37 protein-coding genes and 1 pseudogene are annotated in these 43,803 nt (G+C 46.5%); 16 read left to right on the forward strand and 22 right to left on the reverse strand.

Annotated features, from left to right (window positions below; all coding sequences use genetic code 11):
• Positions 1 to 215 (forward strand): transposase (locus L5M49_RS21625; RefSeq protein WP_248943622.1); only part of this gene is annotated, 215 nt, incomplete at its 5' end.
• 33 nt (positions 216 to 248) lie between these two features.
• Here L5M49_RS21625 and L5M49_RS21630 read toward each other — a convergent pair.
• Positions 249 to 1,040: pseudogene (locus tag L5M49_RS21630) on the reverse strand (PAS domain-containing protein); the annotation flags it as partial.
• Between the two features lie 292 nt (positions 1,041 to 1,332).
• Between L5M49_RS21630 and L5M49_RS21635 the strand changes: the two are divergent.
• From L5M49_RS21635 to L5M49_RS21670, 8 genes are all read left to right on the forward strand, one after another.
• Entirely contained in the window at positions 1,333 to 1,704 is a 372-nt protein-coding gene (locus L5M49_RS21635; protein WP_263168522.1) for a hypothetical protein, read from the forward strand.
• 105 nt (positions 1,705 to 1,809) lie between these two features.
• Positions 1,810 to 2,484: a class I SAM-dependent methyltransferase gene (locus L5M49_RS21640; protein WP_263208742.1), complete on the forward strand. Its 675-nt coding sequence runs from the start codon at positions 1,810 to 1,812 to the stop codon at positions 2,482 to 2,484.
• Between the two features lie 595 nt (positions 2,485 to 3,079).
• Positions 3,080 to 3,631 carry an SMI1/KNR4 family protein gene (locus tag L5M49_RS21645; protein ID WP_263208744.1) on the forward strand — a complete coding sequence of 184 codons (552 nt, stop codon included), beginning with the start codon at positions 3,080 to 3,082 and terminating at the stop codon, positions 3,629 to 3,631.
• On the forward strand, positions 3,631 to 4,089 hold the full coding sequence (locus tag L5M49_RS21650) for a DUF6985 domain-containing protein (RefSeq protein WP_263208747.1): 459 nt from the start codon (positions 3,631 to 3,633) through the stop codon (positions 4,087 to 4,089). The genes L5M49_RS21645 and L5M49_RS21650 overlap by 1 nt, the downstream gene beginning before the upstream one ends.
• A 310-nt stretch (positions 4,090 to 4,399) precedes the next feature.
• Positions 4,400 to 4,816 carry a hypothetical protein gene (locus L5M49_RS21655; RefSeq protein ID WP_113940298.1) on the forward strand — a complete coding sequence of 139 codons (417 nt, stop codon included), beginning with the start codon at positions 4,400 to 4,402 and terminating at the stop codon, positions 4,814 to 4,816.
• A 258-nt stretch (positions 4,817 to 5,074) separates the two neighbouring features.
• A complete protein-coding gene (locus L5M49_RS21660) occupies positions 5,075 to 6,475 on the forward strand; it encodes an amidohydrolase (protein ID WP_263208750.1) in 1,401 nt (466 codons plus the stop codon).
• 137 nt (positions 6,476 to 6,612) lie between these two features.
• On the forward strand, positions 6,613 to 7,944 hold the full coding sequence (locus tag L5M49_RS21665; protein WP_198572369.1) for a M16 family metallopeptidase: 1,332 nt from the start codon (positions 6,613 to 6,615) through the stop codon (positions 7,942 to 7,944).
• Positions 7,941 to 9,404: a M16 family metallopeptidase gene (locus L5M49_RS21670; RefSeq protein ID WP_263266830.1), complete on the forward strand. Its 1,464-nt coding sequence runs from the start codon at positions 7,941 to 7,943 to the stop codon at positions 9,402 to 9,404. Before L5M49_RS21665 ends, L5M49_RS21670 begins: the two co-directional genes overlap by 4 nt.
• Positions 9,405 to 9,492: 88 nt before the next feature.
• On the opposite strand, the gene L5M49_RS21675 is transcribed toward L5M49_RS21670, so the two are convergent.
• Positions 9,493 to 11,520: an alpha/beta hydrolase family protein gene (locus L5M49_RS21675; protein WP_263208755.1), complete on the reverse strand. Its 2,028-nt coding sequence runs from the start codon at positions 11,518 to 11,520 to the stop codon at positions 9,493 to 9,495.
• Positions 11,521 to 11,732: 212 nt separating this feature from the next.
• Between L5M49_RS21675 and L5M49_RS21680 the strand changes: the two genes are divergently transcribed.
• Positions 11,733 to 12,284, forward strand: coding sequence for a hypothetical protein (locus L5M49_RS21680; RefSeq protein WP_212599557.1), 552 nt, complete (start codon positions 11,733 to 11,735; stop codon positions 12,282 to 12,284).
• A gap of 29 nt (positions 12,285 to 12,313) precedes the next feature.
• Here the strand turns inward: L5M49_RS21680 and trmL are convergent, their stop codons facing one another.
• Positions 12,314 to 12,778 (reverse strand): tRNA (uridine(34)/cytosine(34)/5-carboxymethylaminomethyluridine(34)-2'-O)-methyltransferase TrmL, encoded by a 465-nt coding sequence (gene trmL / locus L5M49_RS21685; protein WP_006079682.1) that lies wholly within the window; start codon positions 12,776 to 12,778, stop codon positions 12,314 to 12,316.
• Positions 12,779 to 12,971: 193 nt separating this feature from the next.
• Between trmL and L5M49_RS21690 the strand changes: the two genes are divergently transcribed.
• Together L5M49_RS21690 and L5M49_RS21695 are read left to right on the forward strand one after the other, a co-directional pair.
• Complete coding sequence (locus L5M49_RS21690) at positions 12,972 to 13,829, forward strand: DMT family transporter (RefSeq protein WP_173248142.1); 858 nt, start codon at positions 12,972 to 12,974, stop codon at positions 13,827 to 13,829.
• Positions 13,830 to 13,857: 28 nt separating this feature from the next.
• A complete protein-coding gene (locus L5M49_RS21695; protein WP_113940308.1) occupies positions 13,858 to 14,799 on the forward strand; it encodes a LysR family transcriptional regulator in 942 nt (313 codons plus the stop codon).
• Here the strand turns inward: L5M49_RS21695 and L5M49_RS21700 are convergent.
• Positions 14,783 to 15,664 (reverse strand): patatin family protein, encoded by an 882-nt coding sequence (locus L5M49_RS21700; protein WP_263208757.1) that lies wholly within the window; start codon positions 15,662 to 15,664, stop codon positions 14,783 to 14,785. The genes L5M49_RS21695 and L5M49_RS21700 overlap by 17 nt on opposite strands.
• Before the next feature lie 77 nt (positions 15,665 to 15,741).
• Entirely contained in the window at positions 15,742 to 16,755 is a 1,014-nt protein-coding gene (locus tag L5M49_RS21705; RefSeq protein ID WP_263208759.1) for a LysR family transcriptional regulator, read from the reverse strand.
• Positions 16,756 to 16,880: 125 nt separating this feature from the next.
• Here L5M49_RS21705 and L5M49_RS21710 point away from each other — a divergent pair, with 125 nt between their 5' ends.
• The gene (locus tag L5M49_RS21710) at positions 16,881 to 18,881 is read left to right on the forward strand and encodes a ligand-gated channel protein (protein ID WP_263208761.1); all 2,001 of its coding nucleotides are present in this window, start codon (positions 16,881 to 16,883) and stop codon (positions 18,879 to 18,881) included.
• A 53-nt stretch (positions 18,882 to 18,934) separates the two neighbouring features.
• Here the strand turns inward: L5M49_RS21710 and L5M49_RS21715 are convergent, their stop codons facing one another.
• From L5M49_RS21715 to L5M49_RS21725, 3 genes are all read right to left on the reverse strand, one after another.
• Positions 18,935 to 19,876, reverse strand: coding sequence for a DUF4424 domain-containing protein (locus tag L5M49_RS21715; protein ID WP_263208763.1), 942 nt, complete (start codon positions 19,874 to 19,876; stop codon positions 18,935 to 18,937).
• Between the two features lie 47 nt (positions 19,877 to 19,923).
• The gene (locus L5M49_RS21720) at positions 19,924 to 20,157 is read right to left on the reverse strand and encodes a hypothetical protein (RefSeq protein WP_011787794.1); all 234 of its coding nucleotides are present in this window, start codon (positions 20,155 to 20,157) and stop codon (positions 19,924 to 19,926) included.
• 132 nt (positions 20,158 to 20,289) lie between these two features.
• A complete protein-coding gene (locus tag L5M49_RS21725; RefSeq protein WP_025008660.1) occupies positions 20,290 to 21,627 on the reverse strand; it encodes a coproporphyrinogen III oxidase family protein in 1,338 nt (445 codons plus the stop codon).
• A gap of 380 nt (positions 21,628 to 22,007) precedes the next feature.
• Here L5M49_RS21725 and L5M49_RS21730 point away from each other — a divergent pair, with 380 nt between their 5' ends.
• On the forward strand, positions 22,008 to 22,919 hold the full coding sequence (locus L5M49_RS21730; RefSeq protein ID WP_263186501.1) for a bile acid:sodium symporter family protein: 912 nt from the start codon (positions 22,008 to 22,010) through the stop codon (positions 22,917 to 22,919).
• 70 nt (positions 22,920 to 22,989) lie between these two features.
• On the opposite strand, the gene L5M49_RS21735 is transcribed toward L5M49_RS21730, so the two are convergent.
• The 14 genes from L5M49_RS21735 to L5M49_RS21800 form a co-directional block, all read right to left on the reverse strand.
• A complete protein-coding gene (locus tag L5M49_RS21735; protein ID WP_263266831.1) occupies positions 22,990 to 24,381 on the reverse strand; it encodes a tetratricopeptide repeat protein in 1,392 nt (463 codons plus the stop codon).
• 499 nt (positions 24,382 to 24,880) lie between these two features.
• The gene (locus L5M49_RS21740; RefSeq protein ID WP_263212478.1) at positions 24,881 to 26,464 is read right to left on the reverse strand and encodes a methyl-accepting chemotaxis protein; all 1,584 of its coding nucleotides are present in this window, start codon (positions 26,462 to 26,464) and stop codon (positions 24,881 to 24,883) included.
• A 420-nt stretch (positions 26,465 to 26,884) separates the two neighbouring features.
• Entirely contained in the window at positions 26,885 to 27,868 is a 984-nt protein-coding gene (locus L5M49_RS21745) for a formate dehydrogenase subunit gamma (RefSeq protein WP_226059963.1), read from the reverse strand.
• 79 nt (positions 27,869 to 27,947) lie between these two features.
• On the reverse strand, positions 27,948 to 28,517 hold the full coding sequence (fdh3B, locus tag L5M49_RS21750) for a formate dehydrogenase FDH3 subunit beta (RefSeq protein ID WP_105250558.1): 570 nt from the start codon (positions 28,515 to 28,517) through the stop codon (positions 27,948 to 27,950).
• 29 nt (positions 28,518 to 28,546) lie between these two features.
• A complete protein-coding gene (locus L5M49_RS21755) occupies positions 28,547 to 31,399 on the reverse strand; it encodes a molybdopterin-dependent oxidoreductase (protein WP_173497709.1) in 2,853 nt (950 codons plus the stop codon).
• A 17-nt stretch (positions 31,400 to 31,416) separates the two neighbouring features.
• Positions 31,417 to 31,617 (reverse strand): twin-arginine translocation signal domain-containing protein, encoded by a 201-nt coding sequence (locus tag L5M49_RS21760; RefSeq protein WP_105250556.1) that lies wholly within the window; start codon positions 31,615 to 31,617, stop codon positions 31,417 to 31,419.
• Between the two features lie 396 nt (positions 31,618 to 32,013).
• On the reverse strand, positions 32,014 to 33,042 hold the full coding sequence (locus L5M49_RS21765; protein ID WP_113940318.1) for a formate dehydrogenase subunit gamma: 1,029 nt from the start codon (positions 33,040 to 33,042) through the stop codon (positions 32,014 to 32,016).
• A gap of 49 nt (positions 33,043 to 33,091) precedes the next feature.
• On the reverse strand, positions 33,092 to 33,688 hold the full coding sequence (gene fdh3B / locus L5M49_RS21770) for a formate dehydrogenase FDH3 subunit beta (protein ID WP_006083566.1): 597 nt from the start codon (positions 33,686 to 33,688) through the stop codon (positions 33,092 to 33,094).
• 26 nt (positions 33,689 to 33,714) lie between these two features.
• Positions 33,715 to 36,567, reverse strand: coding sequence for a formate dehydrogenase subunit alpha (locus L5M49_RS21775; RefSeq protein WP_263266832.1), 2,853 nt, complete (start codon positions 36,565 to 36,567; stop codon positions 33,715 to 33,717).
• 24 nt (positions 36,568 to 36,591) lie between these two features.
• Complete coding sequence (locus L5M49_RS21780) at positions 36,592 to 36,783, reverse strand: twin-arginine translocation signal domain-containing protein (protein ID WP_113940320.1); 192 nt, start codon at positions 36,781 to 36,783, stop codon at positions 36,592 to 36,594.
• 177 nt (positions 36,784 to 36,960) lie between these two features.
• Positions 36,961 to 37,638, reverse strand: a complete 678-nt coding sequence (locus L5M49_RS21785) for a molecular chaperone (protein ID WP_113940321.1) — start codon at positions 37,636 to 37,638, stop codon at positions 36,961 to 36,963.
• 10 nt (positions 37,639 to 37,648) lie between these two features.
• Positions 37,649 to 39,310, reverse strand: a complete 1,662-nt coding sequence (locus tag L5M49_RS21790) for a 4Fe-4S binding protein (protein WP_263208780.1) — start codon at positions 39,308 to 39,310, stop codon at positions 37,649 to 37,651.
• 189 nt (positions 39,311 to 39,499) lie between these two features.
• Entirely contained in the window at positions 39,500 to 40,165 is a 666-nt protein-coding gene (locus L5M49_RS21795; protein WP_263208774.1) for a DUF3306 domain-containing protein, read from the reverse strand.
• Positions 40,165 to 40,629 (reverse strand): DUF3305 domain-containing protein, encoded by a 465-nt coding sequence (locus tag L5M49_RS21800; protein ID WP_105250549.1) that lies wholly within the window; start codon positions 40,627 to 40,629, stop codon positions 40,165 to 40,167. The genes L5M49_RS21795 and L5M49_RS21800 overlap by 1 nt, the downstream gene beginning before the upstream one ends.
• A gap of 337 nt (positions 40,630 to 40,966) precedes the next feature.
• Here L5M49_RS21800 and L5M49_RS21805 point away from each other — a divergent pair, with 337 nt between their 5' ends.
• Positions 40,967 to 41,839: a formate dehydrogenase accessory sulfurtransferase FdhD gene (locus L5M49_RS21805; protein WP_113940335.1), complete on the forward strand. Its 873-nt coding sequence runs from the start codon at positions 40,967 to 40,969 to the stop codon at positions 41,837 to 41,839.
• 55 nt (positions 41,840 to 41,894) lie between these two features.
• Positions 41,895 to 42,800 carry a helix-turn-helix transcriptional regulator gene (locus L5M49_RS21810; RefSeq protein WP_006083558.1) on the forward strand — a complete coding sequence of 302 codons (906 nt, stop codon included), beginning with the start codon at positions 41,895 to 41,897 and terminating at the stop codon, positions 42,798 to 42,800.
• The last annotated feature ends 1,003 nt before the right edge of the window (positions 42,801 to 43,803 follow it).

The raw sequence follows: 43,803 nt of genomic DNA on the forward strand, positions 1-43,803 counted from the left end.
GCGGGAAATCTGTTATTCCAAGGCGCCGCTATAAGAATACACCTCAAGAAAGAGTCGATTGGTGCTTATATCGGTATCGACATTTAGTGGAGAATGCTTTTGGAAGAATTAAGCACTATCGAGCAATATCAACAAGATATGACAAGCTAGCAAGAAATTACGCCAGTATGGTGTCACTGGCGTTTATGTTAATGTGGCTGCCGATGTATTGCTGAACAACATTTGTACAGCAAAGATCAACAGACCCTAATATCACTGAAAATATTCACATTATAATGAGCATCATCTTCAGTGACGATTTTACGACTGCTTTGCCAAGCAGGGAAGTTACTGCCATCTGAACGTCTTTTCCACGTTTCGCCCTGCCAAAATCCCCTTTGTTTCAAGGCGATTTGGCATTCGGTTTCTTCCCCCATATTATGGGTTCTTACCTCTAAAAATTCAGGGGTTTTACTGATGAGCTGCTCAGCGCTATAGCCGCAAATACGGCACATGGCTTTATTGACAGCCAAAATTTGATTATCAGTGTCAGTGATATACACAGCTTCGGCACTTTCTTCGAGCGTGGTCGACAAAATTTCTTTGGGAATATGAGCAAAACCATCAGAAATCGTTTCGCGCATTTGATTGCGGCGATTAAGAGCTTGTAATTCAACGAGTACCACGGGCTGTTGTTGCAGATAACAGCGATAGAGATTAATTCGAGTCGGCAGTTCATTGCCTTGTTGGCTCATGTGCAGCCAGTTGAATTCAACATTATTGCCTGCAATGGCTTCGAGGATCATTTCCCGCGCAAATTCAACACTATTGCGGCCTGAAGATTGGATTCTCGGAGAAAAATCATAGGGAGTCGCATTCACAAAAGCATCGTATTCAGTCTCAAAATAACTGAGGGTGGCTTGGTTGGCACTAATAAAGCTAAAGCCTTGAATTAAGGCTAAGGGGGTTTTATGGGGATGTGCTTGCCAGAGAGACAGCTTTTCTTGCAGTACAGGATCATCTGTACTGAGTTTCTTAAGTAAGTGTTGCCATCTGATCATTCAGGATACTCCCTTGTGACGCAAAATAGTCACATCCCATTTTAGGTCTTCGTTGAACACGAAGTTGCCCAATAGTACATCATTCCAATGGGGTTAAAAATAAACCTAATTGTTGTTTCACTCAAATAGAAACTTAAAAAGTGTAGTTTAAGACTTGTATTCAAGCATATTTTTTAAGAACACCTGCTGCATATTTCAAGCTTAGGCAGATTTTATGCTATGTTTTGCACATCTTGCGTGAATTGGCTTTTATCATTGATTCATTCAATTATCGAATACAAGGAGACATGGAATGGCGTATTTATTTAAAGTGTTAATCTCTAAAATATTAATATCGCTAGTCCTCATCTTTAGTTTTCATCTCGCGTTAGCGAATGCCGCCGAGGCGCCAAAGCCTAGATTGACCCTAGAGCAAAAAGCCGATAAGGCTCGCATCGACTCACAGCGATTAGAACAGGCTCAATTAGAAAAGGCCCGTCAAGCCACTAAAGAGACGGCAGAGCGGGAAGATAAAATTAAGCAACAATCTCAAACCAACGATTGGGAAGCGCAGCAAAAACTTAAGGCACAAAAACAGTTCGACGAAAGAGAAAGTCGCGAGCAAAAATATTTACGGGAAGCAAAAGAAGCCGCCGCAAAAGAGCGTAAAATCCCTAAACCTTAATCAGGCCATCGACACAGTCGATTTCAGCTAGTCAGTGCTAGCATTATTTGTGGGCATTACGACTATTCTCATTACTATGCACCTTACTATCCCTAGGAATTGTTGTTGAATATCTGCCCCTTATGTCATGGCGTTGAATTACTCGCTTATCATCAAGATAGGAAGCGTAGCTACCAGCAATGCCAAACCTGCCAACTGGTGAGCGTGCCTTCTGAGTTTTATCTTTCGGCCGAGGCAGAAAAAGCCGAATACGATAAGCACGAGAACCATGCCGATGATCTCGGCTATCAAACATTTTTAAATCGCACACTCGAGCCACTACTTAGCCGTGTTAGCACTTTGGCCCAAGGGCTCGATTTTGGCTGCGGAGAAGGTAAGGCATTGAGTCTAATGGCAAAGGCGCGCGGTTATCAGATAGATAATTACGACCTTTATTACGCTAATAATCCCGAAACGTTAGCCCGCCAATACGACTTTATTACCTTAACCGAAGTCATTGAACACGTGAGTGGTGCCGCAGGGTTACTTGCCCAGCTTGATAGGTTATTAAAACACAACGGCATTTTGGCGGTTATGACCAAACGCGTGCAAGATCAAACCGCATTTACGCGCTGGCACTATAAAAACGATCCCACCCACATCAATTTTTACGCCGAAGCGACCTTTGAGTGGATCGCACATCACTATGGCTGGCGACTCGAAATTATTGATAAGGACGTAGTCTTCTTGCATAAAGGGAGGCATAAAGAGATGCATAAAGGAATTCATCAGTCGAGTTAATGCAGTTGTCGCTTAAATGTACTTATCATCAATTTGTGACGCTATAGATACCTGATTTTCTATGGTTTTTGTTGCAATGCCAGTGGCTATTACTAATATCTCAAGCTCTGACTCAAGATTAGGGTTAACCGTTAGCCCGATAATCACTAGGGCATCGTAGGGGAGTTTTTTGTTTACTGCACGCCTATCTGATTGTATTAACTGAGTTCTATGGTGTTCCTCGCGACTACACTCACAATTGCCGCCAGTGCTTGGTCTATATCATCGAGTAGTGGATGTTGCACCCGTATTCTGCGTGTGGTTTGCAAGACGCTCGATTAATTCATTCACCGATATTTTGTGGGGTGAGCGAGGGCTCAAACTGAGTAAGGGTCACTTGACGCTGAAAATTAGGCTGTATATCTAGTTAATAAGGTATGGCTGGAATAGCGGCATAGTAAGTAATAGAAGGCTGCGACAGAATCTGTCGTAGCAATATGAAAATAGAATTTATGTGGTTAATTCGATTAACTAAGTTCGCCAAGTGTATATGTTCGCGGTATAAAGCAAATGGATTAACACTGCGGCCAAGTGTCAAGATGAAGGAATAAATACAATGGATGTTAAGACGTATCTACAAGCATTGAGTGCTATTTACGCCAACATGAATCAAACATTAGAACTGGATCGTGGCTTATCAAACTCAGTCTTAGATGAAGCCGAAAAACAATTAGGTTTTAAATTTGTTTCTCCGTTAAGGGAGCTTTGGGGATATGCCAATGGCGGCAATGAGTGGAGCACAGTCTTTGCCCGAAAAGATTACTTTTGTCGGTATGATTTTTTGTCATTAGCCTCATCACTTACATATCGTGACCGAATGAAAAAACGGGCACAGCATTACGCTAATTACCACGAGCCAGAAGTGCGGGACCCCAAAATTCAATCGGGGTGGTATCAAGAAGGTTGGCTGCCCTTTGCCCAATTTGGGGGTGGCACATTACTCTTGATTGCAGATCATTCGCCCTCGGCATTAGGCAAAATCGGCCAAGTCATCGCATACACCCATGACCCCGATATGATGGACTTTATCAGCCCAAACCTAAACCAATTTTTTGAGCAATCCTTGGCGCAAATAACGCTATATCCAGTTGAATTAATTGAGGATTAATGATAACAAAAATGTACGACCCATTATTCAACAAACCTAGTGAACTGATTATTGAAGGTGAGCTTCAGGGCAACGATAAGTTACGCATAAAAATGCTCGAAGACGTTTCTTTGATGACACCAGAAACGAAGCATCAAATTCTAAATGCTATGCTCAAAATGCATAAGTACTTTGAAGATTATTGCGGTGACTTAGATATTTCTTTAAATACCATCAATGAAATAGCCACAAATACCCAGCCGTTGTACATTATATTGGATGACACCAGCACAATGGAGACTCGGGCAATTCGTTATCATTACTCCTGCAACTGGGAAACCGATCATGGGGTAGAAGTGATGGTACTCAATGGTAATCAAGTGATTTTTGTGGGCAACTGCGGTTACACCTATGGCGTGTTATTAACCTCCATTGATAGTGCTTTATCCCTTCAAGATGAAGAGCTTAATTTTCTGTGAGTTGCTGACTAAATTTCATTACCGTTATTCCCGCGCAATACTGTGTTACTCAGAAAGGCAATTTTAGCTAGGCATTTTAGCCAGACATCCATATATGATGGCTCTTGTTCAAGTAATTTTAGCCAGTACAGGTGGTAGAGAAACCGAAAGTGCATTATGTTGTTGATTTAGAATGGGTGGCTAGACTTTGGCTGGTAAACCAAGCTAAGGAGCAAAACGTAACAAAGCGTTTAAAATCCTTCGCTTTACTCACTGGAAGTTCAAACTGCTGATTCAGTTTGAAACTCCTTTAACACGGAGTTAACTTCCTATGACACCTGAATATCTAGCCAAACAAGTTGAATTTATTGACTGGCTCTCGGCTGCAAGTCCGATTGAAGGCGTATTGGGTTCTACATATGGATGGGAGTGGCTGCCTACAAGCAGAGATCAAGAGGATCCTTTGAATGGTCCGAAAAAATGTGAGGAAACAAAAGACGCAGAGATGCTTGTGTATAAATCGGCGCTCAGATCTCTGAGAAAAATTGGCCGGTCACATCCTTTGCTTGTGTATGGTCCTCATGATTTTACTGAGAGCTTTAGAGGCGGCGCACTCTTTGCCTTCAAAATGGCAGCGAGAGAAGCAGCTCTCAGACAAAAGGGCGTATGGAGTGAGGTGGCTGAGTTGTATAGCCAAGGCCGATGGCCATGTGGTTTTAAAGAAAATCGTGAATTTGTTGTTTTGTGACTAAAGCTAACGATGCCAAGCATTAGGACAGCTTTTCCGTTGCCTTGAGTTTCTTTAACTGAGATCCGCCATCCCTATCTTTTTTCAGGTTGATTTATCTAAAAGCTGGATTCCAGCCCACAAACATTGCGGGAATGACGGTTAAAGACAGCCTCTAATGAAGCACAGTCTTTTTTACCTTTATCATTAAATCTATTAACAATTCCTCAGTGTCCGTGTAGTTTAGGTAGCTTATAAAAACAACAATAGGCTATCGCTATGACTTTACCCTCTGTATCATTTGCTGCATCAACATCATCATTTGAATTTAAGCCCCTAGTAAACCAATCTCGTTTTTCTAAGACCTTACTCGCGTCGGCCTTAGCCTTAAGCTTTATGGGCACAGGTTTAACCTCAGTGCAAGCGGCGACCAGTGCTATGCCTGATGCGGCTAAGTTGGCGGCGGGTGTGGAGCAAAAGGTGATCGACTGGCGTCGTGATTTGCATCAACACCCTGAGTTGTCTAACCGTGAGTTTCGTACCAGCAAGATTATTGAAAAACATCTGAAATCCTTAGGATTAGAAGTGCAAACGGGTGTTGCACATACGGGCGTGGTGGCCATTTTGAAAGGCGGGAAGCTGAAGGGCGGCAAGCCTGGTCCGTTGATTGCGATTCGAGCAGATATGGATGCACTGCCTGTGACTGAAGTGGTCGATGTGCCTTTTGCCTCTAAGGCGACTGACACTTATCGCGATCAAAAAGTGGGGGTGATGCATGCCTGTGGTCACGATACCCATGTGGCTATGTTGATGGGCGTGGCTGAAAACTTGGTTAAAGTGAAAGACAGTCTAGCGGGGGATGTGATGTTTATCTTCCAACCCGCTGAAGAAGGTGCGCCAGAGGGTGAAGAGGGCGGCGCGGAATTGATGCTCAAAGAAGGGCTGTTTGCTCAGCGCAAACCCGAGCAAGTATTTGGTATGCATGTCACCTCGAGTATGCCGAGTGGCATGGTTGGCCTGCGCAGTGGCCCAGCAATGGCGAGTGAAGACTCTTTTATAATCAAAGTGAAAGGCAGCCAAACCCACGGTTCGCGTCCTTGGAATGGGGTTGATCCTATCGTCGCTGCGGCACAAATTATCACTAACGTGCAAACGATCGTCAGCCGTCAGGTGGATATCACTAAAGCGCCGGCGGTGGTGAGTTTTGGCGCGGTCAATGGCGGTATTCGCTCTAACATTATTCCCGATGAAGTCGAGCTGATTGGCACGATTCGCACCTTCGACCAACCCATGCGCACCGATATTAAAGTGCGTCTAGCGCAAATGGCCGAGCTGTCGGCGAAAACCTTAGGGGCGACTGCCACTACTGAGATCCATCAAGGTTATCCTGTGGTGGTCAACAATCCCGAATTAGTCGCCAGTATGCGGCCTGTGCTTGCGAGTGTGGTGGGCGATAAGATGCTGATTGAACCTGGGTTAATCACAGGTGCCGAAGACTTTGCTTACTATGCCTTAGAAACACCGGGGATGTTTTTCTTCCTTGGGGTTACGCCAAAGGGAACTGACCCTGAAACGGCGGCTAGCAATCATTCCCCGGCATTTTATGTGGATGAAAGCGCGCTAAAAGTGGGCGTTGAGGCCATGACCAAAGTGGCGTTAACGGCGCTCAAAGCCCAATAAGTGGCTAACGTATTATTCCGTAAGCACTGCGGTATAACTTGAGCTTACAAAAAATCGGCGCGGGATACGCTTCCTGCGCTTGATTTGTTAAACAATTTACCTCTATATGTGGATATTTACAGCAAGGAGCGAACAAGATGAAGCGCACGCTATCGGCTCTGGTGTTGGCCATGGGACTTTTGAACCCCCTAAGCCAAGCACAGGCCACCACGGCAGAAGACATTAAGAGTTTCACGCTAGATAACGGCATGAAAATCATGGTGCTAGAAGATGCCTCAATTCCCAATGCCAACATGTATTTATTTTGGAAGGTCGGTTCACGTAACGAAGTGCCCGGCATTACCGGTATTTCGCACTTTTTCGAACACATGATGTTCAACGGTTCGAAAAAGTACGGCCCAAAAATGTTCGACCGTACTATGGAAGCCGCAGGTGGCGCGAACAATGCGTATACCACTGAAGACATGACGGTTTATACCGATTGGTTCCCCGCCAATGCGCTCGAAACTATGTTCGATCTCGAAGCTGACCGCATCGCTAACTTAGATATCAACCAAGCCATGGTCGATAGCGAACGTGGTGTAGTGCAGTCGGAGCGTTCCACTGGCTTAGAAAACTCTAACTGGAATGCTCTCGAAGGCGAAATCAAAGGCGTGGCATTTTTAGCCCACCCTTATTCTTGGTCGGTGATCGGCCATGAGTCGGATATCGCCGCTTGGTCGCTGGAAGATTTAGTCCAGTACCATAAAACCTATTACGCGCCGAACAATGCCGTGGTCGTGATTGCCGGTGATGTAAAGCTTGCCCAAGTAAAAGCCTTGGCAGACAAGTACTTTGCGCCTATTCCGGCACAGACTCCGCCTAAAGCGATTCGCACTGTCGAACCTGAGCAAAAGGGTGAGCGTCGCACCTTTGTACAAAAGGCATCGGTCAGCACACCTAACGTAATGTTGGCGTACCATATTCCGGCGGCAACCCATGCGGATTTTTATGCGCTGGATTTATTAAGCTCGATTCTAAGCCAAGGTAATAGCTCGCGTTTATATCAATCATTGGTTGATAAACAAGTGGCCTTAGAAGCGCAAACCTACATGCCGATGTCGGTCGATCCTAACCTCTTCTATGTGATGGGTGTTGCTACACCTGAGGTGAAAGCCTCGACGCTGGAGCATGCGTTGATTGAACAAATCGATGCGATTGCGACAACGGGTGTTACCCAGCAAGAACTGGATAAAGTTAAAAATATTAAGTTGATGGATTTTTATCGCTCGATGGAAACCATTAATGGTAAGGCTAATACCATAGGCACCTATGAGATGTATTTTGGCAGTTACGACAAGTTATTTAATGCACCTGAAGCCTATAACAAGGTGACGCCTGCGGATATTCAACGAGTTGCCCAAACCTACTTACGTAAATCGAATCGCACTGTGGCTGTGCTGGCGGCAACTGAGGAGTCTTCCCTATGAAATCGACAGCAGTGAAATCACTTAAGATGGCATCACTTGGGAAATCGTCTAAGTTAATGGCCGCATTAGCCCTAGGCACAAGTTTAGCCTTAGCGGGTTGTGCTACGACATCGGCACCAAAACGGGTCGATACTGGCAGCTTTGCGATGCCAAGTTACGATAAGTTTGTGTTAGATAACGGCTTAACTGTGTACTTAATGCCGCAGCGCGAAGTGCCGTTAATTACCTTAAATGCCGTGGTACGCGCTGGTGCAGTGAATGACACCACCGCAGGCGTGGCACAAATGACAGCAGAAGGCTTGCTGTTAGGTGCGGCGGGGAAATCTAAGGCTGATATCGAGCAGCAAGTGGATTTTCTCGGTGCAAGCTTAGTGGCCGAAGCGGATAAGGAAGGCAGTTATCTGAGTGCTGACTTTATGGCGAAGGACATTGACTTGATGCTGGGCTTATTTAGCGCGGCGATGTTAACGCCTGATTTTGATGCCGCCGAGTTCGATAAACTCAAACAGCGCGCGATTGCTGGGCTGCAGCAGGATAAAGAGAGCCCGCGGGCGGTGATTGGTCGTTACTTCGATAAGCTCGTATTTGGTGCACATCCTTATGGTAATGCGGCTTCGGGTAACAGTGATTCGCTTGAACAAGTGACTGTGTCGCAGCTGCGCGCCTTCCATAAGAGTTACTATCAACCTTCCAATACCGCGATAACTGTTGTGGGTGACTTTGATGTGGCGACGATGAAAGCCAAGCTGGCGCAAGCCTTTGGTCAGTGGCAGGGCAGCGAAAAGCTGGTGCAGCCTGATTTAAACCAAGGTTTGCCTCAGTTGAGTGAGGCCAAAGTCTTGCTGGTGGATAAACCCGATGCAATCGAAACTACTTTTGTGATTGGGGGCTTAGGTATTAGTCGTGACAATCCAGACTATGTAGGTTTAACGGTAGTGAACACTATTTTAGGTGGTCGTTTCACCTCTTGGCTTAACGACGAGCTGCGGGTGAACGCGGGGCTAACCTATGGCGCGCGCTCAGGTTTTAGCCATTATACCGATTCGGGCGTATTCACAATCAGCACTTTCACTAAGACGGAAACCACTCAAGAAGCGATGGATCTAGCCTTAAAAACCTATGCACGTTTATGGGAGAAAGGTGTAGATCAAGCGACTTTAGATTCGGCTAAAGCCTATGTTAAGGGTCAGTTCCCGCCTCAGTTTGAAACCTCAGGTCAGCTGGCAGGGCTCTTATCTGGCATGTATTTGTACGGTTTCGATGATAAGTTTATCAATGAGTTCCAAGCTAAGGTGGATGGTTTGACCTTAGAAGAAACCCAAAGGTTAGTGAAAACTTACTTCCCGCAAAAAGATCTGCAATTTGTGCTGATTGGCAATGCGGCTAAGATTGCACCGATTGCTGCTAAGTACGGCAAAGTGCAAACCGTCGATATTAAAGCCACGGGATTTGGCCAATAAGCCATCATTGCGAGGCTTGATTCAATAAAGAAAAGGTCTGCATAGTGCAGACCTTTTGCTTTTCTGTTCTTGGTGCTAGATGCAGCGTTTATTGTCCACCCGGCTTAGCATAATGGGTCATCCAATCCTTCACTTGGTTATACCAATAGATAGAGTTATTGGGTTTCATAACCCAATGATTTTCATCGGGGAAGTAAATCATCCGTGATTCCACATTGCGAGTTTGCAGGGTGCGGAACAGTTCAAATCCTTGTCCCACAGGTACCCGGTAGTCGAGCTGACCGTGGCTGACTAAGGTCGGAGTGTTAAAGTTAGCTGCAAAGTAATGCGGAGAAATGGCTTTATACAGCTCAGGATTATCCCAGTAGTTGCCAAATCGGGTGCTGTGCACGGCAAAATCCGACGCCATTTGTGAATACATGTCGTAAACCGCAGCGTGGATCAACAAGGCTTTAAAGGGATGTGGTTGGCCTAAAATAATTGAGGTCAGATAACCACCGTAACTTGCGCCACCCGCCACCATGCGGTCGCTGTCTATCCAGCTTTGCTGTTTAAACCAGTCGGCAGCCTTGAGCACATCTTCGAGGGATTTATTCTTCCAATCTGGGTTAATCGCATCGGCAAACGCTTGTCCGAAGCCGCTAGAACCATGGAAGTTTGGCCAAGCAGTGACATATCCCCAAGAGGCGAAGGTTTGTGCGTTCCAACGGTAATGGAAACCGTTAGTAATGGCGTTGTGTGGCCCGCCGTGAACTAGCATAAAGAGTGGATATTTTTTACTGCGATCGAATCCGGGGGGATAGTGAACCCACATTTGAATATCTTGATCTTGATATCCCTTGTAGGTCACTGATTCGTAAGTGCCTAAATCAACATCTTTGAGAATATCGTCATTAAAATTCTCTAGGCGTACCGTCTTACCATTGCGGGGATTAATGCTGACCAAGCGCGCTGGGTGCAAAAAGCTCTCGTTGGTGGCAATCAGTTCACCGTCTTTGCTTATGGCGGGTTGGCCAAAGTCAGTTGCCTCTGTAATGGCTTTGACTTTACCGTTTTTGGCATCGATATGATAAATGCGGTTAGTGGCGGCATCTTCGATGGTGGCATAAAAGCCTTTACTGTCGGGGGTCCAATTAAATTGGCTGACCGAACGATCCCACTCTGGTGTTAGCGTATTAAGTTTACGGCTATCGATATCCAGTAACATCAGCCTTGAAGTATCGGCATAGAAACCGGGGATTTTCTGACGGGTAAAAGCCAACGTTTTGCCATTGGGGCTAAAGCTGGGATCAGCATCAGCGGCTTGATTTTCTGGGGTGATATTCTCTGCTTTACCACTGCCAATCGTCGCAAGGAAAATATCCAGTTTAGGGTCGATACGGTTGTCTGAGCCATAAGTACTGAAGGCAATTAAGCGTTCATTAGGCGAAATATCGTAACTTGAACTGCTTTGGCTCGAGCGTGGTAACTCATGGCCGAGTGCTTGCGTCACGGCTTCGACTTCGCCGCCCGAAGCGGGGAGCCTAAATACATGGGCTTGGCGACGTTCATCTAACCAGTGATCAAACTGAGCGTAGGGCAAAGCGTTCCACTGGCGAGCGGAGACCTTATTGTCTTCGTCGGCTTTTAGTTGGGTCTTCATCTCGTCCCATGTTTGATTTGGGAATATATTGCTGATGAAATACAAATGCTTGCCAACCCATTTAATACCATTTACGCCAGTAGGTATGTCGGTTAAGCGCTGCGCTTCACCCGGACCGTCCATAGGCAATAGGTAGATTTGGCCTGCGTCGTCTTCATTTCGCTCACTCACAAAGGCCAAGGTTTTGCCGTCGGGCGAAAACACGGGCTCGCTCACCTTTAACCCTTTGACTGTAATCGCGCGATTATTTTTACCTTCGCCATCAAAACGCCATAACTGGGTCGAACCTTTATCTTCCTTCAGATCATATTCTGTGACTGGCGCAATAATATGCTCACCAGAGGGCGATACGACTGGGCTACCAATACGCTTAAGTTGCCAGAGCAATTCCACCGAGAGCGGTTTACCCTGCTCCGCAAATGCTGAGCCGAATGGCATCAACAGACAGAGCAATAAGATTCCTGTCTTCTTCACTGTGAGTCTCCTTATCATACATATAGTTATAATGATTTTATTTGTGGTGCAGATTCGAGAGTATAGAAACCGAGCATGAAAGCAAACTGAGTGATAACCCATAGCGGGACGCTTTGTGTAAGCATCTGTGAATAGTTGTCGGCTAATTGTGATTTGTTGATGGCAGAATTACAGGCTAATCTAGGGTGATATTTCGGCTGAGGACTAGGTAGATGCAGAATAAAATCAACCGATTAAGACTATTATGGGGAGTGGCAATTGCACTGAGTGCTGCTATTCCTCTGGCTGCACACGCGGCTAGGGTAAGTTTTAGTGAGTTTTGCCCTCAGTTTACCGGTCAATGGGTGGGCGATGCCGCCAAAGTGGGGGAAGTGCCACGAAAAGTCACAGTCACCGGATTTTGCTCCCATGATAAGCGGCAGCTGTTATTGTCTGTGAGTGTTGGCACGCGTGCGCCCTATAGTGAAACCTGGTGGTTTAGGGAGCAGGGCGAGCAAGTGTTGTTGACCTATTACGATGGCGTGTCCCAAGAGAAGCAGCAGGTCTTTAGCTTATATCGTCAAAATGGCGATTATTCTTTGCTGGGTGAGGGCGTGGTGACTGCTCGGTCTGCGTTAATTCAATTACTGTTCGAGGCAAAGGGGGCGGGTGCTCAAGCTAACGCATGGCAATGGACGCAGAATATTCAATATTTAGACGATGATGTTGATCGCTATCAGCTTTTTCGCGGGATAGAGATGACGCCAGTCGCGCCATCTCCATAGTCGCCAATCCGATTTACCTTCGATAGCGCTTAAAGTGCGCCAGCAAAATCCAGTTGGCGCCATGCTTCATAGCTGATAATTGCCACCGCATTAGACAGATTCAAGCTACGGCTGGTGGCCGCCATGGGGATGCGTAGTCTCTGCTCAGTGGGGATGGATTCGATAATCGCCATCGGTAAACCTCGGGTTTCTGGGCCGAATAGCAGCACATCGTCTTTGGCAAAACTCAGCTCAGTATGCGGGCGACTCCCCTTAGTGGTGCAGGCCATAATGCGCTTGCCAGCCATGGCTTCGAGGAAAGCATCGAAGTCTTTATGGCGAGTCACATTGGTTAAGTCGGCATAGTCCAAACCCGCGCGGCGTAGCTTTTTCTCTTCTAGATCAAAACCTAATGGCTCAATCAAATGCAGCTGGCAGCCATTGTTTGCGCAAAGGCGAATGATATTACCTGTGTTAGGTGCGATTTCTGGCTCATAGAGTGCGATATGGAACATACTGGCCCGCCTGTAGAAAATGACGGCCGATTATACGGCAAACTGTGCCCAAGCGCAGTGTCTGTTGTGGGTGGATTTGGCTAAGTTCATGCAATAGAGGTTGTGATAGGTGGAATTGTTATCTCAAGGCTTGCCTGTTTTATTATCTCAAAGTAATATATCTCAACATCGAGATACTTTTTAAGAAGTCATTATGCCCTTTATTATTGCGTTACTCGCTCCTGTATTTTGGGGGACGACCTATGCGTTAGTGAGTCTCTACTTACATGACATGTCGCCCTACTGGGTAGCCGTGTGGCGTGCCTTGCCTGCGGGGATATTAATGCTGATGCTGCGTCCTCGTTTGCCAACGCTGGTGTGGTCAAAGCTTGGTTTGCTGGCTTTTTGTAATATCGGTGCCTTCTTCACTTTGCTATTTATCGGCGCGTATCGTTTGCCGGGCGCGGTGGCGGGAACCTTAGGGGCTACTCTGCCGCTCATCTTCTTAATACTGGCTTGGCTCATTGATAAAAAACGCCCAGGAATGAAGTGGTTATTATTAGGTTTGATGGGATTAGGTGGGGTCATTTTACTGCTTAACCCTTCGGCGGATCTCGATCCTATCGGCGTACTTTGCATGCTGAGTGCCACGACGTTAATTGCCTTTTCTTCTCGCTGGATGCAAAAGTGGGATGTGGGTGACTTTTTAGTGCTGACCGCGTGGCAGCTATTATTGGGCGGTTTGATGCTGATCCCACTGGCTTGGTTTATGGCAGGGCCACCGCAGCTACCGAGTATGACGCTTGTACCTTCACTGATATGGTTAGTGATTGCCAACACCGCTGTTGCCTATTGGGCTTGGCTGTGGTCTATGCGAAACTTAGGGCCAGAAATCATGGGTATGGTCGCTTTAGTCAACCCTGTGGTTGCCGTATCATTAGGGGTCATGATTGTGGGGGAAACTTTAGATATGCGCCAATGGATGGGAATAGCGGTGATTTTATTGTCACTGTTATTGATGAAGTTACCGCAGAATTTAAGGTTAAATCCATTTAAAAAAGTGCAACCCTAGTCATTATTTTGGGGTGAATGAGGCATAGATGCTAAAACGTTTGGATCTGAATTTACTGCCCGTACTCGAAATCCTACTTGAGGAACAAAGCGTGACCGCTGCAGCTGCGCGGTTGCATTTGAGCCAGTCGGCGGTGAGTAAACAGCTCACACGTCTGAGGGAAGTATTTGATGATCCTTTATTTGAGCGTACCGCCTACGGCCTAAAACCGACACCCAAGGCTTTGTCACTCGCGCCTGAGTTGCGCCAATGCTTACAGCAATTGGCGCAATTTACTCGGCCGGACACCTTCGAACCCGCCTTGAGCCAACGACAGTTTAGAATGCATTTGGTCGAAACCACCTATTCACTGACCTTTCCTCATTTTATGCCCATGTTGCTCACTCAAGCGCCCGGTGTGAGTCTCAATTGCCAAACGTGGCGACTCGATACCATGGACAGATTACTGCGCTGCGACATCGACTTAGCCATAGGTTGCCGCGAGTGGGATGAGCGCTCGCCCATGCATGTGAATAATATTCCCGATGACTTATGCCATGTTGAGTTAGTGCAGGATTATCCCGTGTGTTTGATGCGTCGTGATCATCCGGCGTTAACACAAGAATGGAATTTAGATACCTTCTTGAGTTATCGCCATCTGCAAGTGGCCTTTGGCGGTTTAGAGCATTGGTTGCTGGATGATGTGTTGCAACTCGAGGGCCGTCAGCGGGATATTGCCGTGAATATGACCGACTTTCAGAGTGCTCTCACCCTGTGTGAACAGAGCGATTTGATCCTCTGCGCACCTTCGCGCTATGCCTTGGCTGTGATGAAGTCTTTTGAGCTTCAGTCTTTACCATCACCCATCAAGCTGATCCCCGGTGCGTATTTATTGATGTGGCACAAACACTTCGAACACGACTTGAGCCATAAATGGCTGCGAGAGTTGATTATTAGCCAAGTGCTGCGTTCGATTACACCTCAGTTTTAGGCACTTTTGGTGCGGCTAACCAAGTGATTAATGTGGGCAAGATATTTTGCCCATCTGCTAAGCCTTGCTGATAGACGACGGTTACTTTACCGATATTGCGATCGAGCCGCGATAGGTTAAGTGGTTGCGCTGGGCGGATCACAAAGGCGTTATTATTCGCAACGGCTTGGTTTAACTCGACTAATGCTTGATTATAAACACGATGGCGTTCACTTAGCGCATGGGCAACGGCGGGGTAGCGTTTATAGGTTTTGCGGGCTAACCAATTCATTTTCATCGCGGATTTTTGGTAATGCTGATCTTGAGTCAAGATCACCACTTGGCGTGCATAACCATCTTTGCGTGATTGCGCTAACGGTATCGGTTCGCCGATGCCGCCATCGAGGTAATGGTGTTGGTTAATCACGCTGGGTTTAGACATAAAAGGCAGGCTAGAGGAGGCAATGAGCACGTTGAGTAATTTATCGTGGTCGTTAAAATCAGCCATACCAAAGTAATCGGTGTTTCCTGTATTGCAGTTAAAGGCGCCGACCTTGAATTCGGTATTACTATTTAAAAATGTATCAAAATCAAATGGCAGCAACTCATAAGCCATGCGACGGTAGGTAAAGTCTGTATTGACATAATTACCCGTTGCCAGCCAATGGCGGATGCCCATATAGCGTTTGTCATTGAGATATTGCTGCTGAATGTGGAGATTGCGACCAAATTGGCGGGATACATAGGACGCGGGATAAATGGCACCTGCAGATACCCCAATTACATAGTTGAAGTGAAGTGACTGCTGTAAAAACGCGTCTAATACACCTGCGGTATAAATGGCTCTGAGGCCACCACCTTCCAACACTAAGGCCACATCTTTCATCGAGTTACATCTTTTTATCGGTTTATCACCGCAGAATACCCCAGCGTAGCGCAGAAATGAATGCGTGTAAGGTATCCTCAAGATGCGTGACCAACATCAAGATGATGTGACTTTTTCTTAGTTTTAATTGGTAAGATATTGGTTACGTTATCGTTTACACCATCTTTTTGATGGCCCAGATTAACATGATAGGCTTGGTGAAAATCTGCCTGACTAAAGTATTGGCTAAGTGCATTGAGTGCTTCTTTCACTTTTGCGGGCTGCTTATCTCGCGCCGACGTTACGCTATAAACACTGTAGGTATTGAGTGACCATTCGGGTAATAGGGTGACCAGTTGGCCGCTTTCGAGGTATTTGTGTACTTCAGGTTCGGGCAGGGCGGCAAATCCTAGACCATCGAGTGTGAGTTGAATTAACGCCTGCATATTGTTGACGCTAATTCGCTGGCTTGTCAGTTCAAAACACTCTTGGCTGAAGGCGTGGGTTAAGATATCGCCTTTAGCATAAGTGTGATAGATCCGATTTAATTCAGCTAACTCCGTTGGGTGGCTAAGGTTTTTATGCATTGGCAGATAATTGGGGGAGGCGCACAGTAACATACGCCAATCGGCTAAATGGCGGGCAATTAAGTTGGAATCCGATAAGGGGCCGATGCAAATCGCCAGATCGATACCGTCGTTGACTATATCTATCGGGCCATCTTGCAGCAGTAAATTCAAACTTATCTGTGGATGTGCTGCCAATAGGTAATTAAAAGGTTCGCTTAACAGGCCGCCGCCAAATCCTATAGGCGCGGCAATTTTTAATTCCCCTGATGGAATACCTTTCAAGTTATTAAGTTTCTGCTCCGTGCTTTCGACTATCGCTATGACCTTGCGGCAATTCTCATAGAACAAACTGCCCGCTTCGGTGAGTGTGAGGTTGCGGGTATTGCGGTGGAATAGGCTGATCCCCATGTCCATTTCGAGCTTGGTCACTTGCTGACTTACCGCCGACGAGCTGAGATTTAATTGCTGCGCTGCGGCACTCATTGAGCCCTTTTCTGCGATTGTCGCAAAAACGATCATCCCTTTGATCATGTTTTTATTCATTTTTAAGTAACTCTTACAAGTGAATACCTAAAGTCTAACTTGAGCTGATTGTAACATAGAGATACATTGCCGTATTGAAAATTGTTCTCATTTACAATCTTTGCTCTAATGGAGACTTGTCGGTTATGTTGTTAAGTCGTAAGAAGTACCTCGCTCAAGTGATCACCGCTTTATGTTTGTTGCCCACAGTACCAGTAACAAATGCCCTTGCGGATACCGCGTCAGATAAAGAAAAGATGATGGAAAGAATCGTGGTGACTGCATCGGGATTTGAACAGCAAATTCGCGATGCGCCAGCTTCTATCAGCGTGATCACCCGTGAGGATCTGGATAACCGCTTCTACCGCGACTTAACCGATGCCATGTTAGAAGTGCCCGGCGTAGTGATTACGGGCGGTGCAGACCGTCAGGATATCAGTCTGCGGGGCATGGGTAGCCAATACACGTTAATTTTAGTGGATGGTAAACGCCAATCCTCGCGCGAGACACGGACCAACAGTGACGGCCCAGGCGTTGAAGGCGCTTGGACGCCACCATTGGCTGCTATCGATAGAATTGAGATCGTTCGTGGGCCTATGTCGTCACTTTATGGTTCGGATGCCATTGGTGGGGTAATTAACATTATCACTCGCAAAGTGCCAAACGAGTGGCAGGGTGAGGTGCGACTCGACAGCACTTTGCAGGAAAAATCTGACTCGGGAAATGTGTATCAAGGCAACTTTTTCGTCAACGGTGGTTTGATCAAAGATCTGCTAGGGATGCAACTTTATGGTCAATATACCCAGCGTGAAGAAGATCAAATCTATGGTGGTTACCGAGGTCGCGATGCGACTAACTTGACCGCGAGATTTGCGCTCACACCCAATGAAAATCACGATATCATGTTTGAAGTTGGTACTTCTAACCAAGAACTCGACAGCAGTTTAGGTAAAACCGTCACACCGTTAGCACCGGGCGAAGCCTGTGGTCGTCGCGGTTGCCCTGAATCTTCAACGACAGAATATGAAAACAGCACCTTCTCCCTTTCACATACAGGTCGTTGGGACTTTGGTACTTCGGATAGCTATATCAAGCATGAAGTGTTTGATAATAAAACCCGTAAGATGAAAATCACTAACACGGATGCGCAATCTAGCCTTATCACTACGTTAGGCCAAAGTCATACAGCGACCTTTGGCGCAGCATTCAACCATCAAGATCTCACCGACGAAACAGGTAACCAAGTGAGTGACTTAACTGATATTAGTCGCAAACAATGGTCGGTGTTTTCTGAGGATGAATGGCGCATTGTCGATAACTTTGCTCTGACCATGGGGCTGCGTTTGGATGATGATGAGAACTTTGGTAATCATGTCAGTCCGCGCGTTTATGGCGTGTGGGGATTAACCGACAGCACCACCTTAAAGGGCGGTGTATCAACAGGGTTTAGGGCGCCGAGTTTACGCCAGACAGTGCCCGACTGGGGACAAGTTAGCCGCGGTGGCAACATGTACGGTAATCCAGATTTACAACCTGAAACTTCAGTTAACTACGAGTTAGGTTTGTATTCTGATCTGACCGAGAGCATTACCGCTAGCGCGGGTGTGTTCTATAACGAGTTTAATGACAAGATCACCCGCGTTGCCTGTCCTGCGACTCAATGTACCGATGGTCCAAATCAATTTGGTTCTAATCCGACGACTTATGTGAACGTCGACGAAGCTGTGACCCAAGGGATTGAACTGAGTATCGACTATCGCATTCGCTCAAACTTGAGTTTGACAGGTAACTATACCTATACGGATTCGGAGCAAAAGACAGGTGTTTATAAAGGTAGCCCATTGAATCAATTGCCTAAGCATTTGATCCAAGCGTCTTTCAACTACGAGCCTATTGATAATTTAAGCACTTGGTTGAGGGTGAACTACCGTGGCGAAGAGAGCCAACCGACGACAGGACCTTCATCGAGCAGTTTAATCGCCCCTTCTTATACTCTGCTGGATTTGGGGGCTAACTACCAGTTGAACGATAGCCTGAAATTTAGCGCGGGCATTTATAACGCCTTCGATAAGAAAATTACCCAAGAGGAATACGGTTATATCGAAGATGGCCGCCGTTACTGGTTAGGTATGACTTATAGTTTTTAAATTAAAAATAGCGAGTTATAAAGAAGCCTGCACTTAGCTGGCTTCTTTTTTGATTATTCAAAATTCGGTTTACGAATAAACAGGACGCTGAGATCTTGCTTTGGCGTGAACTGTTTTTGCTGGAATTCAAAGGTGAGTGGGTCAGTTTTTTTAAGCTCACCATCAAAACACAAGCTAATGAGATCTGTGGGCTGGGATTTTTTTAGGGTGAGTTTGAAGTCCTTAATCGACCCTTGCCAGTTATTAGCTGTGACCAAAATATAGCTAAGATGGCTCCATTCGACGCCAATCTCCTGATCTTCACCGTCTTGTTTAATGATAAGGTTGCGCTTCCTAATGCCTTGCTTGGCACTTTCATCTAAACAGGCCAGTTCAGTGTAAGTATCAATAATACTACTGGCAGTATCGGGGATGCCCGTTGAGATGCTTGGCGTGTAGCTATGGCTGATAGCGACAGATTGGCCCGCGGGAAAGGTTTGTTCCCACACAAAGTAATCACTTAGGGTAAAGGTGATTTGTTGGTCCTCATCCAACCATTGTTTGGGGAGCGCGGGTTTGCCCTCGGGGACTTCGGCATATTCGGCAAAGTAAGCGACTTCATCTATCCCCCAACCAAGCTGTTTCAGCTCGGCTGAAATATCGGTTTTATCGGCAAGTTGGGCAACCAGCCTGTGCTGAGTTGGCTGGGTATTACCATTCACTTTAAGGGTGAAATTATCAATGCTGCTGTGATCGGCTGAGCCAAAAAACATCGGTGGCATGGGGAAGGCGATGGGGACGATAAGATCCTGCGAACTGGTGTTGGTAAACACATAATCGACCCTGACTTCGGTCTCGCTGATGAAGAGGGACTCTTTATCCATACTGATATTAGGCTGATATTTCAAGGTAATAGAGCCATTAGCATCGCCAAAACTGCTGTCGTTGGCAGAGGCCGTTTCTCCGTAGACGAGTAAAACTATAGCAAAAAGGGGTATGGCTAAGTGTGCTGACATGTACTTCTTAACTCTAGTTGGATGCTTTAAGTATCAATGGGGAACGATTATTGCGCGCGGGCGAGGTCGATGGCCGCACTTATCGCATTTCGCGCTTGTGGGCTATTTTTCCAGCAAGTAGTGCGCAGCATGCTGGCGACTAAGTTAGCAATATCATCCACTTCGTGTTGGGCGAGTTGTTGTAGCGAGCTGATGCCAATTTCTTCGAAGCGTTTAATTACTGTCGGGCCAACACCTTTGAGTGCTAATAAGGCTTGTTTTTCTTGTTCATTAAAACCCATAACGAATACTCCTTTATTGTTGGGATTGTGCTCAATTAATAGTACTGGGCAAGATTACCTTTAAACCGAGTTAACAAAAAGGCCCTCGAAGGGCCTGTTTAGTCTTTATGAATCAACAATCATCAATAAGTGTTACATATCACAGGGTTTGAGCGGTTTACGCAACTGGGCGCGCACGTTATCCATGCCTGAGTAAAACTCTTTCATCATCAATAGACCCATCATCTTGCCGTTGTCGGTGACGATCAGATTGTCGGGATCTGTTGGGTCGTTTTTGATGGCGCCAATCAGTTTCATTGAGGTCATTTCTTTAAATAAGGCGGTATCTAAATTGACGCCAAAGGTTTCGCGGAAATATTTACGCGATAAACGGCCGGAGAACATGCCCAGCAAAAAGCGATATTGCATCACGTCTTTTTTGCTGTAGTTCTTTTGTTGCTCGACACCCATTTGACCCGCTGCGATGCGTTCTTGGTACTTACGTAGTGAGAAAGTGTTCACATAAAGCGTGTCATTTAAGAAACTAAATGAGCCCGAACCTACCCCTAAGTATTCGTCGTAATCAATAACGTATTCGTCAAATCCTTCGTCATCGGTTTTACCAAATGCCCATGCAGACAATTGATTATATTGACCATTAAGACTGTTTAATATTTGGCGATATTGGTTTGCCATATCCGCTTGCGGCGCAGCTAATTTGCCTTTAACGCTCTTACGGGTTTGATGAGTGATCATCAGCGGATAGGTGGTAATTTGTCTTGGATCTAAGCGTGATGCCATGTCGAGATCGTGTTGGATCACTTCATCGGTTTGGCCGCGGAAACCAAAAATCAGGTCGACGTTGATAATAGGGAACAACTCTTTGGCACCCATGATCTTGTCGAAGGTTTGCTGACCCGTGCCGAATTTATCGAGTCGGTCGGTCATTTTTAAAATATCGTCATTAAAGCTTTGCACGCCGATAGACATGCGATCCACTAAGCCTTTGAGCTGTTTAAAGCCTGGGCTGTCTAAATGCTGCGGATCGGACTCGCAGGAGACTTCTTTAATGCTAGGAAATAGGGTTTTAGCGTGTTCTATGGTACGGGCTAATTCGTCTTCTAATACCGTGGTGGTACCACCACCAATATACATAGATTCAAAGTCATAGCCGAGGGCCTTGACCATTTCCATCTCTTTACGTAATGAGATGAAGTAGGCACGCGCCTTGTCTTCCTTAAACATAAAACGGTGGAAGGTACAGTAAGAGCACAGGGTATGGCAGAAGGGAATATGTGCGTATAGCATATATTTTTTGCCTTCAACCGGTGCTGGCATCATTTCTGCGGAAAGCGTATCGAGGCGAAGATTCTTATCGACATAGTACTGCATGACCCGTTCCATCGAGCCGAGCATCCAGTTAGGGACGGTAATATTCGCTTGATAAGGCGTTGCGATAGCGCCGTTGAGCGTTTGAATAACTGATGACATAACGATTCCTATCTGAGAGTGCTAACCGTAAACACCGAAATTGCTTTAGGTAATTCACGACCACCTAGCGCAATAAGACTACCTCGTATGTAATTGTTAAAACGTGAACTGGTTATAAGTTACGGTTTCCTAACAAGGAAATCACGAGCTTTTTGTTAAGCAGATCATGTTTTAGCGATTGAGAATGCATTTTTATCATGTATTTTTTAGCGGAATTTATTGTAGATTTGCGGGGTTAGCTTACCGCGTCAGTCTAAATGCTGAGATTGAAAATCACCATTCTAGGCATTTTGTTGCTGGCGGATTAGCGCTTGTCTATCCAAGGGACGGCTGTCATCATCCGAACGATAAAAATAACCTCTTGATGTAAAGGGCCCGCTATGTTGGCAAACGTAAACCGCTTCTTCCCGCTGTTGGCACTGATAGGCGCAATGACAGCTTATCTGATGCCGAGTTGGTTTACTGAGCTTAAATCCGCCATAGTGCCGCTGTTGGTGATCATCATGCTATCTATGGGGCTCACTTTAGATCTTCAGGATTTTGCTAATGCCTTCAAACAGAAACGTGCGGTACTCGCAGGACTCGTGCTGCAATTTTCTGTCATGCCGCTCAGTGCATTATTGATCAGCCTGTTATTAGGATTAGATAGGGAACTCACCATAGGCATGGTGCTAGTAGGCAGTGTTGCAGGCGGCACCGCCTCAAACGTGGTCTGTTATTTAGCGAAAGGCGACGTGGCTTTATCGATAACCATGACGGCACTATCAACCTTAGCGGGCGTGGTGTTAACACCACTGATTATTAAGCTGTTGATTGGGGAAATGATCGATATACCCTTCGCCGATATGCTGCTGAGTTTAGTGAAAATTGTGCTGATCCCTGTCAGCTTTGGCGTGATTATCAATCATTTTTTTAAATCGCTGGTGGCTAAAGTCGCTCCTGCATTGCCACTGATTTCTATCTTGGCAATTGTGATGGCGATTACGATTATCGTGGCGTTAAATGCCAATCAGTTTGATAAAGTTGGCCCCATAATTCTGCTGGCCGTGTTCTTACATAATGGCCTTGGTCTCGCATTAGGCTATTTCTGTTGCCGTTTATTAGGCTTTAACCACACAGTTTGTAAAACTATCTCCATCGAAGTTGGCCTACAAAACTCCGGTCTCGCCACTGCTTTATGTATTAAATTCTTTAGTCCTATTTCTGCCATTCCCAGCGCGATATTTTCGATATGGCATAATTTGTCTGGCGCCATGTTGGCGGGATATTGGGCGAGGGAATCGCAAGATTAAGATGTTGCTGTCGAAAATAGACAATGCCTGTGACCTGAGCAAGCGTGGCCACAGGCTTAAATTGCTGTGACTAATTAACCGGTAATGGGGTCTCGACAGGCATGAGTGTTAGCTGCAAGATATTTTCTTGCCGGCTTAATGCCAGTGGCAGTGTGTAGTTGGGAAAGCGTAATCCGAATACAGCACCTTGTTGTAACAAGTGATACAGCTGATCTGTCATGGTAATCGTTAAACTGGCGCAGCCATGTTCATCGACTCTGCCTTCTAGTGGTAAGGCGATTTTATCAGCTAAGGTTAGATACGCCGCCATACGCCAGTGAGAGTTTTCTCCAATATTGTATGTGCTGCCATGCAGTTGGTTGTAGCCTAAACCACAGGCCTGCAAGCTTAATTGGGTTTTGGCCGCTGTTGGCAACGAAATAATCTGTTGTCGCTGCTGTGCCAGAAACTTACCCCACGTCAGGCGATGAATAACTGAGTCAAGTGAGATGGGAACATACTCATCTTGCTGTTTTAGTGCATTAAAGCGGGCAATGCCCTGTTCCAATTTAGTGAGATCGTCTTCATATTCCAGTTGTGCCTTAAGCAGATTATATGCGGGCGTTTTAGCTTGTTCCATGCCAGTTAACGCTGCTTTCTCGTAGTATACCAGTGCTTGCACTTTATCGGCTTCTGCGCCCAAACCGCGCTCTTCCATGCTGCCTAAATGATAGTTAGCGATGGCAACTTGACGCTTAGCACCTTGTAAAAATGCGGCTTTCGCACCGCTGTAGTCATTTTCATTCAACAGTAGGGCGCCGTAGTTTGTCCACGCCGTACCATCATCTGCTGCCATACCCAATTCTAGCCACTTTATGGCTTGCTGGCGTAACTGCGGGATGTCGAGACTTTCTCTTTCGCTGCCGACACTTTGCATCGCCATTAAGTACGCGCGCAGATACTCGCGTGAGGCATTATCCAGATAGAGGTTATCGGGTTGGAGTTCAAAGGCTTGCCCAAAGTAACTCCCCGCTTGCTGCGCCGCAGTGATTGCTTTCGCTAGATAGAACCTTGAGCTGGGATCTGCCGGACTGTGTGCTCGTCCTAGGTTATATAAGGTCGGTAGCTTAAGACCCTGCGCCAGTGCTTCTTCTAACAAGGGGATGGCCTGCGTTTTGCTATCATTATCCAGCGCCATGCTGCCTAGATTATGGCTGGCACGGGCCGAACCTAAGGCTCTGGCTTGTTCATAGTATTGGCTGGCGGTGGCATTGTCTTGCGTGACGCCACGGCCGAGATGGTAGGCTTTACCCAGTAAGAATAACGCCTCAGCATTGTTCTCTGCTGCTTGCTGCTGTGCTTGTTGCAAGAAAGCGTCGTATTGTTGTTGCTCAAATAACTGTTCCAGCGCGGACTTTTCTGCGGTTGCTGCAAAGCTTACGGTCAACAGTAATAGGAGAGTAGCAATAGTGAATATCTTCATAACATCCTTGTCGTTAAGCGGGTACTTGCAAGCGGTAGTGCGATTGAAGTTGGCTAACATAGTGGTTTGTTATGCTACAAGCAAGCCTTGCGGTTTACCACTGTGTTATGGACAGGCGGATGAATTGCAGCGGTAGCACTGCCGTGTGTTGGCGTTACATGGAAGCCGACGATAGCTAATCGTTGATTAGCTGAGTCCGAAGTTTTTTAGTGGTATTTAATATTGTGGGAGTGGGAGATGGGCAATACGTATCTTCATTGCTGAACTATAGGCTTCACGCCCTTATTATTGGTTTAGCACTGTTGACACTGAATCAATTTAATCATTTTTTGGTAAATAATTTTTCTAAAAATACAGTATTAATAATAGGTTATTTTTCTTGGCTGCGATTTATATTGCAGGTGTGTGACTCGCCTTATATCTCATCTAAAAATCTGACAGCCCAATAATTTTTGTTATTAGGCCGCAGATTTAAAAGCTTTTTTCAGGGAGCCTAAACCTAAAGCTTAAAATGCGAGACCACGCCGACGAGTTGTTCCTTCGTCGCGGCCAAAGAGGTTGCGCTATTGAGGGTGGCTTTACCGCTTTGATTCAGTTCATCGACCATTTCACTAATGGTGGTCAGATTACGGTTTATCTCTTCGGTCACAGCGCTTTGCTCTTCTGCTGCGGTGGCAATTTGATTACTGAGCCCATTAATATCGAACACATAAGTGGTCAGGGTATCAAGGTTTTCCGTCACTAGATTGGTGGTATCGGCGGCTTGCTGGCAACTGTGTTTCGTTTGCTCCATTGCGGTTACGGCGGCATTGGCACCAAGATAAAGTTGTTCCAGCATCTGGTTGATTTCTGCGGTACTTGCTTGAGTGCGTGCGGCCAGTGAGCGAACTTCATCGGCGACAACAGCAAAGCCTCGACCTTGTTCACCTGCACGGGCGGCTTCGATGGCTGCATTAAGCGCTAGCAGATTGGTTTGATCGGCAATTTCACCTATTACATTCAAAATCGCGGCGATATGACGGGTATTTTCGTTCATATCATTAATCGCATCAGCAGCGACATCGACTTTAGCGACCAAGGCAATCACAGTGTTGGCAGCTTGTTCAACGGCTTTCTTCGATTTATCCGCTTGCGCATTTGCTTGTTGAGTAAACTGGGCAGCAGATGCTGCATCACCTGCGACATTATGGGCCGTGGCGCTCATTTCAGTCATGGCTGTCACGACTTGGTCGGTTTCAACGGCGTGGATTTGCAGTGCATGATTATTGGCATTTGACTGTACATTCAATTGCCCAATTTGGTCAGACATATGATCCGAGGCTTGGGTAATATCCGAGATAATATGGCGTAGATTATCGATAACGCGATCGAGATCTGTGGCGAGTGAGCAGAGCTCGTTGTCACCCTTAATATTTGTCTTGTGTGTCAGGTCGCCATTGGCTAGGCGTTCTATTACCCGCTTAATGTCATTGACTACCCGGACTAAGCGTTTGCTCATAAAGAGCGCGCTAAGGATCGAGGCGACGATGGCAAATAAAATCAGGCCTAGTAATAGGCTTTCTGCGATAGCAATCTTACTTCCTGCCTGAGCTCCTAACTCATGGTTACGGATAGTGATTAGTGAAACGAGTTGATTGATCTGATCGCTGACTTTAGGGCCGAGTTCACGACGTTCCTGAGTTAATTCAGCTTCTGTTGAGGTGCGTTCAGCAAGCGTAACTTCTTGTCGGTAAAGACGGACATATTGCTCTATCTGTGGCTGTAAAGTCTGAATGTTACGCGCATTTTGCCCCATGAAATTGGTATCAAACTCAGAGAGTTTCGCGACGAGTTGACCAACTTTCTGCTGATGTTCGGTAATGCCTTTTTCATTGTGAACTAACGTCGCTAAACGAATCTCAAAGAATTCAGCACGTATATTGGTAAAGGTTTCAGCTAGTTGGGTATTGTTGACTAAGCGATGGCTAGTTTCACCGAGATCGGTAAAGCTACGATAGGATGAGATACCTATGATGATGAGTAGAATACTCGCGATCACCGAGGGCAAAGCCGTCAGAGTGCTGGTTTTAGCATTATTAAACATAGTGACCTTAAGGATGTAAAACGGATAGAAGAGGTGATGTAATAAAATTACACAATATGGTCATTTTACAGCCTGAAATAAGAGGGCGCAAATTGATGGTTGTTTAAATTACACCGTAAGGCATTGTTTATTAATACTTGTTTTCATATTGTTGCATGTAATCAAACGCTGGGTTGATTATATATTGAGTTGCAAAATAACGTTGAATTCTAACTTATTGTTTTTAATTTATAATTTGTCAAATCTCCTAAATTTCGAAACATAGAAACAACACAGGTATTGCCGCTTGTGAGCGACATCACAGATTGAGTAAATGTTTTAAAATGTATCAATGTTGGCATGAAGAAAAACACCTCGACGCTGCGAGGTGTTTTAATTCAACCGACGGTTTCTTTTATGCGTTGAGACGAGTCAATGATACTAGTCTTTGTATTTCAAGGTGCCGTTAGCTTTGATTTCGTCAAACCACAGGTTGTGATGTTGGCTGGCCCAGTTTTCATCACAGTAGCCTGACACCATACATTCCATACCACCTTCTGACATCACAGTTGCCATGAAGATGTGTACGATAGAGAAAGCACAGATCACGATAGCGCTCACTGAATGCAGTACCAGGGCGATCAAGCTTAATGTACGGCTTGGCTCGAACAGGTTAGGGAAGAGTAATAACATGCCCGAGGCTGAAATGACTAATCCAAACAGGGCAAATGCCCAGAACCACATTTTCTCACCCGCGTTAGCAAAACCTGCATCTGGGTGCTTACCTTTGAACGGACCAAAGTTAATGTAACCGCCTACTACCATGAACCACTTTACGTCGTACATTTTTGGCAGTTGGTTTTTCGCCCATAGGGTGGTCATCAATGCCCAACCTATCATGAAGGGAATCGCCATCACGTCATGGATTTGCTTCGCGCCATAGACGATTGCTTCCCAGATGCCTTCGCCCAACCAAGGTTGGAAGAAGAAGCGACCCGCCAGCAAGGTTAAGCCTGTTAAAATCAACAGTAAGCATGGAATCGCGCCTAACCAGTGGATTGAAACATCAAACTTAGACCAGCGATGCACTAACTTGCCTGAAAAACCATGGTGCAGCTTGGAGATGCCATTCACCTTGATAAATAGGACAAAGATAATGATCATACCGAATAGTGCTGCCATTAAGGCGGGCGCTAACCAGTCGCTACGCAGCTCCAATACTCGTAAATCATAGGTATTGATCGGCTGAGCATGAAACTCACTTTGGGAGGTAGTGTATCCCGTGGCACCATCCTTCAGTTGCGCCCAAATTTGGGCATCAGACTGTTGAACTTGATTCGCCAGTTCATCACCACCATTGGCTATACACACAGCACTAAATAACAGTGCTATGGCTAAACCTATGTGTTTGAACCATTTGTTCATCATACATCTTCTCTCACTTAGTCGCGCCCACCTAGATAGGCGCTAAGCTAAGTCTGTGGACAGATCCTGTTGACCTGAATTAATTCCAAGCCGCGTTTTTAGCACCACGATAAGCCACACGCTCACGGAAGATGCTTGAAACCACTTCGGCATCACCCGCTAACAGGGCTTTAGTAGCACACAGTTCTGCACACATAGGTAGTTTGCCTTCGGCAATACGGTTTGAACCGTATTTTTGGCGCTCTGCATCTGAGTGGTTTTCTTCTGGGCCACCGGCACAGAAGGTACATTTATCCATCTTACCGCGGCTACCAAAGGCACCTTTTTTCGGGAACTGAGGTGCGCCAAATGGACAGGCGTACAGGCAGTAACCGCAACCAATACAGGCATCTTTGTCGTGTAACACTATGCCGTCGTCGGTTCTGTAGAAGCAGTTTGCTGGGCAAACTGCCATACAAGGTGCATCAGAGCAATGCATACAGGCGACAGAGATTGAGGCTTCACCACGTTGACCATCGTTGATCGTCACTACGCGGCGGCGTTGGATACCCCACTCGAGAGCGGAGTCGTTTTCGTTTTTACAGGCAGTGACACAACCGTTACATTCGATGCAGCGCTTGGTATCACACAAAAATTTCATTGTAGCCATAATGGCAATTCTCCTAGCTTAAGCTGCACTTACGCTTTAACAATCTGACAGAGTGATGCCTTGGTTTCCTGCATTTGTGTCACAGGGTCATAACCATAGGTCAGCGCAGTGTTACAAGATTCACCAATAACGTAAGGCACTGTTCCATCTGGATAATTAGGCGCTAAACTTTCTCCGTGCATCACACCCGCAAAGTGATATGGCATAAAGGTAACGCCGGGTTTTACCCTTGGGGTAACCATGGCTTGTACCTTAATACGGCCACCTTCGGCGCCTTCTAACCAGACGTCTTCACCGTTACGAATGCCGCGATCGGCAGCGTCGGCAGGGCTTATCTCAACGAACATTTCCTGTTGAAGTTCAGCCAGCCAAGGGTTGGAGCGAGATTCTTCACCACCACCTTCGTATTCAACCAGACGACCCGATGTCAGTACCAACGGGTACTTGCCGCTCATGTCTTTGTCTTGGATAGACTTATACAGCGTAGGGAGACGGTGTACTTGCATGTCGTCATAGGTTGGGTATTTCGCCACTAAGTCACGACGTGCTGTGTATAACGGTTCACGGTGCACAGGGACTTGGTCAGGGAAAGTCCAAACAATACAACGAGCTTTAGCATTACCAAAGGGGATACAACCGTGCTTGATCGCCACGCGCACTATGCCGCCTGACAAATCTGTTTTCCAGTTTTTACCTTCGGCTTCCGCTTTTTCCTCTGCCGTCAGATCATCCCACCAACCCAATTGTTTGAGCATATCGGCAGTAAATTCTGGGTAACCGTCTTGAATTTCAGCGCCTTTAGAATAAGTGCCATCGGCTAAAATGCTTTGACCCTTATATTCAACACCGTAACGGGCGCGGAAGTTACCACCGCCGTCTTTAACGTGTTTGGCTTGGTTATAGAGGATTTGAGTGCCAGGGTGTTTAGCTTCTGGCGTGCCCCAACATGGCCAAGGTAAACCGTAGGTTTCGCCTTTAGCTGGGCCGCCTGCGGCTTCCAACGTCTTGTTGCTGAAAGTGCCCCAGTTTTGGGTGTGTAACTTGATACGCTCAGGGCTTTGACCTGTCATACCGATAGTCCACATACCGCGGTTGATTTCACGGGTGATTTCTTCAATCACAGGTAAACCATTTTCAATCGCGATGCGTTTAGTGTACTGCTCGGCAATACCCAGTTTTTGGGCCAAACGGTACATGATTTCGATGTCGGTTTTAGACTCGAACAGCGGCTCGATGACTTGCTCACGCCACTGGATAGAACGGCCTGAGTTAGATACTGAACCGTGAGTCTCAAACTGAGTTGCCGCAGGCAGTAGATATACGCCATTCTTACGACGGTGCATAACACCTGCCATCGTTGGGAATGGGTCGACAACGACGACTGTGTCCATCTTGTCTAAGGCATCACGCACTTCACGTTGACGGGTTTCAGTGTTGACCGATTGTCCCCAGAAAAACGCCATACGGATATTATCTTTCTGCGCTAATTTGCTCTTATCTTCTAACACACCATCGTGCCAACGAGAACAAGGGATACCCGGTGTCGTCATTGGATCTTTGCCAAGGTAGGCTGTTTGATCGAAACGACCTTTCACCCATGCCATGTCCAGATCCCAAACATGGGTCCAGTGACTCCATGCTGCTGAGGTCAAACCGTAGTAACCGGGTAAGTTATCAAATAACAAACCTAAGTCAGTTGCGCCTTGTACGTTATCGTGGCCACGGAAAATGTTAGTGCCGCCGCCTGAAACGCCCATGTTGCCCAGTGCTAATTGCAGAATACAATAAGCGCGAGTGTTGGCATTACCCACGTGGTGTTGAGTTCCACCCATACACCAAATCACAGTGCCAGGACGGTTATCAGCCATTAATTTAGCCGCTTGATAAACCTCGGCTTCGCTCACGCCAGTGATGTTTTCGACTTCTTTAGGTGGGAACTTCTTCACTTCAGCACGGATACTTTCCATCTCGAAAACGCGGTGCTTGATAAAGGTTTTATCTTCCCAACCATTTTCAAAAATGTGCCATAACATACCGTAAATAAAAGGAATGTCAGTGCCTGGGCGAATTGCACAATGCAAGTCTGAATGCGCTGCAGTGCGAGAGAAACGTGGGTCAACGACGATGATTTTGGCGTTGTTTCTTTCTTTAGCGATCAGAATATGTTGCATCGAAACGGGATGCGCTTCTGCTGGGTTTGCCCCGATCAGGAAGATGGCATGAGCATTCTGGATATCGTTGAAAGAGTTCGTTTGCGCACCGTAGCCCCAAGTGTTAGCAACACCGGCTACCGTGGTAGAGTGACAAATACGAGCTGAATGGTCGACGTTGTTTGTGCCCCACATAGCCGCTAACTTGCGGTACATGTAACAACCTTCGTTAGAAAACTTAGCGCTACCCATGAAGTACACTGAGTCTGGGCCAGATTCTTTACGAATGTTGAGCATTTGGTCGCCCACTTCGTTAATAGCATCTTCCCAAGAGATTTTTTTCCACTTGCCATCAACCAATTTCATTGGATATTTCAGGCGTTTTTCACCATGACCATGTTCACGCAGTGCAGCACCTTTCGCGCAGTGACCGCCAGCGTTGAATGGGTGGTCAAATGCGGGTTCTTGGCCCGTCCACACACCATTTTGTACTTCGGCATACAGGCCACAACCGACGGCGCAGGCACTACAAATAGTACGTTTGATTTCGATTGGCGCATCATGCGGTACTTCTTTGGCTTCGACACGACGCATCATGCCTGTGCCCATCAGAGATGCTGCGGCAATACCACCAGTAGCGATACCTGCGTGCTTCATAAATTGACGACGGCTGATGCCTAACGCCGGTTTGTCTGCCACTGTGGCAACATTAGACTTGCGAGTTAACTTCATCGCTGACTTCTCCTAGATTAGCTGCGCAAGCTATCGTAATAGCTGCTGATATGCGCAGTTTCGTGGTAACCCTTTGACTCTTTAGTGGTTACCTTGCTGCTCTCGCTGACCTGTGCCACGCTCATGCCGGTTGCGGCAATGGCGGCACCCGCTACGCTGCCGACGGTGAGCGCTTTGAGCAAAGATCGGCGAGATAAATCGCTGGGTTGCTGCTTCATGCTGACTCCTGAAATTAGGGTTTAGTTTTTGAGATCGCACGGCTTTTTGTGGGGTTCATCTTGTTATCAAAAAGTGAAGATTAGCGGCGGAAAAGATAATGAAATCATCTTGTTTACCATCAATCATCGCGCGTGACGGCAATATAGTAGGAAAGGGTTGAGTAGGAATTGATCTAGGACAGTTTGCAGCCCTGAAATCGGCGGCCGTTCTCTTAAAGCGTTAACTCGCTCATAGTTTAGTGAACTACTAGGGAAGAGGGCGTTGGCGGATTTTTGTATCTCGCTGTTTCAGTTGTTAATTTTTTGTACTGTTGAATTAATGCGAGGGGTATCAGTGCGAATAAAAAACACCCCGCGAGGCGGGGTGTTTTGAGGATGTAAAAGCTGCGGTTTAACTTAGTCTTTATACTTTAAGCTGCCGTTGGCTTTGATTTCGTCATACCAGAGATTATGGTGTTGGATTGCCCAGTTTTCATCACAATAGCCTGACTTCATACACTCCATACCGCCTTCGCTCAGTACGGTCGCCATCCAAATATGCACTATAGTAAAGGCAATCAAGATAATGGCGCTGATAGAGTGGATCAGCAGCGCGCCCATAGAGGCTTCGCGGGGTAAATCTAAGCCTGGTAATACCAACATGATGCCAGATACGCTGATGAATAAACCAAACAACATCAGGGTCCAGAACCACATTTTTTCACCGGCGTTAGCGAAACCACTGTCAGGGTGCTTACCTTTGAACGGGCCAAAGTTGATATAACCACCTACCACTAAAAACCATTTCAAATCATACATCTTGAAGGTTTGTAACGGCATCCATTTCACCACACATACAGCCCAAGCCGCGATAAAAATGGGACCTGCCCAATCGTGGATTGTTTTGCTGCCATAGATCAATGGCGCCCAAAGGTCGGGGCCTAACATTGGCTGTATGACATGCTTACCTAACATTATGGTTAGACCGGTAAACATCAGTGCCAGACAGCTGCTCGCCATGATCCAATGGATCCACAGATCCGCCTTTGACCAGCGCGAAACCATCTTGCCTGAAAAGCCATGACTCAGTTTTGATGGACCATTCACCAGATAAAATAATAAGAAAGCACCAAACACACCTACCACGGCTAGCGCCATGACTGGGGTTAAGTATTCATTTCTCAGTTCTTTACCTTGGTTACCGGCAACGTTAATCAACACCCCAGTATCTATCCCTTTGGCAGTGGTATAGCCGGCATCGCCTGCTTTTACTGCTCGCCAAAGATCGGCATCGCTGGTTTGCGCTTTCGCCTGTTGTTGACTCGATTGCTGATCACTTGCGTGTACTGGGTTTGAGCTCATGACTGAACCTAATCCCAATCCCATGACGAGCACCAACAGAGCAAACAGACTGCGCAGTGATTTGTTTAACTGTTTGTTTAACATTTTCACTCCTTGCCAGAGGTTAGGGATTTCTCCCTAACCCTCGCTCTGCTTAGTTAATCTCACCTGTCTTGGGGTTGTAACCCCAAATCACGTTAGGATTGCCTCGAGAGGCCATACGTTGACGGTAAATGTTTGATACCACTTCCGCATCACCTGCGAGCAGCGCTTTAGTAGAACAAAGCTCTGCACACATAGGTAACTTGCCCTCAGCAATACGGTTGGCACCGTATTTTTTACGCTCGGCTTCGGAGAAGGTTTCTTCTGGGCCACCGGCACAGAAAGTACACTTGTCCATCTTGCCACGACTACCAAAGGCAGTCTTTTTCGGGAATTGCGGTGCACCAAATGGACAAGCATAGAAGCAATAACCACAACCGATACAAGTATCTTTGTTGTGTAGCACTATGCCGTCTTCGGTGCGGTAGAAACAATCTGCCGGACATACGGCCATGCAGGGAGCATCAGTACAGTGCATACAAGCCACTGAAATTGAGGCTTCGCCAGGTAGACCATCGTTGATCGTCACCACGCGGCGACGTTGAATTCCCCACTCGAGAGCGGAGTCGTTTTCGTTCTTACATGCAGTGACGCAACCGTTACACTCGATGCAGCGCTTGGTGTCACACAGAAATTTCATGACTGCCATAATGGCTTATCTCCTCATCAAGTAGGTTAGGCTTTGCTGATTTGGCATAGGCTGGACTTAGTTTCTTGCATCTGAGTCACAACGTCGTAGCCATAAGTTAAAATAGTGTTTGCAGATTCGCCTATCACGTAAGGCACAGTGCCTTCTGGATAGTTTTTCGCTAGGCTTTCGCCTTCAAACACCCCAGCAAAGTGGTATGGCATAAAACATTCACCGGCAATAACGCGCGGTGTCACCATAGCCTTAACCGTGATTTTGGCGCCTTCTGGACCATGAACAAAAACATTGTCACCGTCGCGAATACCGCGATCCGCTGCATCAGCAGGGTTCATTTCGATGAACATTTCTTGTTGTAGTTCAGCTAACCAAGGGTTAGAACGGGATTCTTCACCACCACCTTCATATTCCACTAGGCGGCCTGATGTGAGTGCCAATGGGAAGTCTTTAGCAAAATCCTTGTCTTGAATTGACTTATACAGTGTCGGTAAGCGTGCAACCATACGATCTTCGTATGTGGGGTATTTAGCGACTAAGTCACGACGAGGCGTGTAAAGTGGTTCGCGGTGGCGTGGAATATCGTCTGGGAATGTCCATACAATACAACGAGCTTTGGCGTTACCGTAAGGGATACAGCCGTGCTTGATAGCAACACGTTGGATACCGCCGGAAATGTCAGTTTTCCAGTTTTTGCCTTCGGCGTGTTTTTTCTCGTTTTCGGTCAGGTCATCCCACCAACCTAATTGCTTAAGCATATCGGCGGTAAATTCAGGATAGCCATCTTGGATCTCACTGCCTTTAGAGTAAGTACCTTCGGCAAGAATATTATTGCCTTCATGTTCCACACCATAGCGAGCACGGAAGTTACCGCCACCGTCTTTCACATGTTTGGCTTCGTTATACAGAATCTGGGTACCAGGATGTTTCATCTCTGGTGTGCCCCAACAAGGCCAAGGTAAGCCGTAGGTTTCGCCTTTGGCTGGACCGCCAGGGGCTTCTAGGCTGTCAGCATCAAAAGTACCCCAGTTTTCTTGGTGCATTTTTAAACGCTCTGGGCTTTGTCCGGTATAACCGATAGTCCACATACCTGTGTTAAATTCGCGGGTAATATCTTCAATCAAAGGCTCTTCACCATTGACTTTAATATGCTTGAATAGCTCTTTATCTATACCCACTTTTTTGGCGAGTTTGTACATGATCACATGATCAGGCAGGGATTCGAACAGGGGTTCTATGACCTTAGAACGCCATTGTACTGAGCGGTTAGTCGCAGAGATTGAACCGTAGGTTTCAAACTGGGTTGCCGCAGGAAGTAAATAAACCCCATCTTGACGTTGGTGCATAACACCCGCCATGGTTGGGAATGGATCGACAACGACGACGGTGTCCATTTTGTTTAAGGCTTCACGCACTTCACGGCCACGGGTTTCAGTGTTGACCGATTGTCCCCAGAAGAACGCCAGACGAATATTGTCTTTTTGCGCTATCTTGGTTTTATCTTCTAACACGCCATCGTGCCAGCGCGAACAAGGAATACCCGCAGAGGTTTGCGGTTTTTGTCCTAGATATTCGCCTTGATCGAAACGGCTCGCTACCCAATTAGGGTCGAGATCCCACACATTATTCCAATGGGCCCAAGCGCCAGTCGTTAAACCGTAGTAACCCGGTAAGTTATCAAATAACAAACCAAAGTCGGTTGCGCCTTGCACGTTATCATGGCCACGGAAAATGTTAGTGCCGCCGCCAGGTACACCCATGTTGCCAAGTGCTAACTGTAAAAGACAGTAGGAGCGAGTGTTCGAGTTACCCACGTGATGCTGAGTACCACCCATACACCAAATAATGGTGCCGGGTTTGGTTTCAGCCATCATTTTGGCGACGCGGTACATCTGCGCTTTTGGTACACCCGCAACCAGTTCAACTTCTTCTGGGGGGTATTTTTTCACTTCTTCGCGGATACGATCCATGCCATAGACACGGTGTTTGATAAACTCTTTATCTTCCCAGCCGTTTTCAAATATGTGCCATAACAGGCCATAAATGAAGGGGATGTCTGTGCCAGGACGGATATGCACGTACTCGTCAGATTTCGCTGCAGTACGGGTGAAACGTGGATCAACAACGATGATTTTGGCACCGCGTTCTTTACCAATCAAAATATGCTGCATGGCAACAGGATGCGCTTCACTGGGGTTTGCCCCAATAAACATGATGCACTTAGAGTTGCGAATATCGTTGATTGAGTTGGTTTGCGCACCGTAGCCCCAAGTGTTAGCAACACCGGCTACCGTGGTAGAGTGACAAATACGTGCAGAATGGTCGACGTTGTTCGTACCCCACAGTGCCGCAAATTTGCGATATAAATAAGCTTGTTCGTTAGAGAACTTAGCGCTACCCATAAAGTAGACTGAATCTGGGCCTGACTCTTGACGAATTGAAGCCATTTTATCGCCGACTTCATTAATCGCTTGATCCCAAGAGATCTTTTTCCATTTTCCGCTTTCTAACTTCATGGGGTATTTCAGGCGTTTTTCGCCGTGACCATGTTCACGCAGTGCAGCACCTTTCGCACAGTGACCGCCAGCGTTGAACGGGTGATCGAATGCGGGTTCTTGACCCGTCCATACACCATTTTGTACTTCTGCATACACACCACAACCTACGGCACAGTGAGAACAGATGGTACGTTTGACTTCGGTGGGAACATTATGGCCAATATCTTCTTGGGCCTGTGCTTTACGCATCATGCCTGTGCCAAGCATGGACGCCGCAGCGATCCCTCCTGTGGCAAGACTTGCCGATTTTAAGAATTGACGACGATTGAGACCCAGTGCTGGCGCTTTAGCTTCGACAACCTGGTCTGTTTTGCGGGTTAATCGCATCACACACTCTCCTCTATTTTAGTTTTAAAGCGACGCATAATAGCTACGAATATGGTCGGTTTCGCGGTAGTTCTCACTTTTAGGCTCTGTGGTCGCTGCCGTTTTTGTCGAAGCTAACGCTTGACTACTCACCGTGACCACTGCGCCTGCCGCACTGCCGAGTGCCAATGCTTTAAGCAATTGACGACGGCCCATGTCGGAAGCTGGCTTCTTCATAGTGTCTCCTTGTGTTACTGGATAAGGTGGTACAAACGGCTACCACCTCGGTTATTGTGGAAGCCTAAGCTTCCGTTATTGTTGCTAAGGTGAACATTAATCTCACCTTCGTAGTTTGAACTCATCTCTAACATTTACATTTAGCACGCACATGCCGCGCTATCACTCAGTTTAGTCTTAGTTCATTAACTCTACTGGTTTTGCTAAATCGCTGGTGGCTGGCTGTAAGTCTGCGCTGCCTGGGCAATTGACTGGAATATCTAAGCTTAATTGCTCAAAAGCACTGGCTTCCATTGCAAAAAAAGCTTTTGCTAGCTGTGCAACCGTGGCGTAAAACGCCGCACTTGGCGCTTTGGCTAAATTGTCGCAAAAACGGCCAATCCAGCTGCCGATATGGCGTTGGTAAAAAGCCAATTGGCGATAACTTGGCGCTTCTAAAATCAGGGTTCCCATCACTTCACACAGGGCTGCAACGTGATCTTCGGGTTCCTTGACGTTGTCTTCGCGTTCAAACCCTAGTTGCATTAAGTCTTGGCGTAGCAATGCCAGTGGTTTATCCATCAATGAGCCCGTCATAAACCAGCTGCCGTAGGGCAGGATCTCACCGCAACCTACACCGAGGAAGAGGGCAAAATACTCGTCTTCTAGTTGTGCGCTGTTGAACTGCTGTGCGGCGAGTTGGAGTGATAACCAAGCTTTAGTCATCTCGTTGTCTTCATTGGCATCAATTTCAAGATTGGCCAAAAAGTGTAGCAGTTCAGGGCTTGGCTGACGGCGCAATAGGGCGGCTAACAGTTGATAGATATCGGCTCTCAACTGATCGTTTTCTGAAACTTGTCTTACTGATTCGGTCATAGCGGATCTCTTATCGCAGTTGCTTTTCAGGATCTTGAAGAATGTCTTCAAACATGTCTTTTACCCGGCAGTCTCCACACATTTTCAAGCGTTCAATATTGGCAGAAAATGCGCTGTGCGCGCCGACCATATCCAGCATCCGATGCACCATAGATTGGGTCGCAAAAGGAGAGCCGCAGCGAATACATTCGAAGGGGGCTTCTTCTTTCAGGGTGTGTTGTTGCTGACGGGCAGCTTTATCAAAGTTAATTTGTGGCGTAAGGCTTATCACTTTTTCAGGACACGCTGCCTCACATAAACCGCATTGCACGCAGTTTTGCTCGATGAAGTGTAGTGCAGGTTTGTCGCCACCATCTTGTAATGCCATCGTGGGACAAATTGCCACGCAGGACATGCACATAGTGCACTTTTCGACATTCACGCTGACTTTGCCAAAGGGAATGTTGTTGAGGCTAAGGCAAGTATCGATTTCACCCGCTTGGCTATTGAGGTGATCTATCGCTTCAAATAGCGTATTGCGTTTAGTGGTTGAAGCAAATGCAGCGGGCACGATCACGGGCCAATCTAAGCTGATATCGAGCATCGCATCTAAATCGGCAAGCATGTTTGGGTCGATGAGGCTGATACGTTGCGGCTGGCCCATCTCATCTAAAATACTGTTGGCTAACGAAAGCTCGCCTTTAAGCATTTGTGTAAGAGTTGGCGCCGTGGCGTCGGTATTGAGGATCAGCACTTGGCGTGCGCCCCATGCGAGTACCGACAGCCAATGATCTAAGCTAGCAACAGTAATTTCTTCTAGGGCGACGGGGATAATATCACCCGCTAGATCGTCGGTAATAAAGTCGGCGCCGACGGCATTATCGTGGAACAAAATCACCGGTGCGGTTTGGGCTTGCTCGCGGAAACGACTAACGACTTTGTTCAGATATGAATGTAAAGCCTGCGGCGTCGGTAAATCGTAACTGATGGCACCCGTTGGGCAAGCGCTGGTACAACTGCCCGCGCCGTGGCAAAGGTATGGGTCGATTTCAATTTTCTTCGCCACGCTACTAATCGCATCGGCTGGGCAAAAGTTAAGGCAACGATTACAACCATTGATGCCATTGCGGTCATGGGCACAAATATCTGGGTTGATTTTGACGTAGCGAGGCTTGTCGAATTGGCCGACGAGATCGGGAATTTGAGCGAGGGCATCTTCGAGTTTCTCAGTGTCTTGACCGACATAGAAATAACCGGGTGGCAGCATTTCTAAGTTCAAACAAGCTGTGCTGCTCAAATCGAGCACGATATCGAAATGGGGTTTACGAATCGACACTAAACTGAGTTCGGCCGCGCCATCTTGATGTTCAACACTGACTTGGAATTGGCCTAAAAAGCCTTTTACGCCAATGAGTTTGTTGTAGTAACTTTCGACATCGGTTGCCGCCGCCATCACACGCTCAAGGTGCGCTTCGTCTTGGCTGGTAATGGCTTCATTGGCTAAAATCACGCGATGGGCCATAGTGGACAATTTGTCCGCGGCGAGGCGAGCCAGATCTTCTGGGCCGATAATAAGGACATTGCCTTCGGTGGTGTAGCTGACGGTTGGCGGGATCAGATTCTGCAACATCTGAGTTTGCGCTAACACCTGTTGCCGCGCTTGTTTTAACGCTTCTTGGGTTTGATTGGTCATCAAATGAGTGCTCACATTGCGTTCCTGAACAGTACTTTGGCTGTTTCTTGTTTTACTGTATCTGGGCAGATTTAGGCGGCTGGTAATAAGTAAGTCATTGCCTTTTCTGCTTTTATCTAAGCTTTTTTATGCCTTAGTACAGCAATTCACATACCAAAGTTACGGACATTAAAATTAGCTAAACTGACGTTAAACAACTCGGGTTTGGACCTGAGCCGAGGGCTCTGGTGCATTTTGGGGTAGGTCATCAATCTCCCCATCCAAATTGTCCGCTATCGGCTCTGCTGCCAATTCGGTGTCGACTGCTTGAGTCGTGGTTTCGCTTACATCAAGACTAGCGGATGGATTAGTTTCTGCAGCTTGTTTAGCTAAGGTTAATTCTTCATCCGGCGTTTCGCTGTCTTTGGTGATGTAGCGGAAGACTTTTTGCGCTAATTCTGCTGAAACTTCGGCGCTGAGTTTGGGCTGATTACTGTAATCGAGCGCATATTCCAAAAGCCCATCTATCTCGTTGAAATGCGGTTGTTTCCACAGCGCTCTCAGTGCCGCAGATTTCGCCGCCGGATCAACATTCGCGCCCATAAAACTCGCAAAGCTACCGCCAATTTCAATTTCGTCAGGATTAGGTAAATCCGCCGCAGTGAGCATGCGATTCGGATCGTCATGCTCGGCAGTATTAGGTTCAATGGCTGACTCTGTGGGTTGAAGCTGCTCAACTGCCATAGTGGGCTCGGTTACGATGGTCTCCTGAGGTGTGATTTCCCCGTCAGCTCGCGCTTCCTCTGCTGCAACTTGTTCGCGCCGTTGGTTCCAGCGACTCAGTAGCCCGCCTGTTTTTTGTATGGATTCAGCCATTAGTCCCTCCGCAATGGATCGTGACTCGGGCCTTGATTATTACGGCCATCGACATGTTTACGGCGATGAGCGGCAATTTCGACTTCACCATATTGGGTGATAAAGGCTTCAATCCAACAAGCGATAGCTTTTGGCATCAATAAGTTGAGGACAGGGGTATTGCCCTCAAGACAACCCGCCGCGACATTCTGATCCGCCGATAATGCCGCCGGTATCCAAGTGCCATCGGCCGTTTCATCACATACTAAATACAGCATGGCGTTATCTAAATCGAGATTGAGGCGATAGCTGGCGCGTTCGTCTTTGTGCAGTTCGAGTAGCACTAAGGTTGCATCGTCTGGGGCTTGATGGGTGGCGGGAAGTAGGTGATCAATTTCCCATTGTACTGAGGTCCAGCGGCCAACTTGCTTCTCTACTTTCTTGAGTGAAACGTACATAGGCCAAACACTAGTTGTATGTTGCATTGTCTCTCCGTCTCAGCCGTGTTGATGGACAAACCGTAGAGTGAACGGTTCGGTTTTACCAACAAATTGCGATAAAAGGTCACTGCAATATTGGTGCCAGTAAACATAGTGGATTAGTTTGAGCTAGATCATCAAAAACACCCTATAAATTGGACATTTTGTCCAGTGCAGGATTTTGTTTGGGACATAAAAGGGCTAATGAAAAATCAGCATTGCGGCAGATCACGCATTTAACCCCAATTTTTATGTCTAGGTATAAATATTGCTATGCTCTGGCCATGACTCGTTAAGCGGTAACATTATGATCTCTGAAAATATCACTATTCCTGATAACAACATGAGCACAGATAGCGAAATAGCGGCAGCCAATCCTTCTCAAAAAACTCAGCATCAGTGTTCTTTTGTGAGAACTCAAGTGGAAGTACCGCTAACCATTGCTGTAAAAGCAGTGAATGAAGCCGGGGAAGTGTTGGATAAATTTGTCGCCTGCGAACGTCCGCTTACCGTGTATTTGAACTGGCGACCAATAGTGACACTTATGACCCTAGGGGCGAAACCTGAGTCACTGGCGTTAGGTTATCTTAAGAACCAAGGCTTTATTTCGGATGTCAGTCTATTGGACTCGGTTATTGTCGATTGGGATGTTAGTTCTGCAGCCGTGGTTACCCGTGAACAAACCGCCGATCTGGATGAGAAACTCTCCGAAAAAACGGTGACATCAGGCTGTGGTCAAGGCACGGTTTATGGCAGTTTTATGCAAGATTTAGACGGCATCAATTTACCAACGCCAAGTCTTAAGCAAAGCACCCTTTATAGCTTATTGAAAAATATCAACGAATATAATGAAACCTATAAAAATGCGGGTGCTGTACACGGTTGTGGCTTGTGCGAAGACGATAAAATTATGGCTTTCGTCGAGGATGTTGGCCGTCATAATGCCGTAGATACTTTGGCTGGGGATATGTGGCTGACTCAGGATCGCGGCGATAATAAGATATTTTATACCACTGGCCGCTTAACTTCGGAAATGGTGATTAAAGTCGCCAAAATGGGGATCCCTATTTTGCTATCACGCAGTGGCGTGACTCAGATGGGCTTAGCACTAGCGCAGCAGTTGGGTATTACTATTATTGCCCGCGCCAAAGGTCGTCACTTTTTGGTGTACCACGGTAGTGAAAATCTGCAGTTTGATGCCAATACGGCTCCTTAGCCTCAAGTCAGCTAAGACTTACATGCAGTAACGAAGAATAAGACAAGGAAACAAGATGACGTCTGCCAGTGAATTGGTCTACATGAGCGCGAAGCAAGTGGCCGAGTATTTAGATCTTAATGAGAAAAAAGTCTACGCCATGGCTAATGACAGAATTCTCCCCGCCACTAAAATCACCGGTAAATGGCTATTTCCGAAAGTGTTAATCGACCGTTGGGTAATGGATTCTTGCCACAGTGGCATGCTGACCGACCGTTTATTGATCACTGGTAGTGACGATCCACTATTATCTATGCTGGTGGCGCGTTTGATGGCGCAAGTTGGTAGCCGTGAGTTGATAAGCTACAGCGCAACAGGTTCACGCTTAGGGTTAGAGTTGCTTGCTAAAGGTTATGCCGATGTGTGCACCTTACACTGGGGTAGTATGGAGGATAGAAATATTCGCCACCCAGCTTTACTTAAAGGTTATAACAACCATCAGCAATGGATCATGGTGCATGGTTACTCCCGTCAGCAAGGGTTGATCATGCGTGCCGATATGCACCACAGATGCCAAGAAGAAGATAAAGTCGTGAACTTGCCTTGGCGTTGGGTGAGTCGTCAGGGGGGCGCAGGTAGCCAACAGCACTTAGAGCATTGGTTGTTAAAGCAAGGTGCTCGCTTAGATCAACTTAATGTCGTGCTAACTGCCTATAGTGAACGCGAGTTGGCGGGTTATATCGCTAGGGGTGATGCCGATATTGGTTTTGGTTGTCAATCTGTGGCTTTGGAAAGTGGTTTAAGTTTCGTGCCACTGATTAAAGAGTCTTTCGATTTCGTTATGCCGCAAAGCATTTACTTCCGTCGTCAGCTTCAACAACTTTTTACTATGTTGGCGAGTGGTCACTCGAGGCAAATGGCGGCACTACTTGGTGGCTATGATCTTACAGACTGTGGACAACTGCTATGGAGTGCGAGCTAATCCACTCAACTTGGTAATGGATTAAGGTGAATAGAGTTGAATGGTCTCTGAACTACTTATTACTGCTACTACATGCTGATATCTAATGGAGCCAGTTACTAACGAATAAGTATCAAAGAGACCCTCTTTATATTGCTGATTACGTTGTTTCGACTTTCTATGATGGGTTGATGGGTTGATGGGTTGATGGGAGGCAACTACTATATATAGGTAAAGTGTCTTCATCGCTAAATACACTCGGAGTGTCATCTTCTTCTGTTGTTCCCCGTCATTCTCCCATTAACGACTCTATATAAAAGTGGAGGTGAGATATTCCAGTTCGAGCAGCCGTTATTCTCATTTAAATCTGATAGCACTCATGCTCATGATCCCTTTGTCTTGATACTGTACGCTGGTAATCAATTGGGCCAAATGACAGATAAAGTGCTATTTTGTGGATAACTTTGGGGGTAAGTGGTGGGTATCTTGTGGCTAGATTAGATAATTAGAATTAACTGCAAATTTCCTTAAAATAGGGGTTGCACAAAATCTTCTGCTCCCTATAATGCGCATCCACTGACACGGCAGACAGCGTTAAGCAGCCTGATGTGACAGTTCATCGATGAGTTTACTGATTGATGAGTGTTGAGAAAGTTTGCAAAAACTCCTTGACGCGAAACGGGAAATGCGTAGAATACGCAGCCCTAGCCAACTGGAAGCGTTCGACGCTCAGTGTGGTACTCAAGTTMTCTTACGAATATTGAGTTGCTCTTTAACAAGATAAAACAAGAAATCTGTGTGGACACTCACAGGTGTTGAGTTAATCGAAACTGCTTAACCTTCGGGTTGGCAGTCAAAAATTTAAATCAATGTAACAATGAGTGTTCATAGYAATATGTACAGTTTGTTTCTTTAGTTAGAAACAAAAAATCAGAATTCATTGAGCCGCTGAAGTCGCAAGACGGAAGCACCAAAACTTTAATTGAAGAGTTTGATCATGGCTCAGATTGAACGCTGGCGGCAG

It is taken from the genome of Shewanella sp. SM74 (genome assembly GCF_025653725.1).
In the GTDB taxonomy this organism is placed as follows: Bacteria; Pseudomonadota; Gammaproteobacteria; order Enterobacterales; family Shewanellaceae; genus Shewanella; species Shewanella oncorhynchi.

Bases quoted from the DNA above. Each gene is read 5' to 3' on its own strand.
- L5M49_RS21635 (WP_263168522.1), top strand. From the start codon at position 1,333: ATGGCGTATTTATTTAAAGTGTTAATCTCTAAAATATTAATATCGCTA.
- L5M49_RS21645 (WP_263208744.1), top strand. From the start codon at position 3,080: ATGGATGTTAAGACGTATCTACAAGCATTGAGTGCTATTTACGCCAAC.
- L5M49_RS21650 (WP_263208747.1), top strand. From the start codon at position 3,631: ATGATAACAAAAATGTACGACCCATTATTCAACAAACCTAGTGAACTG.
- L5M49_RS21655 (WP_113940298.1), top strand. From the start codon at position 4,400: ATGACACCTGAATATCTAGCCAAACAAGTTGAATTTATTGACTGGCTC.
- L5M49_RS21660 (WP_263208750.1), top strand. From the start codon at position 5,075: ATGACTTTACCCTCTGTATCATTTGCTGCATCAACATCATCATTTGAA.
- L5M49_RS21665 (WP_198572369.1), top strand. From the start codon at position 6,613: ATGAAGCGCACGCTATCGGCTCTGGTGTTGGCCATGGGACTTTTGAAC.
- L5M49_RS21670 (WP_263266830.1), top strand. From the start codon at position 7,941: ATGAAATCGACAGCAGTGAAATCACTTAAGATGGCATCACTTGGGAAA.
- L5M49_RS21680 (WP_212599557.1), top strand. From the start codon at position 11,733: ATGCAGAATAAAATCAACCGATTAAGACTATTATGGGGAGTGGCAATT.
- trmL (WP_006079682.1), bottom strand. From the start codon at position 12,778: ATGTTCCATATCGCACTCTATGAGCCAGAAATCGCACCTAACACAGGT.
- L5M49_RS21690 (WP_173248142.1), top strand. From the start codon at position 12,972: ATGCCCTTTATTATTGCGTTACTCGCTCCTGTATTTTGGGGGACGACC.
- L5M49_RS21695 (WP_113940308.1), top strand. From the start codon at position 13,858: ATGCTAAAACGTTTGGATCTGAATTTACTGCCCGTACTCGAAATCCTA.
- L5M49_RS21700 (WP_263208757.1), bottom strand. From the start codon at position 15,664: ATGAAAGATGTGGCCTTAGTGTTGGAAGGTGGTGGCCTCAGAGCCATT.
- L5M49_RS21705 (WP_263208759.1), bottom strand. From the start codon at position 16,755: ATGAATAAAAACATGATCAAAGGGATGATCGTTTTTGCGACAATCGCA.
- L5M49_RS21710 (WP_263208761.1), top strand. From the start codon at position 16,881: ATGTTGTTAAGTCGTAAGAAGTACCTCGCTCAAGTGATCACCGCTTTA.
- L5M49_RS21715 (WP_263208763.1), bottom strand. From the start codon at position 19,876: ATGTCAGCACACTTAGCCATACCCCTTTTTGCTATAGTTTTACTCGTC.
- L5M49_RS21720 (WP_011787794.1), bottom strand. From the start codon at position 20,157: ATGGGTTTTAATGAACAAGAAAAACAAGCCTTATTAGCACTCAAAGGT.
- L5M49_RS21725 (WP_025008660.1), bottom strand. From the start codon at position 21,627: ATGTCATCAGTTATTCAAACGCTCAACGGCGCTATCGCAACGCCTTAT.
- L5M49_RS21730 (WP_263186501.1), top strand. From the start codon at position 22,008: ATGTTGGCAAACGTAAACCGCTTCTTCCCGCTGTTGGCACTGATAGGC.
- L5M49_RS21735 (WP_263266831.1), bottom strand. From the start codon at position 24,381: ATGAAGATATTCACTATTGCTACTCTCCTATTACTGTTGACCGTAAGC.
- L5M49_RS21740 (WP_263212478.1), bottom strand. From the start codon at position 26,464: ATGTTTAATAATGCTAAAACCAGCACTCTGACGGCTTTGCCCTCGGTG.
- L5M49_RS21745 (WP_226059963.1), bottom strand. From the start codon at position 27,868: ATGAACAAATGGTTCAAACACATAGGTTTAGCCATAGCACTGTTATTT.
- fdh3B (WP_105250558.1), bottom strand. From the start codon at position 28,517: ATGGCTACAATGAAATTTTTGTGTGATACCAAGCGCTGCATCGAATGT.
- L5M49_RS21755 (WP_173497709.1), bottom strand. From the start codon at position 31,399: ATGAAGTTAACTCGCAAGTCTAATGTTGCCACAGTGGCAGACAAACCG.
- L5M49_RS21760 (WP_105250556.1), bottom strand. From the start codon at position 31,617: ATGAAGCAGCAACCCAGCGATTTATCTCGCCGATCTTTGCTCAAAGCG.
- L5M49_RS21765 (WP_113940318.1), bottom strand. From the start codon at position 33,042: ATGTTAAACAAACAGTTAAACAAATCACTGCGCAGTCTGTTTGCTCTG.
- fdh3B (WP_006083566.1), bottom strand. From the start codon at position 33,688: ATGGCAGTCATGAAATTTCTGTGTGACACCAAGCGCTGCATCGAGTGT.
- L5M49_RS21775 (WP_263266832.1), bottom strand. From the start codon at position 36,567: ATGCGATTAACCCGCAAAACAGACCAGGTTGTCGAAGCTAAAGCGCCA.
- L5M49_RS21780 (WP_113940320.1), bottom strand. From the start codon at position 36,783: ATGAAGAAGCCAGCTTCCGACATGGGCCGTCGTCAATTGCTTAAAGCA.
- L5M49_RS21785 (WP_113940321.1), bottom strand. From the start codon at position 37,638: ATGACCGAATCAGTAAGACAAGTTTCAGAAAACGATCAGTTGAGAGCC.
- L5M49_RS21790 (WP_263208780.1), bottom strand. From the start codon at position 39,310: ATGACCAATCAAACCCAAGAAGCGTTAAAACAAGCGCGGCAACAGGTG.
- L5M49_RS21795 (WP_263208774.1), bottom strand. From the start codon at position 40,165: ATGGCTGAATCCATACAAAAAACAGGCGGGCTACTGAGTCGCTGGAAC.
- L5M49_RS21800 (WP_105250549.1), bottom strand. From the start codon at position 40,629: ATGCAACATACAACTAGTGTTTGGCCTATGTACGTTTCACTCAAGAAA.
- L5M49_RS21805 (WP_113940335.1), top strand. From the start codon at position 40,967: ATGAGCACAGATAGCGAAATAGCGGCAGCCAATCCTTCTCAAAAAACT.
- L5M49_RS21810 (WP_006083558.1), top strand. From the start codon at position 41,895: ATGACGTCTGCCAGTGAATTGGTCTACATGAGCGCGAAGCAAGTGGCC.